The sequence below is a fragment of the Enterobacter sp. C4G1 genome, from assembly GCF_052886895.1.
The window spans coordinates 281529-339199 of sequence record NZ_JBQVVV010000002.1 but is presented as its reverse complement, the minus strand read 5'-3'; the positions used below and the strand labels follow the sequence as shown (position 1 = coordinate 339199).

Here is a 57671-nt window from a genome sequence, read left to right as displayed (position 1 = left end):
GACAAAGCTATGGTCAATCTTGATGTAATCGATATGCAGATCGTGCAGGTAAGAGAGCCCTGAATACCCGGTTCCGAAGTCATCCAGCGCGATGGCAAAACCATTTTCGTGCAGCGCATTCAGGGTATGAACCAGGTGTTCGTCAATATCCAGCGGTTCACGCTCCGTGACTTCAATCACCAGGTTCAAATCTTTGCGCTCAAAGCGGCTTTTGTAGTTCAGGCACTCATCCATAAAGGTGGGCATGGCAATATGAGATGCACTGAAGTTAATCCCCACATGAAAACCTTCCGGCAGCTTGCTGGAAATAGCATTCATCTGTATCACCACCTGCGCCATCAGGCTGCGCGTCAACGGTACAATCAGGCCGGATTTTTCAGCAAGCGGGATAAACGAGGCCGGGGAAATATAGCCCGCTTTCGGGTGTTTCCATCTCGCCAGTACCTCCACGCCCCGCAGGGTGCCCTCACGGCCATTAACAACGGGCTGATAAAACGGGATAATTTCCCCCTTTGCGATGGCGCGCTGTAGCGACTCCTCAGGCGGCGTACTTTTATTCAGATATTTATACAGCGCGTAAGCACCGAGACAGGCTACCAGCAGTAAAAAAAACAGGATGCCTGCACCCTGACTTATCAGCCTCTGCACGCTGAATAACGGAGGATAGTTATACTCAATACTGTAGGGATAATCTTTGGCTTCAAGCCGCCCGACATGCTTGCCTTTATTGTTTACCGGCGCGGCATCACCAGACAGGCCCAGCACGGTGTCACCAACCCTTAACCGATAACTGACGTCTTTTATCGAAATACCCAGGGCGTCGCGGATATGGCGATCGCTGACTGTGATCCCAATACGGCTGCCATCAAATACCGTCTGATACAGCAGCACAGGCAAACCATTTACCGTCTCTTTTGCTGGCAGCAGCATCAATGGCAAATCAGGTAATCTCATCACGTTAACCAACAGCACACGGTTATCCGGCAGGGATGAACACACTATTTGCCCATGCGTGAGAATGAAAATAGTCCTGAGATGAGGTTGTAGCGCCGCCTCAGTGCCAAGCCGGTATTGCCCTTCCTCATCACAGCCTGCTCCGGCGACATTCATCGACGTCCGGGTGGCGCGCTGAGCTTCACCCAGGATCGTATTCATATTCTTTACGACATACTTCGCCCCCGTCATGCTGTCGGCCCGTGCGGAATACCAGAGCTGGGTATTCAGAATAAAAATACCCATGATAAACAGGGCCAGAGCGGCAGCAGCAGGAACAATAAAATGACGCATTAACGTATCCTGGGCACGAGTGAGTAAGATGACGCTGACGGCATTTACGGCGCTTAATGGTGTAAGTACAAAGAGCATGGTCGACAAAAGTAAAAATAACCATGCTCCTTCAATAAGTTCTCCGGAAATTGTTTAGCAGGTAAACGCTTTATCCTTCGCCAGGAAGAAAGGCCGCAAATAAGCAACGGCACTGGAAAGCGGGATCACATCCGCGCTCAGCGCAATCTTAAGTACGTCGTTGAGATAACGTTTACGGGTTTCAATTCTGGCCCATAGCTCAGGGTAAGCGTGTTTGATCTCGGCCTGGAGCGCGAAATCCGCCAGCGCAACGCTCTCCTCGGCGCTGGCGCCGGTATAACCCGGCACTGACGGAATAATATCAATCTGCAAAATCATCCCGCTTTTCAGGGTTTGCGTCGAATGTTTATAAATGGGCGATGACATCCACTCTTCATCGGCGCTGAGATGCCCGGGGTTCAGATGCCAGCCATATTTCTCTTTTGGCAAAATAGACTCTATCAGGGAATACATCTCCCCGCCTTCCATGCCAATTCTGATATTTTCAAGCCAGGTCACCACACCAGAAAAATAAGGTTTTGCCACACGTTCAAGATAATCTTTCTGTGTATCTGGCAGCTCATTTTCGCTGGCAATCACAAAACCGGTACGGCTGGATAATCCACCTTTAAACCCGGTGGTCATGGACAGCGGCTGGCCCCTTTGCAGCGGTTTATGCGTGGGGTATAGATTGGCTTTTTCAAAACGCTGGCCCGATGCGGCAATGGTCACCACCGTATTGTACTGGCCTTCCGCCGCCAGATACGCCCCTAACGCCGCCTCACTCATTCCCGGTTCAACCGCGTTCATGGCATTCAGGATGCAGTTCGACGCCAGATTTGCACCATACTCATAATGGGCGATTTCATTCGCATTGTTGGTTACCCGCGCGCCGTTATCTCCGTCAATAAACAGATGTGCGGCATTCTCTAACACCGCCCCATCAGAGAGACTATTTTTAATGGCATCGACAATAAACCAGGGTAAATCGAAAAGCTGTTTGTTATCCACCTGGCCAGACGTAAACATTTTCCAGCCCACAACCCCCACGCGGTGCATATCGCGCAGGCCCGTCTCGACGAATAACGCCTCGAGCGGTTTTTCGTTATCCATTGGCTGATTCGGTAATGAGAAATACGGGCAGTGTTTAAGCGTGACCGGAATACGGGAATAGGCGGCCATTTTCAGGTTTTCATTACCGAGAATAACGGTTGCAGCGCCATTTTTCGCCAGCACCAGCAGCCCCTCTTCAAAGCGGGGAATAAATCCTGTCAGGTATTCAAAGTTACTGCCATGCTCTTTGTCGGCATAAATAATGAGGGCGTCGTATCCCTCAGCAGCCATCCGCGCCAGAAGCTTATCTTTACGCTCCTGCATAGTGGCATCGGTCAGGGGAACGGGCGCGACGCCCGAAAATTGGTGTGGAGCAACCGTCGTCTGAAGCTGAAGCGCACTAAAATCCATGTGTTTGACCTCACGTTCTGATGGGGAACCCTCGCGTAATCATCAGGCCAGCAGCTCGGTAATACAGTCCGAACTGAGCTGTACCAGCCCTTTCACGCCATAGTGATATCCCGTTTTATCATGCCGGATACGGATCTCGCGAATATGCTGGTTGGGAGTGTTATCAAGCATATCCTGTACCCGCGGTAATACCTCGTCGCCGTAATCTTCAAACAGCTCACCGGTGGCAATCGCCAGTTTGATGTTATGGATCGGCGCAGTACAACAGATAGCAAAATAGAGCGCCCGGGCCGTCGTTTGTACGGTTTCGGCTTTATTCTCTTCTTTCACATTAAAGGCTTGTTCAATGCCGCCTTCATAAGGCAAATGGACAATTTCAGGGTAAAAACCGTTCTCGCCAAGTCCCGGTTCGCCGTTGGTGCAGTAACCATACCCCAGGCTGCCAAAACCGGGCATAAATGCCACATAAGACAGCCCCGGCGAACGCTTCGCCAGCAGATAGTTGGTGCAATGGGCGATATTGTAAATCCGGGTGGTGATACCGACATGTCCCTGAATACGCGCCATCAGGTTAACGTTCGTGTCGGTAAATAACGGGCAATAACGCACCACGCCGGTGAAATGTTCAATACCGCCCTGCAATGCCACGCTGACGACGTTAATGCGGGATTGCGCAATTCCCGCCGCCTCGCAAAGCGCCTTAATGCCTTGCGCAATCAGCATGACCAGCTCGTCTGGCGTCATGGACTCCGGCAGCGAAAATTGATGGCTGGCCAGCGCATCACGCTGGGTATTGTAGTCATTCAGCGTGCCCTGAAAGCTGCCTTTACGCAGCATGATATTCACGCTGAAGGCGCAACCGCCCTTCACAGCCAGCAACTGCTGCGGGCGGCCAAAGGTAATATCTTTGATTTCCCGCTCCTCAATCAGCCCTTCCTGCAAAAGCTGCGAGGTCAGTTTGGTGATATAGGCTTTGGTCACACCCACCCGGCGGGTCATTTCCGCGCGAGACTCATGCTCGCTGTGCAAAATATTGAGGATCTGCTTTTTATAGTCCATGTCGTTTCGCCTCCGCCCGACCGGTTTCGTCCTGTGCGCGCATCATAACATCTCTTGTTTTCTGTTCATCCAGCCGGTAAAACCGCAGGATACCTGCCGTCAGGAACAGGCAACAGGCCGGGAACCAGATATACAGCACTTTGAATGCCGGAAGCTGTTCCGGCAGTGCCGCCGTCGCGTTATCCGGCTGATAGCCAAACCAGGCCAGAATGTAGCCCATCAGCGCCCCGCCCACGGCCATGCCCGCTTTGGTGGAAAACAGCATCCCGCCGCCAATCATGCCGTTGATACGCACACCGAAGCGATAAAAACCGTAGTCCGCCACATCGGCGACGCTTGCCCACAGGATCACCGCAATCAGCTCGGCCATCAGGGTGGCAGACACAAAGAGCCACAGATGCGGCCAGACGGCGCTGGCGGGTGTAAAGCCCATCGCCAGCGTGATGACCCCGCTGGCAAGCTGGCTGTAAACCAGCAGCGGGATGCGTTTTATGCGCCCGCGCCGCAGCAGATAGCCGGTCACCAGCGGGGCGACAATACCGGCCAGCGAGGCGGCCGTCAGCATCAGGCTTAAAAAGGTGGCGGGCATCTGGAGCACATATTTCACAAAATAGGCCGCCGCACCAAACTTTAGCGTATTCATCACCATAACAACGGCCTGCGCGGCAAACAGGATCAGCGCCTGGTCATTTTGCAGCAAGTGACGAAACTGCTCACGTACCCCGATCGTTGGCACACTTTCCGGGGGAACGCGCTCCTGGGTATTGAAATAACAAATCAGGACCAGCAGCGTGGAAAGCACGCCAATACCGCACATCACTGCCCGATACCCCAGGATTTCGTTATCAAACAGCGCAATAAGCACCGGAACAAACAGCGAACAGAGCAGATAAGCCAGCTTGGCAAGCGGGAAACGGATCGCGTTGATTTGAATGCGTTCATCGCTATCCACAGACATCGCCCCGAGGAGCGACACATACGGCACCACTACCAGACTGAAACTGAGCACCAGCGCCATATACGTCACATAGGCGTAAACGATACGCCCTGTCGCGCTCAGTTCCGGTGAGAAAAAGACTGCGGCACAGCTCAGGCCATAAGGGAGGGCAAACCAGAGCAGCCAGGGGCGATAACGCCCGCGCGGGGAACGGGTTCGGTCGGCCAGCAGGCCAATCAGGGGGTCGCCAATCGCATCGATAAAACGCGCCAGCAGAAACAGGCTGCCCATTGCCACCGGGCTAAGCCGAAACACATCGGTGTAGTAAATGGACAGGAACATCATCGTCATGCCCATAAAGATATTCGCTGAGGTATCTCCCAGCCCGTAGCAGAACTTCTCTCGCAGAGTGATGGCGGGTGCAAGAGCGGTTTTCATCATGGGTTCACCGACAATATTAACGATAACGCGAAATCGGGTGCCCACCGGCACCCGACATCACTAATACCTGAATTAATTGACGGAAACAATAATACGACGATAAGAGGTTAACGACGGTTTGCCGTTATCCGTTACGGCCAGGATCAGGTGCTCCGTCCCGGTGCGCAGGGCTTTCACTTGCACGCTCTGTTTGCTATTTTCACCCAGGGTCAGCACCGCTGGCGCATTGAGATTGTCTTCACCGCGACGCCCCAGAACATCTTTGACCGCCACCGGCTGCGAACTTGCTGAGCCTGCTTCCGGGTACAAGAACCAGTTATAGCTGAGCTTATCGCCGTCAGGATCTTTGCTGCCTGCGGCATCGACCGTCAGCGTCTCTCCGGCTTTCGCCTTAAGATAGACTACCTGCTGCCCCGCCTGACCGTTCACCACGACTTCCGGATTGTGATTGGCATGAGCGTAGTCTTTGATGCCCCACTCCATACGGGCCGCAAAATCATGCTGGAAAGCTTCGCGCCAGCGCCAGATGGTCGCCTGGTTCGAGGTGTATTGTTTCCCGTCTTTGCCGATCACCGTATCGGCAGCATTCGGGTTACCCGGATAGAAGTCACCTCCGCTGCTCCAGATAGGGTGCGTTTCATGCTGCGGCTGGCGCACAATGTAACGTCCGCCCCAGCCGCCCCAGCCCGGATTTCGTTCGCTGTTTAAACCGTTACGGATAAGGCCGAGGAACGACGGCGTATCCCCCTCCATAATAAACATGTACTTCAGATAGCCTTTACCCATTGGCCCTTTGCTGCGGATATTTTCATCCAGCCAGTGCTGGGATACGGTCGTAAAATCGGCACCAGGCGCATTACGGTAATACTGGTCGCCGCTGATACCGGTCCAGGTCGCACGCGCATAATCTTCACCATTCTGGCTGGACGGATCGACGATCCAGGTCATTTCCGGGTAATGTTCGCGGATCCAGAACCCGGCATCATCCTGATCGGAAATGGAATACGCCACCAGGTTGCGGGTCAGCGACTGAACAACATCCGCCGGGTGTTTTTTGGCGAGATCCTGAAGTGCCTGAGCAAGTGTATTCGCCCCGCCCCACAGGGTGATAAACAGCGGGTGATCCGCATCGGTACTTTTCTCAATGGCTTTCACCAGCAGATCGGAACCGGCAGTATTTTTACCTTCACCGGTTGCCGCCATACCGTAACTGGCGAGGCCTGGTGCCACCACAGACTGAAGCTGAGATACCGTCGGGAACCCGACCGCATGTTTCAGCAGGTTCGGCTGCACTTCACCATAGTGACCCACAACAAGGTCAATCATATCGGTGTGCACTTTTTCGCGCTGCCAGGTGGAGGTGGTCGCCACCAGCCCCTCAACGTTCATCTCATTTGAGTACAGTAAAAAACGCGTCAGGGACATCTGATCGTCGGGTTCATTACCGATGTCAGTCAGGACAAAGACGCGCGGTTTTTCCTGATAAGGCAGTACCTTACCGGTCGCTTGCGTGATCGCCGTTTCTGCCCCAATGGCCAGCGGAGAGGCAAATGCCATGACCCCTGCCATTGCCAGCAATACCCCTTTCGCGACCTTATTGATTTGTTGGTTCACCATGTTGTTCTCACTTTTTTTTTTGCTACAGACCGAATGCCTTCAACATAGTTAACACAGGAAACAAAGTAAAAAGAAAAAGATCGATTCTGTGATGACACCTGAATTTTTAGCGCCGCCATATCCGGTTATAAAAAGTCACCCCACAATAACTTTTCAATCACTTCTTGATGACTTAAATCAATATAGAAAAAATATGATATGTAACTAAATAATCACTGTGTATTGACTTAACGAATACTCTGGAGCATATTTCATAGCACGAATTAACAAGACAATTTTTAGAGGACGTTTTCTATGCCATCCCGTGATTATCCTGACAAACGCACTGCCCGCGGTTTAGCAAAGGATGCTGATCTGAAGATGTTAAGTGCCAGAGTAGAAACAGACTTAATGGAGTATGTCAGGATTACTGCGTATGAAACTCGCAAGAGCAAGCAGGAGATTGTGGCAGAAGCGTTAGCACTTCACCGAAAAAATCGCCGGGCAGAAGCCTCCGCCGAACAGACGTAATAGTGTAAGGTATGACGGAATGAAAAAAGCCCGAAAGTTGCTTCGGGCTTATTCGCGCTTACGCCACCAGCGCATTCAGCGTGTCGAGTGCCTCGGCCGGCAACACCAGATCCGCCGCAGCCAGGTTTTGCTGCAAATGCGCCACGGAAGAGGTCCCCGGAATCAGCAGAATATTCGGTGAACGTTGCAGCAACCAGGCCAGCGCTACCTGCATCGCCGTTGCCCCCAGCGAATCCGCAACCGCCTGAAGACCGGAAGATTGCAGTGGCGTAAAACCGCCCAGCGGGAAGAACGGCACCCAGGCGATCCCCTGACGAGCAAGCGCATCCACCAGGGCATCGTCACCGCGATTCACAATGTTGTACATGTTCTGCACACAGACCACTGACACCATTTTCTGCGCTTCGGCAACCTGGGCTGCGGTTACATTGCTCAACCCGATATGGCGAACCAGCCCCTGCTGTTGCAATTCTGCAAGCGTGGTCAGCGGTTCAGTAATCGATCCTTCTGCCGGGCCGTGGGTGCTGAACATGATCCGCAGATTCACCACGTCCAGCACATCCAGTTTGAGGTTACGCAGGTTATCATGCACCGCCTGCGTCAGCTCCTGAGCCGAAAACGCAGGGAGCCAGGAGGCGTCATCACCCCGCCGCGCCCCAATTTTGGTCACAATCGTAAGATTGTCCCGGTACGGATGAAGCGCCTCACGGATAAGCTGGTTAGTGATATGCGGGCCGTAAAAATCACTGGTATCAATATGATCCACACCCGATGCCACGGCTTCGCGTAGCACCGCCAGCGCGGCGTTTTTGTCCTTCGGCGGGCCAAATACGCCAGGCCCGGCAAGCTGCATCGCGCCATAGCCAAGCCGTTTAACCGTACGCGTCCCGAGCGTGTACGTCCCGCTTTTCTCAATACTGCTCATGTCTACCTTCCTCATAAAAATGATCCGGATTTACAACAGGTTCCCGAACGGAACAATTAGTTAAGCAATAGTTAAATTAAAGTTTAGTTTCATTGCGTCGATAGTATTTGGGCAACCCCTGCACCCACAACGGACGACCGCTATGCTGAAAAATCTGCACGTGATTACCGGTATTCTCTTTGCCCTCACCATATTCTGTCTGCTACAAGTTGTCACGGGCGGCTTGTTCTATTCTGCCGTCAGCAACGATCGCCATAACTTCCAGAACTCGGGGATGCTCAATGCCCAGCAGGAAAGCCTGAGCGACAGCGTTAATACGCTGGTGAAAACACGCGTAACCGTCACCCGTGTGGCGATCCGCTACCTGAAAAACCAGCGCGATCCCGCGTCTCTCGCCGCCATTAACAAACTTCTGGGCACGGCCAGCACGTCGTTAGGCAACGCCGAAACCTACTACAGCGCCTGGCAGAAAATGCCGCAGGTTAACGGGCAAAACGCCGCGTTAACCGAAGAGATGCAGAAAGCCTGGGGTCAGATGCATGAAGTGATGCGCCTGTCGATTGAGTATCTGCGTGCAGATAACTATCAGGCTTATGGCGACCTGGATGCCCAGCAGGCACAGGACAATATGGAAGCGGTCTATAACCGCTGGCGCGCCGAAAACAATACCTTGCTCAAGGCCGCCACTGAAGAGAACCAGAACAGCTTTACCCATATGCAGTGGACACTGGCGGCTATTTTCCTTGCCGTGGTTGCCGTGCTGGTGGTTATCTGGCAGGGCCTGCAACACCTGCTGTTAAAGCCGCTGAAGATCATTATGAACCATATTCGCACCATCGCAGGTGGCGATCTGACGCATAACATCAACCTGGGTAGTCGTAACGAAATGGGCCAGTTGGCGGTGGGTCTGCACGAGATGCAACAGTCGCTGGTGAGCACGGTCAGCGCCGTGCGCGGCAGTACCGACTCGATTTACACCGGCGCAGGTGAAATTGCCGCCGGGAGCAATGACCTGTCCGCCCGCACCGAGCAGCAGGCAGCTTCGCTGGAAGAAACCGCCGCCAGCATGGAAGAGTTAACTGCAACGGTGAAACAGAACTCCGATAACGCGCGTCAGGCCACATTGCTGGCGAAAAACGCCTCTGAAACCGCCGCACGTGGTGGTCATGTGGTGGACAACGTGGTGCGCACCATGACCGAAATCTCTGACAGTTCGCAGCAAATTGCCCACATTACCGGCGTGATTGACAGCATTGCCTTCCAGACCAATATTCTGGCGCTTAACGCGGCGGTTGAAGCGGCACGTGCTGGCGAACAAGGGCGTGGTTTTGCCGTAGTGGCCGGTGAAGTTCGCACTCTGGCCAGCCGCAGTGCGCAGGCGGCAAAAGAGATCAAAGGGCTTATCGAAAACTCCGTCAGCAGGGTCAGTACCGGCTCTGCGCAGGTCAGTGAAGCAGGCGAAACCATGCGAGAGATCGTCGCCGCCGTTACCCGTGTGACGGACATTATGGGCGAAATTTCATCGGCATCTGATGAACAAAGTCGGGGTATTGAGCAGGTCAGCCTTGCGGTTTCACAGATGGACAGCGTGACGCAGCAAAACGCCGCCCTGGTACAGGAATCCGCAACCGCAGCCGCAGCACTGGAAGATCAGGCCGAGCAGTTGCGCCAGGCCGTTGCCGCATTCCGTCTGAATGCCAAAGACCAGGCCGCGGCACCACGCCCGACCAATGTGAAAACGCCACAACTGTTACGCCCGGCAACCGCCACGGCAAGCGTGGCAGACGGTAACTGGGAAACCTTTTAAGGAATATGCGGGCGATAAGATCGCCCGCTATTTTACGTAGGCGCTAATATCCGGGACCTGTGCCAGCAGGAACGCACACAGCGTTGCTATCCCCTGCTGTTTCGGGCTGTTTTCCGGCCAGACCAGAAAATAGCCATCACCGGTGTTAATCGCCCGGCTAAATGGCATCACCAGTAACCCGTTTTCCAGTGCCGGAAGGCTTAGCGTCACATCCCCCACCGAAACACCATGCCCACCTACTGCCGCCTGATTTCCCTGATCCAGGGTATCGAAAACCTTTCCTTTGCTGATATCTGGCATGGCTTCAGGCGAACACTCTTTGAGCCAGCGCCGCCAGTCCCGGCGATCCGGTGAAGGATGGATCAGCTCGCAGATCTGGAGACTGTCTCTGGCCTTATCCACCAGCCCTGGGGCGCAAACCGGGGCAAGCCATTCGTCAAACAGCAGCTGTGAACGCGTCTGCTCCCCAAACTGCCCATTGCCGAGCAAAATCGCGCAGTCGAACGGCTCCTGATGAAAATCGACTTTATCAACATCCATCCAGACGCTCGAAACATGCACGTCCGGTGTTGAGTATTTATCAACAAACTCCTTCATGGTATTCAGCAGCCAGTTCAGCGTCAGGGTTGAAGGCGCTTTTAAGCGCAGCGCGTGCCGGGTGGCCCGAAATGCGTCGCAGGCGCTCTCCAGGGCGGCGAACCCCTGCCTCAGCTGGCTGGCTAATGCGCGTCCGGCATCGGTCAGTTCCACAGCAGGCCCTTTGCGCACAAAGAGCTGGCACTGAAAGCTCTCCTCAAGCGTGCGGATATGTCTGCTGATGGCGCCAGGCGTGACGTGCAGCGCTTGCGCAGCCCGGGTGAACGAACCGTACAGGGCCGCGACATCAAATGCCCGCAGCGCATACAAAGGGGGAAGTGGGGATGGCATCGCATTGCTCATTGTGAGTTTAACTCACATTAAAGCGCAGGATTTTCCGTTTTTCAATGCCGCGAACTTTAACGACACTGCCTGCCACTCTTCACAAAAGGATCCCCTTCATGGCGATGTCGCTACTGGGTACATATCTGCTGGCGGTGGTGCTGTTACTTATCACCCCCGGCCCTGTTATTGCGTTAGTCACCCACACCGCGGTACGGGACGGCTACCGACGCGCCTTTATTACGCTTGCCGGAACCAATCTGGCGTCTCTGGTTTTACTGGCGATGGCGGTGATGATACTGGCGGGCATCGTGGATATTCACCCGATAAGTCTGGCAGGGGTGGGTTTTATCGGCGCGCTGTTTATTGGCAGGATGGGGATTGGGATGCTGGCACATCCACAGCCCACAACGGCAACATCGGCGCGACAAGGCGGCTTTCTTACCGGTTTTTTAACCGCCATCGCCAACCCAAAAGATATTCTCTTTTTTGTCGCTTTCTTTCCGCAGTTTGTGCCGATTACGCGCAATTTTGCCCAGAGCATTACCCTGCTGACGCTCATCTGGATTGTACTGGATCTCCTGATCCTCACCTTGTGGATCATAGCCGTCATGCGCTACGTGTCGCTTCGCTACGAGCGCGCCATCCGGCTGGCGACGGCGCTGTTTATGCTTGTCGTCGCCATCTATGGCGCCGTGTGGAATGGAAACGCGATATGGACCGCCTTCAGCGCGGGCTAGCGGCTGCGTTTGGCGTGTCGCTCCCGGTTTTCCAGTTTGGCTTCATCTGATTTTCGCAGCGCCACATAGCAGGTGCCACTGCCGCCGTGGTGCGGCAGTGCAACGCAGAATGCCTGCACGGAATCGAACTCAGTGAGCCAGCGCGCCAGATAACTGCGCACCACATTCGGGTGCGATTGCTCTTCACGCCCTTTGCCGTGGACAATCACCAGGTTGCGCAGCCCGTCACGTTCGGCCTGACGGATAAACGAGAACAGCATCTGACGGCACTGTTCAACAGGCTGGCGTAACAAATTGATGCTGGCCTGGCGGGAATATTTACCGGAACGGAGCTTATCAATAACCCCCTGCTGGACCCCTTCCCGCTGAAACGCCAGAGGTTCCGCAAGCGGGAGCAGCTCCAGAAACCCCAGCGTTAAGAAGTTATCGAGCTGCTCAGTATTCAGCGCCTGCCGGGTGCGGGTATTACGGCTTGGCTGCCAGTGAATATCAGCACAACGCTTGAGTGACTGGACATCCTCCATGGCGTCAAGAAAGAGTGATTTGTCGTCAGGGTTCATGGCAATCCTCCGGCTACATCTGAGCCTGTACTATACCCGCGCCTGACAAGCGTCTCAACGTCCCCTGCCGGGCAACCTGCGCCGTGGAAGCGAAAATAATTACCCGATGAACGAAATAATATAGCAGCTAAAAAGTTAAACTTAACTTAACTAAAATTTCAGCCACGATTAAATGACTGTATTTAAGTTAAATTTTTGTGAACTTGAGCAACCTGAATACTACCATTTTGGGAAAAGTCTGTTATAACTTAATAAACCTGCCCCACGGATATAATATGCGGGACTTGCGGAAGGATAAACTGCTGTGTGTACTATAGGGCCTGCTGATGTCGGCAGTCCCTGTTTTTTTATTTGCTTCATTCTGAAATTAATGCCCGGGCTTCTCGCCTGAATTGCGTAATTAACGATTCAGTCAATGGCGTCTGTCGGGAATCACGGCGCTGAATTAAATAATAAGCCGCCTTAGGCAACGATTCGACCACCGGTAACATCACCAGACGGTGTGCCAGAAGTGGGTCGCAGCCAAGCTCCTGTGGCAAAATGCTGATAAAATCGCTCTGTGCGACCAGGCTTATACAGGACGAAAACGTTTCGCAGACAATACCTATGCGCGGTATTTGCGAGCGATGATGAAACACATCTTCCAGTTGCTTATAATAACTTCCCCGCGGCGTTGGCATCGTCCAGTTATAATGCAGAAGTTCGTTAATCGATTTTACACCTATCGCCGGATGCCCCTCCCGGCAAAATATCGCAAAGGGTTTTTCAAATAATTTTTCAAACGTAAACTCGTGGTCATACGGCCCCTGACAATAGGTATTAATGGTGAAGTCCAGTTCCCCCTGGCGTAATTCATTAATCATCGACACCAGCTGCCCTTCCATAATGCGGACTTTCACCAGCGGGTGCTGCGCGTGAAAACGGGTAATCACCGCGGGCATCAGAGTGCGTGAAATACTGGCGCCCATACCGATATTAATCTGCCCCGCCAGTTGCCCCTGCCTCTGACGAATGTCGTCCTGCGCCGCGCGCAGCTCTTCCAGGATCAGATTGGCATGTTGATAGAAGCTCTCCCCGCATTCTGTCAGCGCCACGCCTTTGCTACGCCGGACAAAAAGTTGCGCGGCAATGCCCTCTTCCAGCTCCTTGATCGATTTGGTCAATGCCGGTTGTGAGAGGTTAAGCGCCCTGCTGGCTCCGCGAATGCTGCCCTGACGCGCCACTTCCACGAAGGCCCGAATCTGATGAAATTTAACCTGAAATGACATAGCCCGACCGATAACCGTTGTTTATCAGAGTAAAGAAATTGTCATCTACTTTAATGGAAATGGATGTGCGAGGGTAATTCCTGAACGGTTAAAACTGTGAAAAAACGGTTAGTGATAAGTAAAAACTATCACGGCGTGAAGCAGTTCACATATTTTAATGATGACAGGAAGAGATATGGACACACTGGCGCACGACATTCAGACATTAACCCCGCAACTGACCGCATGGCGTCGCGATTTTCATCACTTTGCTGAATCTGGCTGGGTGGAGTTTCGTACCGCAGCCAAAGTGGCGGAAATCTTAGACCGCCTGGGTTATGAACTGGCGATGGGGCGTGATGTTGTTGACGCCGACAGCCGCATGGGCCTGCCGGACGCGCAGACGCTGGCAAAAGAGTTTGCCCGTGCCCGCGAGCAAGGTGCGCCCGAGAAATGGCTCGCCGCCTTCGAAGGTGGATTTACCGGCATTGTCGCCACGCTGCGTACAGGGCGTCCAGGGCCGACACTCGCCTTTCGCGTGGATATGGATGCGCTGGATCTCAGCGAAGCGCTTGACGAAAGCCATCGCCCGTTCCGCGACGGCTTTGCCTCCTGCAATCCGGGGATGATGCACGCCTGCGGCCATGACGGGCACACCACTATTGGCCTGGGTCTGGCTCAGGTGCTGAAACAAAACGAAGCCCAGCTCAACGGCACTATCAGGATTATCTTCCAGCCTGCGGAAGAAGGCACGCGCGGCGCTCGTGCAATGGTAGCGGCAGGCGCGCTGGACGGCGTGGATTACTTTACTGCTGTCCATATTGGCACCGGTGTTCCTGCCGGGACGGTTATCTGCGGTAGCGATAACTTTATGGCAACCACCAAGTTTGACGTGCGCTTTACCGGCGTGGCGGCCCATGCGGGCGGCAAACCGGAAGAAGGCCGTAACGCACTGCTCGCCGCCGCGCAGGCCGCCATTGCCCTGCACAGCATCGCCCCTCACAGCGAAGGTGCCTCACGCGTCAACGTGGGCGTCATGCAGGCCGGTAGCGGGCGCAACGTCGTACCGGCCAGTGCCTTGCTGAAGGTGGAAACCCGTGGCGAAAGCGAGGCTATCAACCAGTACGTGTTCGACCGCGCACAATCCGTGATCGCAGGGGCGGCGGCACTGTATGGCGTAAGCGCAGAAACACGCATGATGGGAGCAGCAACGTCCAGCACGCCATCTCCTGCGTGGGTGAATTACCTGCGCGAACAGGCAGGCCAGGTCACCGGCGTCCTCCATGCCATTGATAAGGTCAAAGCCCCGGCAGGATCTGAAGATGCCACCCTGATGATGGCACGCGTGCAGCAGAATGGCGGTCTGGCCTCCTACATGGTGTTCGGCACCGATTTGAGAGCCGGGCATCACAACGAAAAATTCGACTTCGACGAGCAGATAATGAGTGTGGCCGTCGAAACCCTGGCGCGAACGGCGCTTAACTTCCCGTGGGCGCGAGGTGTGTGATGCAGAAAAACTACGCTTTTATCGCGGATGCCATCGACACACGATGTCAGACCTTTAGCGCTATTGCCGACGAGATCTGGGATCATCCCGAAACACGTTTTGAAGAGTTCTGGTCAGCCGAACGGCTCGCCAGTGCGCTGGAAGCCGAAGGTTTTAGCCTGGCGCGCGAAGCCGGTGGTATTCCAAACGCATTTATCGCCAGCTTCGGCAGCGGCAAGCCGGTTATCGCGCTGCTGGGCGAATACGATGCTCTGGCGGGGCTGAGTCAGCAGGCGCACTGCGCCACTGCGCAGTCGGCGACGCCGGGCGAAAATGGCCACGGTTGCGGCCATAACCTGCTGGGTACGGCCGCAGTCGCAGGAGCCGTCGCTGTGAAAAGCTGGCTGGAGCAGCACGGTGGCAGCGGGACGGTGCGCTTTTATGGCTGCCCGGGTGAGGAAGGCGGCTCAGGCAAAACCTTTATGGTCCGCGAAGGATTGTTCGATGATGTCGATGCGGCTGTCACCTGGCACCCGGAAGCCTTTGCCGGGATGTTTAACGTCAGCACGCTCGCCAACATTCAGGCCGCATGGCGTTTTCACGGCGTGGCGGCTCATGCCGCGAACTCCCCGCATCTGGGGCGTAGCGCGCTCGATGCCGTGACGCTCATGACCACCGGCACCAATTTCCTTAATGAACACATCATCGAGAAAGCGCGCGTACATTACGCCATCACCGATACCGGCGGCATTTCGCCAAACGTGGTGCAGGCGCAGGCCGAAGTGTTGTACCTGATCCGCGCCCCGGAAATGGCCGACGCGCAACAGATCTACGAACGCATCGAAAAAATCGCCCAGGGTGCGGCAATGATGACGGAAACTACCGTCGAATGCCGTTTCGATAAAGCCTGTTCCAGCTATCTGCCAAACCGCACGCTCGAAGCGGCGATGTATCAGGCGTTGCAACATTACGGCACGCCAGCCTGGACGGAAAAAGAGCGCCAGTTCGCCAGTGAAATCCGCGCCACGCTGACCTCAAACGACCTACAAAACAGCCTGAAAAATATCGCCGCGGCCGGTGGTGAAGCGGGTAAAGCCTTTGCCCACCGTCATCAGGAAACACTGCTGGTCGATGAAGTCGCGCCGTATGCCATCACCGATAACGTGCTGGCAGGCTCGACTGACGTGGGCGATGTCAGCTGGAAAATGCCGGTCGCTCAGTGCTTTAGCCCCTGCTTTACCGTCGGTACGCCGCTGCACACCTGGCAACTGGTGACGCAGGGGCGCACCTCTATTGCCCATAAAGGGATGTTGCTTGCCGGAAAGGTCATGGGTGCTACCGCCCTGAATTTGCTTCTGGATGCAGCGCTGCTCCAAAAATGCCGTGACGAGTTTGAACAACAAATAACTGAAAGACCGTACGTGTGTCCGATTCCTTCGGGCGTGACGCCGTCACCTTTAAAATAAAAAAACACATAACACAACAACACAACAGTCCAGAGGAACGCCCATGAGTATGTCATCCATACCTTCGCATTCCCCAACCGGTAAGCTCTATGGCTGGGTTGAAAGGGTCGGCAATAAAGTGCCGCATCCTTTCCTGCTTTTTATCTATTTGATTGTGATTTTGATGGTGGCAACCGCTGCGTTGTCTGCCTTTGATGTGAGTGTGCGTAGCCCTGCTGATGGCAGCATGGTGGCGGTAAAAAACCTGCTGAGCGTCGAGGGGTTGCACTGGTTTTTACCCAATGTGATTAAGAACTTTAGCGGTTTTGCACCGCTGGGGGCGATCCTGGCGCTGGTGTTAGGCGCAGGCCTTGCCGAGCGCGTGGGGCTGCTGCCTGCGCTGATGGTGAAAATGGCCTCCAACGTTAGCGCGCGTTACGCCAGTTATATGGTGCTGTTTATCGCCTTTTTCAGCCATATCTCGTCTGACGCCGCGCTGGTGATCATGCCGCCGATGGGGGCGCTGATCTTCCTGGCCGTAGGTCGTCATCCGGTGGCCGGGTTGCTGGCGGCAATTGCCGGGGTGGGCTGCGGGTTTACCGCTAATTTGCTGATTGTGACCACCGACGTGCTGCTTTCGGGTATCAGTACCGAAGCGGCGAAAACCATTGATACCGCGATGCACGTCAGCGTGATCGACAACTGGTACTTTATGGCAAGCTCGGTGATTGTGCTGACGATTGTCGGCGGGCTTATCACCGATAAGCTTATCGAGCCGCGTTTAGGGAAATGGGAAGGCCGCAGCGACGAAAAGCTGGAGACACTCAGCAAAGAGCAGCAGTTCGGCCTGCGGGTGGCCGGGGTTGCCTCGCTGGCGTTTATCGCGCTTATAGCGCTGATGGTTATCCCGGAGAACGGCGTGCTGCGCGATCCGGTCAAACACACCGTCCTGCCCTCGCCGTTTATTCAGGGCATTGTGCCGCTGATTATTCTGTTCTTTTTTGTGGTGTCTATCGCCTATGGCATCGCCACCCGCAAAATCCGCAATCAGGCTGACCTGCCGCAGTTGATGATCGAGCCGATGAAAGAGATGGCGGGCTTTATCGTGATGGTGTTCCCGCTGGCGCAGTTCGTGGCCATGTTCAACTGGAGCAACATGGGCAAATTTATGGCCGTGGGGCTGACGGATGCCCTGGAAGCGGCGGGATTAAGCGGTATCCCGGCGTTCGTCGGCCTGGCTATTCTGTCGTCGCTGCTGTGCATGTTTATCGCCAGCGGCTCGGCAATCTGGTCGATTCTGGCGCCCATCTTTGTGCCGATGTTTATGATGCTTGGGTTCCATCCGGCGTTTGCACAAATTCTGTTTCGCGTCGCCGACTCCTCCGTCATCCCGCTGGCCCCGGTTTCACCGTTCGTCCCGCTGTTTTTAGGTTTCCTGCAACGCTATAAACCGGAAGCAAAACTGGGTACCTACTATTCGCTGGTCTTACCCTATCCGCTTATCTTTTTAGGGGTATGGTTGGTGATGCTGGTGGCGTGGTATCTTGTCGGCCTGCCGATTGGACCGGGAATTTACCCAAGGCTGCACTAAAGGAAAGAGGATGCTGAGGTTACTCGAAGATAAAATTGCGACCCCGCTTGGGCCGCTGTGGATCATTACCGACGAGGCGTTCAATCTGCGCGCCGTAGAATGGGAAGAGCACAGCGACCGGATGGTGGAATTGCTCGATATTCATTACCGTTCACAGGGTTATGAGCGCATCAACGCCACCAATCCAGGCGGGTTGAGCGACAAACTTGCAGCGTATTTCGAGGGCGATCTCAGCATTATCGACACCCTGCCTACCGCGACGGCGGGAACACCTTTTCAGCGTGAAGTCTGGCAGGCGCTGCGCCAGATCCCATGCGGACACGTGATGCATTATGGTCAGCTCGCAGAGCAGTTAGGTCGTGCGGGTGCGGCGCGTGCGGTTGGGGCGGCTAATGGCTCTAACCCCGTCAGTATTGTCGTGCCCTGCCACCGCGTTATTGGACGCAACGGCACCATGACGGGCTATGCCGGAGGCGTGCAGCGCAAGGAGTGGTTGCTGCGCCATGAAGGCTACCTTTTACTGTAGTTTCCAGGCTTTTAGTGCTTAATTTTCTTTCGGTTAGGTTAAAAATCCATAGTCAAGCTGTGGAATTTCAAGAAGATGCCAGCACAATGTCGACTCTTGTCTTTATTGATGGTTTGCCAGGCTTACGTAGTCTCCAAAAAGATGTTAAAATTGACCAATATCAATTAAGGCTTGAGCAAACCTATGATCCCGGAAAAGCGAATTATACGACGCATTCAGTCTGGCGGTTGTGCTATCCATTGCCAGGATTGCAGCATCAGCCAGCTCTGTATCCCGTTTACCCTGAATGAGCATGAACTCGATCAGCTTGATAATATCATCGAGCGCAAAAAGCCTATTCAGAAAGGGCAGACGCTGTTTAAAGCGGGAGACGAACTGAAATCGCTCTATGCTATCCGTTCTGGCACCATCAAGAGCTACACCATCACCGAACAAGGCGATGAGCAGATCACCGGCTTCCATCTGGCAGGCGACCTGGTCGGCTTTGACGCTATCGGTACCGGACATCACCCGAGCTTTGCTCAGGCGCTTGAAACCTCAATGGTTTGCGAAATCCCGTTTGAAACGCTGGACGATCTGTCCGGTAAAATGCCTAACCTGCGTCAGCAGATGATGCGTCTGATGAGCGGCGAAATTAAAGGCGATCAGGACATGATCCTGCTGCTTTCCAAAAAGAATGCAGAAGAGCGCCTGGCGGCATTTATCTATAACCTCTCCCGCCGTTTCGCAGAGCGCGGTTTCTCTCCACGCGAATTCCGTCTGACCATGACCCGTGGCGACATCGGTAACTACCTGGGCCTGACCGTTGAAACCATCAGCCGTCTGCTGGGTCGTTTCCAGAAAAGCGGGATGCTGGCGGTTAAAGGCAAGTATATCACCATCGAAAACGGTGAAGCGCTGGCGGTACTCGCCGGGCATTCCCGCAACGTAGCCTGATATTCCCCGCATTAATGCCACCCGGTCGAGTCTCGTTTTGAGTCATCAACCGGGTGGCATTATTCTTTGTTCTTCGGCAGGTCAGTAAACCAGCTCAACGTCGCGGTCTGATACAACGTGCTGTCTAACAACGGCTTTGCCTCAAGCCAGCCATCATTATTTTCTTTCTGCCACGCGTCACCCCAGCTATTAACCACCTTCAGTACATCCAGACAGTGATTGTTTTTATCGCACACGGTTTTAAATCCGCTAATCACAACGGCATGGGCATTATTACAGGATTTACCTTTAATCTTTTTATCCATACAAATCCCCTCCAGGGCGACCGGCCTGCCGCCATTAAGCACCGATTTAATGATGGTCATTGAATCAGCATAATTTCCTGTGGGAGGCGTGTGCTGTGTAGTCTGACCATCCTTTTTGTCTTCAACAGACTCAGGATAAATTGACATTTTTACCTTGCCCATATTTTCAAAAAGCACACTTGCAGACAGGCGATAACATGCCTTCGGCACCACCAGTTTCCCGAGGAAAAGATGATAGGTTGATTCAGTCAGTAGCTGAACCTGTTTGCGCTTATCATCCGGTAACAGGGGGAATATTGCTTTGAGCTGAAGAAAGTCAGCCTGATGTGCCTTCAGGAAAGCCTCAATGCAATCGGGACAATTCAGGTCAACCTTGCGCGCCTTTGGGTTGAGCAATACATATATTTTACGAACGTTCTGCCACATCTCGTATTCCCGCATCGTTGCGGCATCGTCGGTAAAATCTGGCATTACCTTTTCTTTCGCGGCGCAGGATAAGCTTCCTCCCGTACCGGTATCCAGGGCAACCACCTGCATGATCGTCGCCGCATTGCCACCTTCGTCTGCCTGTATTTTATTTTTCTGGCTTGTTACTGCTTTTTGTTCAGCATTATCGTCATCGCTATAATCCATAAACTTCACGAGTGAAAACGGTGAAAATATCTGGTCTGGCTTATATTGCGTGCAATCTTCATGTAGTGCGCGACAATTTTCAGCGGTGAGCATTACTGCCGATACATAGGCATAACAAATGCCAATCGCCCCCTGCCCCGGTATTTTTGGCAAATTCGTTATCTCAACCCTGTCATGCTCAGACACAAATTGTGACGGCGGCGACACGAACATCTTTAATGAAATTTCAGGGACTGCGGCCCCGGCAGAACCCAATGCCAACCACCACACCATACTGATAAATTTCATTTTATTAATTATGTTCATTATTCAGGGTTCTTTACGAGTCGGGACATGTTCAGAACATAGCACATACCTGAGTCATCTGGGGTCATGCGCCAGGCTGAACGTTTCGTGCCTGATGAGCGTCCATAGGAAGCAGGCTTTATTGGCAAATTAGCAGTGAATATTAGCCGGTTCATCGGCCAGTTGGCCCGCCGGGTTTGGTAAAACGAAGGAATCGCTTTTAAATCATTATGCAACCGGATCACACGATAATTTTTCGTGATTTATTGATCTGGTAAAAACTTCCCCCCTGTTTCATTCAAGATATATAGGTTACTCTTTTACTTACAGACTGTGGTGACAGTAGTAAGGAGACCTGTATGGCAAAGTATCAAAACATGCTGGTGGCCATCGATCCTAATCAGGACGATCAACCGGCGTTACGACGTGCTGTGTATTTACATCAACGGATTGGTGGCAAAATCAAAGCGTTTTTGCCGATCTATGACTTCTCATATGAGATGACCACCCTTCTGTCGCCTGACGAGCGTACCGCTATGCGTCAGGGAGTGATCAGCCAACGAACCGCGTGGATCCGCGAACAGGCAAAATATTACCTGGACGCAGGCGTTCCTATCGATATCAAAGTGGTCTGGCATAACCGACCTTTCGAAGCCATCATCCAGGAGATTGTGAGCGGTGATCACGATCTGCTGCTGAAAATGGCGCACCAGCACGACAAACTGGAATCGGTGATCTTCACCCCAACCGACTGGCACTTACTGCGTAAATGCCCATGCCCGGTGTGGATGGTGAAAGACCAGCCCTGGCCAGAAGGCGGTAAAGCCGTTGTCGCGGTGAACCTTGCCAGCGAAGAGGACTACCATAATTCGCTCAATGAAAAACTGGTAAAAGAGACCCTTGAGCTTGCCGACCAGGTCAACCATACCGAAGTTCATCTGGTGGGGGCTTATCCGGTCACGCCAATCAACATCGCCATCGAATTACCTGAATTTGACCCAAGCGTGTACAACGATGCCATTCGTGGACAGCACCTGCTGGCTATGAAAGCGCTGCGTCAGAAATTCGGCATCGATGAGAAAATGACTCACGTTGAAAAAGGCTTGCCGGAAGAGGTCATTCCTGACCTGTCCGAACACCTCCAGGCCGGGATTGTGGTTCTGGGCACGATTGGCCGTACAGGTATTTCCGCCGCCTTCCTGGGTAACACCGCCGAACAGGTGATCGACCACCTGCGCTGCGACCTGCTGGTGATTAAACCGGATCAATATCAGACGCCGGTCGAGCTGGACGACCCGGAAGACGATTAAGCAAAACGCCACCCGGCAATAAAAAAACCGCCGAGTTCGGCGGTTTTTTTTGTTTCAATGCAACTTACAGTGATTTCAGAATCGCATCCACGCTGGCTTTGGCGTCGCCAAACAGCATGTGGGTGTTCTCTTTGAAGAACAGCGGGTTCTGAACGCCAGCGTAACCGGTGTTCATTGAGCGTTTGAAGACAATAACGTTCTGCGCCTTCCACACTTCCAGAACCGGCATCCCGGCAATTGGGCTACCCGGATCATCCTGCGCGGCCGGGTTGACGGTATCGTTGGCACCAATTACCAGTACCGTGTCGGTATCAGTGAAATCATCATTGATTTCATCCATTTCGAGCACGATGTCATAAGGTACTTTCGCTTCCGCCAGCAGCACGTTCATGTGGCCAGGCAGACGACCGGCAACCGGGTGAATACCAAAGCGAACCTTAATACCGCGCGCACGCAGCTTCTCGGTGATTTCCGCGACCGGATACTGGGCCTGTGCCACCGCCATGCCATAGCCTGGGGTGATAATGACCGTGTGCGAGTTTTTCAGCATGTCTGCGGTATCTTCCGCAGAAATTTCACGATGCTCACCCACTTCTTCATCAGCACTGGAAGAAGAACCATCGGTTCCGAAGCCACCGGCAATTACGCTGAAGAAGGAACGGTTCATCGCCTTACACATGATGTAAGACAGAATCGCACCTGAAGAACCAACTAGCGCACCGGTAACGATCAGCAGATCGTTGCTCAGCATAAAGCCTGCCGCCGCTGCTGCCCAACCGGAGTAGGAGTTCAGCATTGACACCACCACTGGCATATCCGCACCGCCGATGGACGCCACCAGATGCCAGCCAAACGCCAGCGCAATAATCGTCATCACCAGCAGCGCCAGCACCTGCATTCCTACGCTTTCGGTACGTACGAAGACAACCAGCAACACAAATGACACAACCAGCGCCGCCAGATTCAGCTTATGGCGGTTAGGCAACATCAGCGGTTTAGAGGAGATCTTACCGCGCAGCTTACCAAACGCCACAATGGAACCGGTGAAGGTCACTGCACCAATGAAGATGCCGAGGAACACTTCGGTCAGATGGATGTTGACCAGAATCGGCTCCATGCCAGGTTCGTGATACAGGTAGCTATTGAAGCCCACCAGCACCGCAGCCAGGCCGACAAAGCTGTGCAGAATCGCCACCAGCTCTGGCATTTCGGTCATTTCAACACGTTTTGCCAGGCGAATACCGATAGCACCACCGATAATCATCGCCACCAGGATCCACGCAACATTGCCGGTGTCCGGCCCGAAGATGGTGGCAATCAGCGCAATCGCCATCCCGGCGATACCAAAGTTATTACCCTGCTGAGACGTTTCGTGTTTAGAAAGCCCCGCCAGACTGAAAATAAACAGGATCGCAGCAACAATGTATGCGGCTGTTACTAATCCTCCAGACATATGCTACCCCTTAGCCTTTACGAAACATTTTCAGCATTCGCTGAGTCACGGTGAAACCACCGAAAATATTAATGCTGGCGATCAGCACCGCAACAAAGCTCAGGAAGCTAACCCAGCCACCGTGACCAATTTGCAGCAACGCCCCGACCACGATGATCCCAGAGATGGCGTTGGTAACCGACATCAACGGAGTATGCAGCGCGTGCGATACGTTCCACACCACGTAGTAACCCACCACGCAGGAGAGCGCAAAGACGGTGAAGTGTCCGAGGAACTCTTTAGGTGCGACATCGGCCAGCCAGCCAAAGAGAATAATCACCAGCGCCATGATTGCGTATTTACGCCACGGCGAAGCCGGTTTTGCCGGTTCTTTTGGCGCAGGAGCCGCTTTCGGTGCAGCCTGAGGCTGTGCCGATACCTGAATTGGCGGCGCAGGCCAGGTGATTTCACCTTCACGGACTACGGTAACGCCACGGACAACTACATCCTCAAAATCAACAGTGATATTGCCGTCTTTCTCTTTGCAGAGCAGCTTCAACAGGTTAACGAGGTTGGTACCGTACAGCTGAGAAGACTGGGTCGGCAGGCGCCCCGGCAGGTCGGTATAACCGATCACTTTCACACCGTTGGCTGTCGTTGTAACCTGGTTTGCCACGGTATATTCGCAGTTACCACCGTTTTGCGATGCCAGATCGACAATCACACTGCCCGACTTCATGGAATCAACCATTTCACGGGTGATCAGCTTCGGTGCCGGTTTACCAGGGATCAGCGCCGTGGTCACGATAATGTCGACATCTTTCGCCTGAGCCGCAAAGAGTTCCATTTCGGCTTTAATGAAGGCTTCTGACATCACCTTCGCATAACCATCACCGCTGCCCGCTTCTTCCTTGAAATCCAGTTCAAGGAATTCGGCGCCCATACTTTGCACCTGCTCTTTCACTTCAGGGCGGGTATCAAATGCACGCACAATGGCACCGAGGCTGTTTGCTGCACCAATGGCAGCCAGACCAGCCACGCCCGCACCAATCACCATCACTTTTGCCGGAGGCACTTTACCTGCCGCCGTAATTTGCCCGGTAAAGAAGCGACCAAACTCGTGAGCCGCCTCAACGATGGCGCGATAGCCCGCGATGTTCGCCATTGAGCTCAATGCATCCAGAGACTGCGCACGCGAAATACGCGGCACGGAATCCATCGCCATCACGGTCACACCGCGCGCCGCCAGCTTTTCCATCAGTTCCGGGTTTTGTGCCGGCCAGATAAAGCTCACAAGCGTAGTGCCCGGATTCAGCAGTGGAATTTCGCTCTCTTCCGGCGCATTCACCTTCAGAATGATCGGCGACTGCCAGATGTCTGCACCTTCTACTATTTCTGCGCCAGCCTGAATAAAGGCGTCGTCATCGAAACTCGCCAGTTTGCCCGCGCCGCTTTCAACCGCGACGGTAAAACCCAGTTTAAGCAGTTGCTCCACCGTTTTCGGTGTAGCCGCTACGCGGGTTTCATTGGCTAACCGTTCTTTTGGTACCCCAATACGCATAGTTTTCCCTTCCATCGGTTTTTGATGATGGTTTGTCGATAAATACCCGTGGTTTGTATCAACTTTAGCCAGTTGTTAGCGCCGACACATGATTAACCCCGGAAAATAAAACAGTAACAAACTTTCTATAACCTACTGAAAATAGCGCCCGTGATCCACCGCCTGAAAACACTATTTCTTACTTTATTTGTGAAAAATAAGTGATCCGCATCGCTGACAGACATATTTACCTTAAATTCACCGCCTGAACCGATAAATAGCGCAAGCGAAGCGGTAAAAAGATGATATAGCGCCATAGGAGATCAACTTATTAACATTAAATTAACTTGTAAAAGTCATATGCTTTATCAGTTTTGCTTGTCAAACGCGTGTTTTTTCAACATATCACTAAATGTTATCGAAAAGGGTCCAGCACATCGCACTGGCTGTGAAAAATGGCGCAGACAGCGACGGGATTTAAATGCAATAATCGGGGCCGTCTCAAATTAACAACAATACCAGTATATGGTTTGCGCAAGGCGAAGGATTATTTTTATGAAGCTTAAGAACACACTCCTGGCGTCCGCACTTCTTTCTGCGACCGCCCTGTCCGCGAATGCCGCGACAGAGTTAACGCCGGAGCAAGCGGCAGCGTTAAAACCTTTTGACCATACGGTCATTGTGGGTCGTTACAATTCCATTGGCGATGCCGTCGCCGCCGCAACAAAAGCTGCCGACAAAAACGGTGCGGCGTCCTTTTATGTTGTTGACCAGTCTGATTACGGTAACAGCGGCAACCAGCGCGTAACCATCGCGCTGTATAAAGACGATGCGCCAAAAGCTGACGCACCGAAAAACCGTGTCATTAACGGCATCGTCGAACTGCCAAAAGATCAGGCAATCGAACTGGAACCGTACGACACCGTTACCGTGCAGGGTTTCTATCGCACCCAGCCTGAAGTAAATGACGCCATCACCAAAGCGGCTAAAGCAAAAGACGCTTACGCGTTCTACATCGTACGTCAGGTTGATGCCAACCAGGGCGGCAACCAGCGTATCACCGCGTTCATCTATAAGCAGGATGCGAAAAAACGCGTTCTGCAAAGCCCGGATGCCATTCCTGCCAACTCCGAAGCGGGCCGCGCTGCTATCGCGAAAGGTGGAGAAGAAGCGAAGAAAGTGGAGATCCCAGGCGTTGCGACTTCCGCAGCACCAAGTGCTGAAGTGGGTCGTTTCTTTGAAACGCAATCCACCAAGGGTGGTCGCTACTCTGTATCGCTGCCAGACGGCACTAAAATTGAAGAGCTGAACAATGCCACTGCTGCGCAGATGGTACCGTTCGACAGCATCAAGTTTAGCGGCAACTACGGCAACATGACGGAAATCTCTTATCAGGTAGCGAAGCGCGCTGCCAGGAAAGGGGCGAAGTACTACCACATCACCCGCCAGTGGCAGGAACGTGGTAATAACATCACCATCAGCGCTGACCTGTACAAGTAAGCAAACAGTTGAACAAGGGCGGCGTAATGCCGCCTTTTTTGTTACTTTTTTTCGAATTTCCGCCCCACGTCATTGCATGACTTCGTGACACTCCGTAAAATCCCGCGCCTTAGTGTGATCCACCATTTTTATGCGCCTGTGCGAAATAATTATTCTGGATTTAGAACTTTCATAACAGGAAGCCAATGGAAAAGAAACTTGGCCTGAGTGCTTTAACTGCACTCGTTTTAAGCTCAATGCTGGGCGCGGGTGTATTCAGTTTGCCGCAAAATATGGCGGCCGTAGCAAGCCCTGCGGCGTTACTCATTGGCTGGGGTATCACCGGCGCCGGAATATTGTTGCTGGCCTTTGCCATGCTGCTGTTAACCCGCATTCGCCCGGACCTCGACGGCGGGATTTTCACCTATGCGCGGGAAGGTTTCGGTGAACTGATTGGCTTCTGTTCAGCGTGGGGCTACTGGCTGTGCGCGGTTATCGCCAACGTCTCTTATCTGGTGATTGTCTTCTCTGCCCTGAGCTTCTTTACCGACACGCCAGAGCTGCGTTTATTCGGTGACGGCAATACCTGGCAATCTATTGTGGGTGCATCGGTACTGCTGTGGTTTGTTCACTGGCTGGTGCTGCGTGGTGTGCAAACCGCAGCAAGCATCAACCTGGTGGCAACACTCGCCAAACTGGTGCCACTCGGCCTGTTTATCGTGCTGGCCTTTATCGCGTTCCGCCTGGATGTCTTTAAACTCGATTTCACCGGTATCGCGCTTGGTGTCCCGGTCTGGGAACAGGTGAAAAACACCATGCTGATCACCCTGTGGGTGTTCATTGGTGTTGAAGGCGCGGTGGTGGTTTCTGCGCGTGCGCGCAATAAGCGCGACGTTGGCCGCGCTACACTGCTCGCGGTTATTTCGGCGTTGGGGGTGTATCTGCTGGTGACATTACTCTCACTCGGCGTTATTGCACGTCCTGAACTGGCCGAAATGCGTAACCCGTCAATGGCCGGGCTTATGGTTAAAATGCTGGGTTCCTGGGGCGATGTAGTGATTGCGGCGGGACTGATCGTTTCCGTGTGCGGTGCCTACCTGAGCTGGACTATCATGGCCGCCGAAGTGCCATTCCTGGCCGCCACGCACAAAGCGTTCCCGCGTCTGTTTGCGCGCCAGAATAACAACAATGCGCCGTCGGCGTCGCTGTGGCTGACCAACATCAGCGTGCAGGTCTGTCTGGTGCTGATCTGGCTCACAGGTTCTGACTATAACACCCTGCTGACCATCGCCTCTGAAATGATTCTGGTACCCTATTTCCTGGTGGGTGCGTATTTGTTAAAAATCGCCACCCGCCCGGCACACTATGCCGTGGGCGTAGGTGCCTGTATTTACGGGCTATGGTTATTGTATGCTTCCGGGCCTATGCACCTGCTACTATCTGTGGTGTTATATGCGCCGGGTCTGCTGGTGTTTATCTACGCCCGCCGCACGCATCAGCTGGATAATGCGCTAAAGCGCCGTGAAATGGCGTTAATTGGATTACTACTGGTTGCTGCCTTACCAGCAACGTGGATGTTAATGGGATAGCATCGTCTTTCCCATTGTTGAACTGAAAGGAGACTACGATGGGAAATACACAGCAACGCCCTATTCTGATTACTGGCGGAGGCCGCCGTATCGGCCTCGCCATCGCCCATCATTTTCTCAACCTTCACCAGCCGGTGATCGTCAGCTATCGCAACGAATACCCTTCCATTGAAGGGCTACGCAAAGCCGGTGCCGTCTGTATTCAGGCCGATTTTTCAACCGACGAAGGCATTCTCGCTTTTGCTGAAAAAGTGAAATCCACCACCAGCGGGCTGCGGGCGCTTATCCATAACGCCAGCGCCTGGCTTGCGGAAAAACCCGGCACGTCGCTCAGCGATACGCTCGCTGGCATGTTGCAAATCCACGTTAACGCCCCTTACCTGCTTAACCACGCGCTGCTGGACCTGCTGCGCGGGCACGGGCACGCTGCGGCCGATATCATCCACTTCACCGATTATGTGGTGGAGCGCGGCAGCGACAAGCATATCGCCTACGCGGCCAGCAAAGCGGCGCTGGACAACATGACGCGCTCCTTTGCTCGCAAACTGGCGCCAGAGGTTAAGGTCAATGCCATTGCCCCGGCGATGATTTTATTTAATGAAAGCGATGACGCGGAGTACCGCCAACAGGCGCTGAATAAGTCGCTGATGAAAATCGCCCCCGGCGAGAAAGAGGTGATCGATCTTATCGATTACCTGCTGACCAGCTGCTACGTGACCGGCAGAACCTTTGCGGTGGATGGCGGCCGTCCGCTGCGTTAGTGGAAACGGCTCCAGAAAAAGATAAGCACCCAGGCGCTGAGGCTCCAGCAGACAACGGCTCCGCCCAGCGCCAGCGGTAAACGCAGAAACCCGGTGAAATACCACAGCGACAGCAGATAAAGAAAATACGGGATTATCGACCACATGCCGAAGACGATAGTGGTTCTCAGGGCTTCAATGCCCCGCTCAGAGGCAACGATATAGTGTGCGATAAGCGCGAATGTCGGGAACAGCGGAATCAGCCCGGCGATGTAATAGTTCTTCGTTTTCGCCAGAATGCCAATCAGTAGTACCACCAGCGCACCCAACGCCGCTTTAATCACCAGCCCCATGCTTTTTCCTATAACAATCAAATAACAATGTGAACCAGAATAACGGAACTGACGTTAATTTTGAAAGATTAATGGAAGGTTAAGGTTGCGCGGTGTATGTTGGCTTTTTTCGCGATAACAGACGCTGTATGAATAAGATTGTTTATGTAGAAGATGAACCCGAAGTTGGGCAATTGATCGCCGCTTATCTGGGTAAACATGATATGGACGTCATCGTCGAACCTCGTGGCGATCGTGCTGAAGAGGTTGTAGTCCGCGAAAACCCCGATCTGGTGTTGCTGGATATTATGCTGCCTGGCAAAGATGGGATGACGGTGTGTCGCGACCTGCGCGCTCAGTGGGATGGCCCGATTGTGCTTCTCACCTCTCTGGACAGCGACATGAACCACATTTTGTCGCTGGAAATGGGGGCTAACGACTATATTCTGAAAACAACGCCTCCGGCGGTGCTCCTCGCGCGTTTACGGCTCCACCTTCGCCAGCGTGCAAGCGTTGAACGTGAAGCGCCGGCGCCATCACTTACGCCGCATAAAGCAATGCGTTTCGGTACGTTATCCATTGACCCGATTAACCGCCAGGTTCTGTTATCCGGTGAGCTGATTGCCCTCTCAACGGCAGATTTTGACCTGCTGTGGGAACTGGCAACCCACGCCGGGCAGATCATGGACCGGGATGCTCTGCTGAAAAACCTGCGCGGGGTCAGTTACGACGGCATGGACCGCAGCGTGGACGTAGCCATTTCGCGCCTGCGCAAGAAACTGCTGGATAACGCCACTGAGCCATACCGTATTAAAACCGTGCGTAACAAGGGCTATCTTTTCGCCCCACACGCCTGGGAAACCTGATAACTTCGTCATCCGGGATCGTAAAAAAACTGTTTGCGCAGCTTTAGTGCCCCCAATATTGCAACCTAATTTTTTAACATGAAAAACAGTAGGTTGTATAAACTTGCAGTTAGACAGCATCAAGCACCTGGAGCCAGTTCAGCGCCTCTTTTAACCTCCCCATCATATATTTCTCCCCTATTTTCACCCCAGGATTTGTTACCGGTTTATTCGGATATCGATCACATTTACACCGCCCCAATATATCCATGTCATCTATAGGTGATATCATCCGTCGCGTTAAACACTGCAAATCTACCGAGGCTTCGATGCTGGAGAATGTAATCATCTGATAATCAGCTTTCCGACCAATTATGGCCGGACTGGTTATCAATGCGCCGAAAATGAATGTGAACACGTCTTCGTGTTCGCACGTTTAGCTCATGATGATTATAAAGGTTTTCCAGTATGAATTTATCCCGTCAGGAACAGCGTACCCTACACGTTCTCGCAAAAGGTGGGCGCATCGTTCACGTCCGCAATTCTTCAGGCCGTATTACTAAAGTCGAATGCTATAGCCGTGAAGGCTTACTGCTTACCGACTGCTCTCTCGCCGTATTTAAAAAACTCAAAACGAAGAAACTCATTAAGTCCGTGAAGGGTCAGCCCTATCGAATTAATGCCACCGGACTGTGCAACGTACGAGCCCAGGTCGACAACCGTTAGGAGTAAACGATGAAAGACTCAATGGATATCCCACGTATCTTTACCATTAGTGAAAGAGAACACCGCATCCATAACCCTTTCACAGCTGAAAAGTACGCAACATTGGGACATGTTTTACGCATGAAATCAGGGACACGAATTCTCGATCTTGGCAGTGGCTCTGGTGAAATGCTTTGCACCTGGGCAAGAGACCATGGTGTTACCGGAACCGGCATAGACATGAGCCCGTTGTTTACCTCTCAGGCGATAACACGCGCCGAAGAACTCGGCGTAGTTGAGCACGTACAATTCATTCATAACGATGCCGCGGGTTTCGTCTCGGAAGAAAAGTGCGATATAGCGGCGTGTGTGGGGGCTACCTGGATCGCCGGCGGGGTGACTGGAACAATAGCCCTGCTACAACAAAGCCTGAAACCAGGGGGGATGATGCTTATTGGCGAACCCTTCTGGCGTAAGGTTCCGAAGACGGAAGCGGATGTACAAGCATGTGGTGTAACATCTATCACTGATTTTCTCACGCTTCCTGGGCTGGTCGCCTCATTTGGGGAACTCGGTTATGACGTGGTAGAAATGGTGCTGGCCGATCAGGAAGGCTGGGACCGGTATGAGGCCGCAAAGTGGATGACGATGCGGAGGTGGCTGGATGAAAATCCGGATGATGATTTTGCTAACGACGTTCGTAATGAGCTAACGTTGTCGCCAACACGTCATGTCACCTGGACGCGGGAGTACTTCGGCTGGGGTGTTTTCGCATTGATGTCACGGTAAAATGAGTCAGCCGGTATAGTTGAGAAACTATACCGGCACTGAATTAGCGCACTGGTGGATATACACATGCCCCCACAGTGCCCCTGAAGGTAAAAACCAGATAGTTAACGTATTGATTTTTCGGTGAGATTTAATGAAAAAACTGTTTGTGCAGTTTTACCTTCTGCTGTTTGTCTGTTTCCTGGTGATGACCATGCTGGTCGGACTGGTCTATAAATTCACCGCCGAGCGTGCAGGCAGGCAGTCGCTTGATGATTTGATGAAAAGCTCGCTCTATCTGATGCGCAGCGAATTACGCGAAATCCCGCCACACGACTGGGCGAAAACCTTAAAAGAGCTGGATCTGAATCTGTCGTTTGATCTGCGTATTGAGCCGATGAAGGATTTTGAATTAGATCCACCTGCCATGCAGCGACTGCGCGACGGAGATATCGTCGCGCTTGACGAAAAATACACCTTTATCCAGCGTATTCCCCGCAGCCACTATGTGCTGGCGGTGGGGCCGGTGCCCTATCTCTATTATCTGCATCAGATGCGGTTGCTGGATATGGCGCTGCTGGCGTTTATCGCCATTTCTCTGGCTTTCCCGGTCTTTATCTGGATGCGTCCCCACTGGCAGGACATGCTGAAACTCGAATCTGCGGCGCAACGCTTTGGTGAAGGGCATCTGACCGAGCGCATCCATTTTGACAGCGGTTCCAGTTTCGATCGTCTGGGCATCGCGTTCAACCAGATGGCTGATAACATCAATGCGTTGATAGTCAGTAAGAAACAGCTGATCGACGGCATCGCCCACGAATTACGTACCCCGCTGGTGCGCCTGCGCTATCGGCTGGAAATGAGCGAGAATCTTACCGAGGCGGAGTCTCAGGCGCTCAACCGCGATATTGGCCAGCTCGAAGCGCTGATTGAAGAGTTGCTGACTTACGCACGCCTTGACCGCCCGCAAAACGAACTGAACCTCAGCACCCCTGACCTGCCCGTCTGGCTGCAAACCCATATTGATGACGTGCAGAGCGTTAACCCGCAACGGGCGCTGCTGACTACGGTTACGCCCGGTGATTACGGCGCTCTGGATATGCGCCTGATGGAGCGCGTTCTCGATAACCTGATGAATAACGCCATGCGTTACAGCGAAAGTACGCTGCGTATCCGTTTAGATTTACAGGGCAGTCAGGCCAGTTTGTCCGTTGAAGACGACGGGCCAGGTATTGCCCCGGATGAGCGAGAAAAAGTCTTCGAGCCGTTTGTGCGCCTTGATCCAAGCCGCGACCGTGCAACAGGCGGCTGTGGGCTGGGGCTGGCCATTGTCTATTCTATCGCGCAGGCAATGGGCGGCACGGTTCACTGTGGCGAGAGCGAACTGGGCGGCGCGCAGTTCTGCTTTAGCTGGCCGGTCTATCACAACATCACCCTTCCCATCCCCGCCTGACATTAACCGCACGCTGGCCTGACCCGGCGTGCTGTGCTATATCATTAAGTATGTTGTAACTAACGAAGGGACATCATGGCAACTTACGACCTCATTGAACGGCTAAACACTTCATTTCGGGAAATGGAGCACGGCTTACTCACCCTGACAGAGCGTTTGCAGACCTGCCGCTTACTGGCGGCGCGTGTGTTTACCCTGCCGGAGGTCGGCAAAGGGGCTGAACACGACCCGCTCGACACCATTGAGGTGAAACAGCAAATCGGCAACGCTGCGCTGGAACTCACCCTGCTGCATTATCGTCGCCTATTTATCCAGCAGCAGTCAGAAAACCGCAGCAGCAAGGCTGCCGTCCGTCTGCCTGGGGTGATTTGCCTGCAAACCGATACCGCCACGCGGGAAGCGCTGGAAACCCAGATTGCGCATATCAATGCCCTGAAAGCGGCGTTTGAGAAGATAGTCACCGAAGAGTCGGGGTTAGCCCCTGCTGCCCGTTTTGAATGGGTGCACCGCCAGCTACCGGGGCTGATTACCCTGAATGCCTACCGAGCCCTGACAGTCCTGCGCCACCCCGCCACGCTGCGGTTTGGCTGGGCGAACAAGCACATCATCAAAAACTTCACCCGCAATGAGATCCTCGCCCAGCTTGAAAAAAGCCTGAAAGCCCCGCGCACGGTGGCCCCGTGGTCACGGGAACAGTGGATTGAACGTCTGGAGCAGGAATATCACAGCATTGCGTCTTTACCGGCGGATACGCGACTTAAGATAAAGCGCCCGGTGAAAGTGCAGCCTATCGCTCGCGTCTGGTATTCGGGGCAACAAAAACAGGTGCAATACGCCTGCCCGACGCCGCTGATTGCACTCTATGATGCCGACCAGGGCGCGGTGGTGCCGGATATTGGTGAACTGCTGAATTACGATGCCGAAAATGTTCAGCACCGTTATAAGCCTCAGGCGCAGCCGCTACAGCTGATCATTCCACGGCTGCACCTGTATGTGGCAGAGTGATTATTTCAGGCTGCCGACCATGTCCTGCGGGCGCACCCAGGTGTCGAACTCGGCTTCTGTCAGATAGCCGAGCGCCAGCGCCGAGGCCTTGAGCGTCAGCCCTTCTTTATGGGCTTTTTTAGCAATTTCAGCCGCTTTGTCGTAACCGATATGCGTATTGAGCGCGGTGACCAGCATCAACGACTCATTCAGCAACTGGCTGATACGGTCGTGATTTGGCGCGATCCCCACTGCACAGTGCTCGTTGAAACTTTCCATACCATCTGCCAGCAGGCGAACCGATTGCAGTACGTTATGAATGACCATCGGGCGGAAGACGTTCAGCTCAAAGTTACCGGACGCGCCCCCCATATTCACGGCCACATCGTTACCCAGCACCTGGCAGCAGAGCATGGTCATGGCTTCGCACTGGGTCGGGTTCACTTTTCCTGGCATGATTGAACTGCCCGGCTCATTCTCCGGGATACTGATTTCGCCAATACCGCAGCGCGGGCCAGAGGCCAGCCAGCGCACGTCGTTGGCAATTTTCATTAACGAGGCCGCCAGCCCTTTCAGCGCGCCGTGGGTATGTACCAGCGCATCGCAGGTGGCGAGCGCCTCAAACTTGTTTGGCGCAGTGACAAACGGCTGTCCGGTGATATCCGCCAGCTCTTTGGCCACGCGCACCGCATACTCAGGATGCGTATTCAAACCGGTGCCAACCGCCGTGCCACCCAGCGCCAGCTCCGCCAGGTGCGGCAGGCTGTTATCAATGTGCTTAAGATTATGTTCCAGCATCGCGACCCAGCCGGAGATCTCCTGGCCGAGCGTCAGCGGCGTGGCATCCTGAAGATGTGTACGGCCAATTTTGACGATCGTACTGAACGCCTGCGATTTTTCGTTGAGGGTCTTTTTCAGCACATTCAGCTGCGGGATAAGTTGCTCGCGTATGGCGATTACTGCCGCCACGTGCATTGCCGTCGGGAAGACATCGTTAGAACTTTGGCTCTTGTTCACGTCATCGTTCGGGTGAACCTTACGCTCCATGCCGCGCACGCCGCCCAGCAGTTCGCTTGCGCGGTTTGCCAGCACTTCGTTCATGTTCATGTTGCTTTGCGTGCCGGAGCCGGTCTGCCAGATGGCAAGAGGGAATTCATCGGGGTGTTTGCCTGCCAGCACCTCATCAGCTGCGTTGATGATGGCCGAGGCTTTTTCTGCCGCCAGCAACCCTAAGTCCTGATTCACTTTGGCTGCGGCGCGTTTGGTCAGTGCCAGCGCCTGAATCAGCGAAACGGGCATTTTCTCTGTTGAGATGCGGAAATGCTCCAGCGAACGCTGCGTTTGTGCGCCCCATAGCTTGTCGGCCGGGACGTCAATCGCGCCCATAGAATCTGTTTCGCGACGATGCGTTGTCATTACTTTCTCCTTGATAACAAAGATGGGATTGCTCACATGCTTAAGAGATAAGTATTGATGGCTTCTGAATTACTGTATGGCGCTTTGTGCGCTCTTTGTTTGTGTCGGGTGGCGCTAACGCCACCCGGCATTTTCTTCAGACTACTTCACACAGGCCGAACACTGGGAAGACTGGATCTGTTTGAAGAAGTCATTGCCTTTGTCATCCACCAGAATGAACGCCGGGAAATCTTCCACTTCAATTTTCCAGATAGCTTCCATACCCAGTTCCGGGTACTCCACGCACTCCAGGCTCTTGATGCTGCCCTGCGCCAGTACCGCCGCCGGGCCACCGATGCTGCCCAGGTAGAAACCGCCGTGTTTGTGGCAGGCATCCGTCACCTGCTGGCTGCGGTTACCTTTCGCCAGCATAATCATGCTGCCGCCGTTGGCCTGTAACTGGTCAACGTAGGAATCCATGCGGCCTGCGGTGGTTGGGCCTAACGAGCCGGAAGCATAACCTTCAGGTGTTTTGGCCGGGCCTGCGTAGTAAATCGGGTGATCTTTAATGTACTGCGGCAGACCTTCGCCATTGTCCAGACGCTCTTTCAGTTTCGCATGGGCGATGTCGCGTCCAACAATAATGGTGCCGTTCAGCGACAGACGGGTCGAAACCGGATACTGCGAAAGCTGCGCCAGGATCTCACTCATCGGGCGGTTCAGGTCAACGTGTACCGCTTCACCCTCGCCCGCTTTACGCAGTTCTTCCGGGATATATTTGCCCGGATTGTTTTCCAGTTTTTCGATCCAGATACCGTCGCGGTTGATCTTCGCTTTAATGTTGCGATCCGCAGAACAGGAAACCCCCATCCCTACCGGACAGGATGCACCGTGACGCGGCAGGCGGATCACGCGGATATCGTGGGCGAAGTATTTACCGCCAAACTGTGCGCCCAGCCCCAGGTTTTGCGCTTCCTGCAACAGTTCCTGCTCAAGCTGCACATCGCGGAACGCCTGGCCGTGTTCGTTACCTTCCGTCGGCAGGCCATCGTAGTATTTGGTTGAGGCGAGCTTAACGGTTTTCAGCGTGCTTTCGGCAGACGTCCCGCCAATCACAAACGCAATGTGATACGGCGGACATGCCGCAGTACCCAGGGTACGCATCTTCTCAACCAGGTAATTTTTCAGCTTGCCCGGCGAGAGCAGCGCTTTCGTTTCCTGATAGAGGTAGGTTTTGTTAGCAGAACCGCCACCTTTGGCGATGCACAGGAATTTGTACTCATCACCGTCCACGCTGTAGAGATCGATCTGCGCAGGCAGGTTAGTGCCGGTGTTGACCTCTTTGTACATATCCAGCGCCGCGTTTTGCGAATAACGCAGGTTGTCTTCGATATAGGTGTTATACACGCCGTGCGCCAGCGCCGCTTCGTCACCACCGCCGGTCCAGACACGCTGGCCTTTTTTACCGGTGATAATGGCCGTGCCGGTGTCCTGGCAGGTCGGCAGAATACCTTTGGCGGCGATATCGGAGTTACGCAGGAATTGCAGTGCCACGTACTTGTCGTTTTCGCTGGCCTGCGGGTCGCTCAGGATATCGGCAACCTGCTGCTGATGCGCCGGACGGAGCATAAAGGAGGCATCATGAAACGCGTGTTGCGCCAGTAAGGTCAGCGCCTGCGGATCCACTTTAAGGATCTCCTGCCCTTCGAATTCAGAGACAGAAACATGATCGCGGGTTAACAGGTAATATTCGGTCTGATCCTTACTGAGGGGAAAAGGATCTTGATAATGAAAGGGTTTGTTCGACATTGTTCTCTCACTTACTGCTTCGGTCTGATTATTTGGGCAGGCGTTCCGCTGCCCGCTTAAAAGCGAGTTAGCCTATCCTACACAATTTTTTAACAAAAACTGAGACTAGTACGACTTTTTACATCCGAAGGTTACTTCCACACGGTTTATTGCTTTAATACCCGGAGTTAATTCCACCTTTGAATCAGGGCTTGATAATGCAAAAACTCATCAACTCAGTGCAAAACTACGCCTGGGGAAGTAAAACTGCGTTAACGGATCTCTACGGTATCGCGAACCCCGACAACCTGCCGATGGCAGAGCTGTGGATGGGCGCCCACCCGAAGAGCAGCTCAAAAATTGAAAACGCCAGTGGTCAGACACGTTCCCTGCGTGACGTGATCGACGCCGATAAAGCGGCGCTGCTGGGCAGTAAGGTTGCCAGCCGTTTTGGCGAACTGCCATTCCTGTTTAAAGTGCTGTGTGCCGACCAGCCGCTTTCTATTCAGGTTCATCCGAATAAAAAAGCCTCTGAAATTGGCTTTGCGAAAGAGAACGCCGCGGGTATTCCACTGGATGCCGCAGAGCGTAACTACAAAGATCCTAACCACAAGCCTGAGCTGGTCTTTGCATTGACCCCATTCCTGGCAATGAACGCATTCCGCGAGTTCTCAGAGATTATTTCTCTGCTGCAACCCGTCGCGGGGGCGAATAAAGCCATCGCCCACTTCCTGCAAAATCCGGACGCAGCAGGGTTGAGCCAGCTGTTTGCCAGCCTGCTTAACATGCAGGGAGAAGAAAAAGCGCACGCGATCGCAGTGCTGAAAGCCGCGCTGAATAGCCAGCAGGGCGAGCCGTGGGACACCATTCGCGTGATCGCAGAGTTTTACCCGGATGACAGCGGCCTGTTCTCCCCGCTGCTGCTGAACGTAGTGAAGCTGAATCCAGGCGAAGCGATGTTCTTGTTTGCTGAAACCCCGCACGCCTACCTGCAAGGTGTGGCGCTGGAAGTGATGGCAAACTCCGATAACGTGCTGCGCGCGGGTCTGACGCCGAAGTACATCGATATTCCGGAACTGGTTGCTAACGTGAAGTTTGTCGCCAAGCCCGCTTCAGCGCTGCTGACGCAGCCGGTGAAACAAGGTGCGGAGCTGGACTTCCCGATCCCGGTGGACGATTTTGCCTTCTCTCTGCATGACCTGAGCGACGCTGAAACCGCCATCGCCCAGGAGAGCGCCGCGATTCTGTTCTGTGTGGAAGGTGAAGCCGTTCTGCATAAAGACGCACAGCGCCTGGTGCTGAAGCCGGGTGAATCCGCCTTTATCGCCGCCAGTGAGTCGCCGATTAGCGTAAGCGGCACTGGCCGACTGGCGCGTGTTTTCAATAAGCTATAAGCACTTACTGAATTTTTTAACAACTCTTGCTAAGCTAGTTGAAGACTTTATATCACCGGGCGGTTTTTACCGCCTGGTTTCATTTTAGGGATAGTCGCAATGAAAAAATCGGTCGTAGCGGTTGGGGTTATTGTTGCATTAGGCGTGGTCTGGACAGGTGCATCCTGGTTTACAGGAAAACAGCTGGAAGGCCGTCTGGCTGAGATGGTGACGCAGGCCAATGGCGAAATCAAACGTAGCGCGCCAGAAGCTGGCGTGGAGCTGAGTTATCAAAACTATCAGCGCGGCGTGTTTACCAGCCACATGCAGCTGGTCGTCAAGCCGGTGGCAGGAAATGAAACCGCCTGGCTGAAGCCTGGTCAAAGCGTGGTACTGGACGAAGTCGTGAGCCACGGCCCTTTCCCGCTGGCACAGCTGGCCTCTTTTAATCTGATCCCATCGATGGCGTCGGTAAAAACCGTTCTGGTGAATAACGACATCACGAAGCCGCTATTCGATATTGCGAAAAATACTTCGCCATTTGAGATAGATACCCGCATTGGCTATGCCGGAGATACCCGTTCCAGTATCGCGCTGAAAGCGCTGGACTACGAAAACGGTAACGAGAAAGTGGCTTTCAGCGGCGGCAATTTCCAGCTCGACGCCGATCGTGACGGCAACGTCTTCACCCTGACCGGTGAAGCACAAAGTGGCCTGGTGAATGCCGTTAACGAGTACGACCAGAAGGTTCAGCTCACATTCAATAACCTGAAAGCCGACGGCAACAGCCGCATGACCAGCTTTGACGAGCGTATTGGCGACCAAAAGATCAGCCTGGAAAAGCTCGCCATCGCGGTTGAAGGTAAAGAGATGGGCGTGCTGGAAGGAATGGATCTGACCGGCAAATCAGATGTATCCAAAGACGGTAAAAGCATCAATACCCAACTGGATTACAACCTGAAAAGCCTGAAGGTACAAAATCAGGATCTGGGCACCGGTAAACTGTCGCTGAAAATTGGCAATATTGATGGGGCCGCGTGGCACCAGTTCAGCCAGAAATACAGCAAAGAGAGCCAGGCGCTGTTGACGGATGCCGCACTGAAGCAAACCCCTGAAGTTTATCAGCAGCAGGCGATGGCGGTGCTGTTCAACAATCTGCCGATTCTGCTGAAAGGCGATCCGGTTATTACCGTTGCACCGCTGAGCTGGAAAAACAGCAAAGGTGAAACAAGCTTTAACCTCTCGCTGTTCCTGAAAGATCCTTCTACCGCCACAGGTGAGCCACAGACGCTGGCCCAGGAAGTGGACCGCACCGTGAAATCGCTCGACAGCAAGCTGACTATTCCGATGGATATGGCCACCGAGCTGATGACTCAGGTCGCGAAGCTCGAAGGTTATGGTGATGAAGATGCCGGTAAGCTGGCGAACCAGCAGGTGAAAGGCCTGGCGGCGATGGGGCAGATGTTCCGCATCACCAAACTGGAAGACAACACCATTTCAACCAGCCTGCAATATGCAAACGGCCAGGTGACGCTCAACGGCGACAAAATGCCACTGGAAGATTTTGTCGGTATGTTCGGAATGCCTGCGATGGGAATGCCGGACCCGGCTGAACCTGCCGACCCGACAGCACCAGCAGCACCGGCTGTGCCTCAACAATAAATATCAAAACCCCTCGCAGAGGGGTTTTTTATTGCCGGGCAATGTGCTGAGAGTTACTTCACCGGTACCAGCCGTGCCGTCACAATCTGATGCCCGGCCTGTACCTCGGTGTTCTCGATTCGCTGCATGATCCGGTCAGCCAGCGTGTGTCCCATCTCGCGTGCGGGTGTGGTTGCCCAGACAATGGGTAGATCGTCCAGCGCATTTTCGCTGACATCAGCAAAAGCACCTAACGCTACCTGCTGACCAAAGAACGTTTCAACGCCTCCTTCACCGCTCTGACGCCCCGCGCGCATAAGGCCAAACCATGCCCCCATCGCGATGGTGTCGTTGTAGCAAATTACGGCGCTAATTGTTGGGTTACTGCGCAGTAACGAACCTATCGCCTCGGCGGCTTTCTTCTGGCTGGATTCGCACTCCACCACCCACTCACTGTGGAACGGCAGCCCGTATTTAATCAGCGTGGCGCAATACCCCCCCACCCGTTCAGCCCGCGTCAGGGAGGAACTTTTCCCGCCCAGCCAGGCGATACGCTGATGGCCACGACGGATAAGATGTTCGGTCAGCATTTGTGCGGCCTGCATGTTGTCAGGACGCAGCGTATCCGCTTCGTCCAGGTAACTGGCGCGCGATGCAAACACCAACGGCACGCCTTTTGCGGCGGCGAGCTCGCACAGTTCACTGCCGACACCGGACGCCCCGGCGATAATCACGCCATCAACGCCCTGCGTCAGCAACATATCCAGACGCTGTAGAAGCTGATCGGCCTCGCGCCCGCCGTGCAGCAAAAACACCATCCGTCCCTGCGCTTCCAGCGCTTCGGTCAGCCCGGCGGTCAGTTCTGCGTAAAACGGTGAGGTCAGATCGCGCACAATCAACCCAATCACACCGCTTTGCCCGCCGCGCAACGCCGATGCCTGGCGATTACGCACAAAACCCAGCTGCTCAACAGCCTCGTTAACTCGCTGACCCGTGGCGGAAGAGATGCGCCCTTTTCCGCTAAGAACCAGCGAAACGGTACTGACAGACACGCCAGCCGCCAGGGCGACATCGTTGATGGTGATTTTTTTCGCTACAGCCATGTGTTGGCGTGACTCCCTGATAATGATATCGGTAAAACGTTTTATCAATACGTTATCTTTATACTCCCTGCGAAAGCCTGAGAATGTGATTTAGCGCGCACTAAAGTTTGATAAAACGTTTTATCTTCTCGCAGCATTGAAGCAGGCAAACCTATTTTAACAATAAAGGAGTCGTTTTATGACGACGAAAGCAGCACAAAAAATATCGCTGTGGGAGTTTTTCCAGCAACTGGGTAAAACCTTTATGTTGCCCGTGGCACTCCTCTCCTTCTGCGGGATCATGCTGGGGATCGGCAGCTCGCTGAGCAGTAACGATGTTATTACGCTGATCCCGTTCCTCGGCGCCCCTGTGTTGCAGGCGATCTTCATCTGGATGAGTAAGGTCGGCTCCTTTGCATTTAGTTTCCTGCCCGTTATGTTCTGTATCGCTATCCCGCTCGGGCTGGCGCGCGAAAACAAAGGCGTTGCCGCTTTCGCCGGGTTTGTCGGCTACGCGGTGATGAACCTTGCCGTTAACTTCTGGCTGACGGCGAAAGGCATCCTGCCAACAACCGATGCCGCCGTACTGAAAGCGAACAACATTCAGAGCGTCATTGGCATTCAGTCTATTGACACCGGTATTTTGGGTGCAGTGATCGCGGGCGTTATTATCTGGATGCTGCACGAACGCTTCCACAATATCCGCCTGCCGGATGCGCTGGCGTTCTTCGGTGGCACACGTTTTGTCCCGATCGTCACCCTGGTGGTCATGGGCCTGTTTGGTCTGATCATTCCTCTCATTTGGCCAGTCTTTGCGCTGGGCATTAACGGAATCGGGCGCATTATTAACGGTGCCGGTGATTTTGGCCCGATGATCTTTGGTACGGGCGAACGTCTGCTGCTGCCATTTGGTCTGCAACATATCCTCGTGGCGCTGATCCGCTTTACCGAAGCGGGAGGTACCATGGACGTGTGTGGTCACGATGTCAGTGGTGCGCTGACCATCTTCCAGGCACAGCTGAGCTGCCCGACCACTCACGGCTTCTCTGAGAGCGCAACCCGCTTCCTGTCGCAGGGTAAAATGCCTGCGTTCCTCGGCGGCCTGCCAGGTGCTGCGCTGGCGATGTACCACTGTGCACGCCCTGAAAATCGCCATAAAATTAAAGGCCTGCTGATTTCTGGCGTAATTGCCTGCGTTGTAGGCGGCACAACCGAGCCTATCGAATTCCTGTTCCTGTTTGTTGCCCCGGTGCTGTACCTCATTCACGCGGTGTTGACCGGTCTGGGCTTTACCGTCATGGCGGTGCTGGGCGTGACTATCGGTAACACCGACGGCAACGTGATTGACTTTGTGGTGTTCGGCATCCTGCACGGCCTGTCGACCAAATGGTATCTGGTGCCGGTTGTGGCGGCTATCTGGTTCGCGGTGTACTACGGGATCTTCCGCTTTGCTATCACCCGCTTTAACCTGAAAACCCCGGGTCGCGATACTGATACCGCTAGCGGCGTTGAACAAGCCGTTGCCGGGACAGTGGGTAAATCCGGCTATAACACCCCTGCAATTCTGGCGGCGCTTGGTGGGACGGATAACATAACCTCACTGGATAATTGCATTACGCGCCTGCGTTTGTCGGTTAACGATATGTCGAAGGTCGACACCAATGCCCTGAAGGCAAATCGCGCCATCGGTGTGGTGCAGTTGAATCAGCATAATTTGCAGGTTGTCATCGGCCCGCAGGTACAGTCAGTCAAAGATGAGCTGGCTACCCTGATGCGAACAGTAGAAGCCTGATGCCTCGCCCCCTCTTCGTGAGGGGGTTTTACTTTAAGGACCAATGTGATGTTTGATTTTTCTACCGTTGTAGACAGACACGGCACCTGGTGCACCCAGTGGGATTATGTTGCCGATCGTTTCGGCGCCGCCGACCTGCTGCCGTTTACCATTTCGGATATGGATTTTGCCACCGCCCCCTGTATTACCGAGGCATTACATCAACGCATCAGCCACGGTGTATTCGGCTACAGCCGCTGGAAAAACGATGAGTTTCTTGCCGCCGTGGCACACTGGTTCCAGCATCGCTTTAACAGCCGCATTGATACAGCGTCTATTGTTTATGGCCCATCGGTCATTTATATGGTGTCGGAGCTGATTCGTATCTGGTCAGACGCAGGTGACGGCGTTGTGGTACATACCCCAGCCTATGACGCCTTTTACAATGCCATCAACGGCAATCAGCGCACTGTTGTGCCCGTGGCGATGGAAAAAAATGCTGCTGGCTGGCTGGGCAATATGGCGGCACTGGAAGCCGCGCTCGCCAGGCCGGAAAACAAAATCCTGCTGCTGTGCAGCCCGCAGAACCCAACGGGTAAAGTATGGACACGGGAAGAGCTGCACCGGATGGCGGAACTTTGCGCGCGATATAACGTAGCGGTCATCAGCGATGAAATCCATATGGATATGGTGTGGGGTGAGCACCACCATACCCCGTGGAATGAAGTTGCGCGCGGAAAATGGGCCCTGCTGACCTCGGGCTCCAAGAGCTTTAACATTCCGGCACTTACCGGAGCATACGGTTTGATTGGCGATGATGAAAGCCGCAATGCCTACCTGAGTGCGCTGAAAGGCCGCGATGGGCTCTCTTCCCCTTCCGTGCTGGCGCTGACGGCGCACATTGCAGCTTATGAGCAAGGTGCCCCCTGGCTGGATGCGTTACGCCGTTATCTGGAAGAGAATCTGCACTACGTTGCGCGTGAATTGAACAGCGCTTTTCCGAATCTGAACTGGCAGCCCCCTCAGGCGACGTATCTTGCCTGGATAGACTTAAGCCCTCTGGACATTGATGACAAAGCGCTACAAAAAGTCCTGATTGAGCAGCAAAAAGTCGCCATTATGCCGGGATATACCTACGGTGAAGAGGGTAACGGTTTTGTCCGCATTAACGCGGGCTGCCCGCGCAGCAAGCTTGAGCAAGGGGTTCAGCGGCTTATTGCCGGGATTAGCGCACTCCTCTAATTGACTTGCGCAACGGAATATTACCTTGCGCAAATAGCTTTTTACCCCGTTTTGTTTTTATAATATGGCGCACTTTAACCAGAAAAGAGTGCGACCATGATTGATACAAGCCTTCCTTTAACTGATATTCATCGTCACCTTGACGGTAACATTCGTGCCCAAACCATTCTCGATCTTGGCCGCCAGTTCAATTTAACTCTTCCTGCTCAAACACTTGAAACCTTGATCCCACACGTTCAGGTCACGTCGAATGAACCGGATCTGGTCAGCTTCCTGAGCAAGCTCGACTGGGGCGTGAAGATGCTGGCCTCCCTCGATGTCTGCCGCCGTGTTGCTTTCGAGAATATTGAAGATGCCGCGCGTAACGGCCTGCACTACGTCGAACTGCGTTTTTCACCAGGCTACATGGCGATGACCCACAACCTGCCAGTGGCTGGTGTGGTTGAAGCGGTGATTGCAGGTGTGCGTGATGGCTGCAAGGCCTTCGATGTACAGGCCCGCCTGATTGGTATTATGAGCCGCACGTTCGGTGAAGCGGCCTGCTTGCAGGAGCTGGAAGCGCTGCTCGCGCACCGGGATCAGATAACGGCCATTGACCTGGCGGGCGATGAACTTGGCTTCCCTGGCAGCCTGTTCCTTTCCCACTTCAACCGCGCACGTGATGCCGGCTGGCATATCACCGTTCATGCTGGCGAAGCAGCAGGCCCGGAAAGCATCTGGCAGGCTATCCGTGAGCTGGGCGCTGAGCGTATTGGTCACGGTGTAAAAGCTGTTGAAGATCGCGCCCTGATGGATTTCCTTGCAGAACAGCGCATCGGGATCGAATCCTGCCTGACGTCCAACATCCAGACCAGTACCGTGCCAACACTTGCGCAGCATCCGCTGAAAACCTTCCTGGAGCATGGCGTACTGGCATCGCTGAACACTGATGATCCGGCGGTACAGGGTGTCGATATTATTCACGAGTATACCGTTGCGGCACCGCAGGCAGGTCTGAGCCGCGAACAGATCCGCCAGGCACAGATTAACGGGCTGGAAATTGCCTTCTTAACGCCTGCGGAGAAACAGGCGCTTAAAGATAAAGTGGCCCGCGGTTAAGCCATTTGCCGGGTGGCGATATGTTTACCACCCGGCCCTTAACATTTATGCCAGACAAAGCGTTGCGCGATGTTTGGCAGATTCCATCCCCAACTCAATCAGTTCCATAATCTGAATGGCCTGGCTTGCCGGAACCGGATTTTCCCCCGTCCCATTTAGCGCATCGCGGATCCCCGCATAATAAGCGGGGTAGTTGCCGGGCATCGTCAGTAAGGTTTCCTGAACCTGCTCCTCTCCTTCGAAACGCGTGAACACGCCATCGCGCATATCATAACCCCAGTCTTCCTGCGGCAAACGCTCGCCATTTTTGAGACGATCTTCTTGCGGATCAAGGCCAAACTTCACGTAGCTGCCGCGCGTGCCATGGATGATATACCGTGCAGATTCTGCTGCCGCAAGCATGGTGGCGTGCAGGACAATGCGCCGTTGCGGATAACTTAGTATCGCGTGAAAGTAGTCTGTTGTCTGTGCTCCCGGCCTTAGCTGGGCCAGGTCAACGGTCAGACTTACTGGCAAACCAAACAGGTTCACTGCCTGATCGAGCAAATGCGGCCCTAAGTCATACCAGATACCACTGCCGGGCCCAGCCTGCTCGCGCCAGCGGTCACGCACCTGAGGACGAAACCGGTCAAAGTGAGACTCGAAATACGCAATTTCGCCGAGCACGCCTTCATTTATCAGCGATTTAACGGTTAAAAAATCACTGTCCCAGCGGCGGTTATGAAATACCGACAGCAACCGGCCCGCACTTTTTGCCTGCGCATCCAGCTCTCTCGCTTGTGACAACGTCACGGTGAAGGGTTTATCCACCACCACATGTTTACCCGCTTCTATCGCGGCTTTTGCCAGCGGGAAGTGGGTATCGTTTGGCGTGGGGATCACAATCAAATCAAGATCAGGATTGTTAAACAGATGCTTTGGCTCAGAAACAACAGGAACCGTCGGCCAGTCGGCATGGACTTTTACCGCATCACTGCTTGAAATCGCGGCCAGTTCCATTCCTGAAGTCCCGGCAATCAGAGGGGCGTGAAATGTTTTACTCGCGTACCCATAACCAATAAGCCCGACACGGATGTTGTCATTCATATAGTTACCCTCGCAGATGATGTTCTTATTTCACACTGGCAATTCTGATGTCTGAACAGATTAATAATGTGCGATATGACTTAAAATAGCATCCTGTGCCGGTTATTTTTGTTACATAGATTTAACCTGCTGATTTTCTTTAGGGAAACCGTTCCCAAAGCGCTTGCCGTGGCGAATGTTGCGCTGTAACATTTGCAATCTGTATTTATGGATAAATTACAAACACGAATCATGACGTCAATAATTAATCGAATCATTGAATTAGCGGGATGGATTGTCCTTGGAGTTTCGGTTGTGCTGCTGGGTGTTGCCAGCCATATCGATAACTACCAGCCGCCGGAGCCTGTCACAGTCGCACAACCGAAATAACCTCAATGCGGTAATAAAGAGTGACATATTATGTCAGTTTCATATTGCCAGCCGTGTTGAAGAGGGTTAACCTTCTCATCCAGGCATCGTCTGATGCCTGAATCATTCAGCAAAGAAAACTCCTAATTTAGTCGCATTACCTGAGTGGGCTGTTTACGTCTTTATTAATCCGTTTATTATTCGAACGAATTACCTTCACTGGTATTACTCACTTTTATATGGAAACTCATTAATATGACAGTTCAGGACTATTTATTAAAATTTCGCAAGATCAATTCGCTTGAGAGCCTGGAAAAACTGTTTGACCATCTGAACTACACGCTGTCGGATAATCAGGAAATCATCAATATGTATCGCGCAGCCGATCACCGCCGTGCAGAGCTCGTCTCTGGTGGCCGGTTGTTCAATGTTGGCGAAGTCCCTAAGTCTGTATGGCGTTACGTACTATAAGAAAGTAGCCATCCGCGCGAAATGTTATATACTCTGCGCCCTGCAAATTGGCTATATAACGTTTCGCGCAGACTTATGGGAGAGAACATGACCGCATCGCCTGGAGAAAAAATCGGAGGCTGGTTAATCGCCCCGCTGGCATGGCTGCTGGTTGCATTATTAAGCGCATCTCTGGCGCTTCTGCTCTATACCACCGCACTGATTACCCCTCATGCGATCCAGACCCTGATGTCCCAGAGTGCAGGCAAAATTGCGCTGTGGTTTGCGTCTTTCGTCTTTGCGATAGCCATGTGGTATTACACGCTATGGCTGACCATCGCCTTTTTTAAGCGCCGTCAAAGTGTGCCTAAACACTACATTATCTGGCTGCTTATCTCTGTGCTGCTGGCGGTGAAAGCCTTTGCTTTCTCGCCCGTATCTGATGCACTGGCCGTTCGTCAGCTGCTCTTTCCGCTGCTGGCGGCATCACTGTTGGTCCCTTATTTCAAACGCTCGTCGCGCGTGAAAAAAACCTTTGTGAACCCGTAATAACCTTACAGTTATCCTGTTGTCGCCTGTTCTGGTTTATCAGATAATAGGCGGCTTTTTTATTTCAGGCTGAATAATGACCGATTACTTACTGCTCTTTGTCGGAACTGTGCTGGTTAACAACTTCGTACTGGTGAAGTTCCTTGGCCTATGCCCGTTTATGGGTGTGTCCAAAAAACTGGAAACAGCAATGGGCATGGGGCTGGCGACAACCTTCGTCATGACGCTGGCGTCTATTTGCGCCTGGTGGATTGATACCTGGATACTCATCCCGCTGGGTTTAACCTATCTGCGTACGCTGGCCTTTATCCTGGTTATCGCGGTGGTGGTGCAATTTACCGAAATGGTGGTGCGTAAGACCAGCCCGGCGCTTTATCGCCTGCTGGGCATCTTCCTGCCGCTCATTACCACCAACTGCGCCGTACTGGGCGTGGCATTGCTGAACATCAACCTCGGGCATAATTTCATGCAATCGGCACTGTATGGTTTCTCCGCAGCAGTCGGTTTCTCTCTGGTCATGGTGCTGTTTGCCTCTATTCGTGAGCGCCTGGCGGCAGCGGATATCCCTGCGCCGTTTCGCGGAAATGCCATTGCGCTGGTTACCGCAGGTTTAATGTCTCTGGCCTTTATGGGCTTTAGTGGTCTGGTGAAGTTGTAATGAATGCTATCTGGATTGCCATCGCATCTATCAGCGTGCTGGGATTAGTGTTTGGCGTCATTCTGGGTTATGCCTCCCGCCGCTTTGCGGTTGAGGACGATCCGGTTGTTGAAAAAATTGATGAGCTTCTGCCGCAAAGTCAGTGTGGGCAGTGCGGCTATCCTGGCTGCCGCCCTTATGCAGAGGCTGTTGGTGTGCAGGGTGAGAAAATCAACCGTTGTGCGCCAGGTGGCGAAGCGGTAATGCTGAAAATCGCCGCGCTGCTTAACGTTGATCCGCAGCCTGCTGATGGCGATGCAGATGTGCAGGAGCCCGCTCGCGTATTGGCTGTTATCGACGAAGCAAACTGTATTGGCTGCACCAAATGTATTCAGGCGTGTCCTGTCGACGCCATTGTCGGCGCAACCCGCGCTATGCACACCGTTGTGGCGGATTTGTGCACCGGCTGTAACCTCTGCGTCGCGCCTTGCCCGACGCAATGTATCGAGTTACGTCCGGTCGAAACGACTACCGATAGCTGGAAGTGGGATCTTCAGACCATTCCGGTTCGCATCATTCCTGTGGAACAACATGCTTAAGTTATTTTCTGCTTTCAGAAAAGAGAAGATTTGGGACTTTGATGGCGGCATTCATCCGCCAGAAATGAAAACCCAGTCTAACGGCACCCCGCTGCGTCAAATTCCGCTGGCGACCCGCTACGTTATGCCACTAAAACAGCATATTGGCGCTGAGGGTGAGCTGTGTGTGAAAGAAGGCGATATCGTGCTGCGTGGCCAGCCGCTGACCTTTGGTCGCGGACGTATGCTGCCTGTTCACGCGCCGACGTCCGGTAAAGTGGTGTCGATTGCACCGCACACCGTTGCGCATCCTTCTGCACTCTCTGAGCTGAGTGTCATTATTGACGCTGACGGCGAAGACCGCTGGATCGATCGCGATGGCTGGAGCGACTACACTGCCCATAGCCGCGACGCGCTCATTGAACGTATTCATCAGTTTGGCGTGGCCGGTCTTGGCGGCGCAGGCTTCCCGACGGGAAGCAAACTGCGTGGCGGTGGCGACAAAATCCAGACCTTAATTATCAACGCTGCGGAATGCGAACCTTATATTACCGCGGATGACCGTCTGATGCAGGATTGCGCGGCACAGGTCGTGGAAGGTATTCGTATCCTCGCGCACATTCTGCAACCACGCGAAGTGCTGATCGGCATAGAAGATAACAAACCGCAGGCGATTTCCATGCTGCGTGCGGTGCTGGCAGGCAGCCACGACATTGGTTTGCGCGTTATCCCAACCAAGTACCCTTCCGGTGGCGCAAAGCAGCTGACGCAAATTTTGACCGGCAAACAGGTTCCGCACGGCGGGCGTTCGTCCGATATTGGCGTGCTGATGCAAAACGTGGGCACCGCCTATGCGGTAAAACGTGCGGTTGTTGACGGCGAGCCGCTGACCGAACGTGTTGTCACCCTGACCGGTGAATCGGTTTCTCGCCCGGGGAACGTCTGGGCGCGTTTAGGGACACCGGTGCGTCACCTGCTGGAACAGGCCGTTTTTTGTTGCGGCAGTGAACAGATGGTGATTATGGGCGGCCCGCTGATGGGCTTTACTCTGCCGTGGCTGGATGTCCCGGTCGTTAAAATTACTAACTGCCTGCTCGCCCCTTCTGCCACAGAGATGGGTGAAGAGCAGGAAGAAAAAGGCTGTATTCGCTGTAGCGCCTGTGCTGACGCCTGCCCGGCAGATCTTCTTCCCCAGCAGCTGTACTGGTACAGCAAAGGCCAGCTGCACGATAAAGCCACAGCACACAATCTTGCCGACTGCATAGAATGTGGCGCCTGTGCCTGGGTGTGCCCGAGCAATATCCCATTGGTACAGTATTTCCGCCAGGAGAAGGCCGAAATTTACGCCATCTCGATGGAAGAGAAACGTGCCGCCGAAGCAAAAGCCCGTTTTGAAGCACGTCAGGCACGTCTTGAGCGTGAGAAAGCGGCTCGCCAGGAGCGCCATAAACAAGCGGCCGTGCAACCCGCTGAGAAAGATCAGGATGCGATCAATGCCGCTCTGGCGCGCGTTCGTGAGAAAAAAGCCTCGGCTGCCCAGCCGGTGGTGATCCCGGCGGGAGCAAAACCGGATAACAGTGAAGCGATTGCCGTGCGTGAAGCACGCAAGGCAGAAGCCCGTGCTCGTCAGGCGGAAAAAGCGCAAAACGCACAGCCGGAAACAGCAGTTGACCCACGCAAAGCGGCCGTCGAAGCAGCCATTGCCCGGGCAAAAGCACGCAAAGCAGTACAACAGGACGTTGTGGCGGTGCCAGAAGCGCCCGTTGACCCGCGAAAAGCCGCTGTTGAAGCCGCCATTGCCCGTGCCAAAGCGCGCAAAGCTGAACAACAGGACGCTGTAGTGGCACCAGAAGCACCGGTTGATCCACGCAAAGCCGCAGTTGAAGCCGCTATTGCCCGGGCCAAAGCCCGTAAAGCGGCACAGCAGGAAGAGCAGCCTCTGGCCGCAAACGACGATCCACGCAAAGCCGCAGTCGCAGCAGCGATTGCGCGCGTTCAGGCAAAGAAAGCCGCGCAGCAAGCAGTTAACGAGGATTAAATGGTTTTCAGAATCGCAAGTTCCCCTTACACCCATAACCAGCGCCAGACTTCGCGCATTATGATGCTGGTCTGCCTGGCGGCCCTGCCGGGCATCGCCGTGCAGTTTTGGTTTTTCGGCTGGGGAACCCTTTTCCAGTTAGTCCTGGGTTGTGCTACCGCTTTTGCAGCTGAAGCACTTGTGCTGACGCTACGTAAGATGGATGTTACCCGCATCCTCAGCGACAACTCCGCGCTTTTGACTGGCCTGCTGCTGGCCATCAGTATCCCGCCTTTCGCTCCGTGGTGGATGGTGGTGCTGGGCACCGTATTTGCCGTCATTATCGCAAAACAGCTTTATGGCGGTCTGGGGCATAACCCGTTTAACCCGGCGATGATCGGCTATGTGGTGTTGCTTATCTCTTTCCCGGTGCAGATGACCAGCTGGCTGCCACCGCATGAAATTGCTGCCACCGTGCCTGGCTTTATGGATGCGCTCCACGTTATTTTTACCGGCCACACGGCGATGGGTGCGGATATGAACGCGCTGCGCTTGGGTGTGGATGGCATCAGCCAGGCGACCCCACTTGATACGTTTAAAACCTCACTTCATGCCGGGCATAGCGTTGAGCAGATCATGAAATCGGCCATCTACAGCGGCGTACTCGCCGGTGCAGGCTGGCAATGGGTGAATCTGGCATATCTGCTGGGTGGCGTGTTCCTGCTGTGGCAGAAGGCGATTCGCTGGCATATTCCGGTCAGTTTCCTGGTGACGCTCGCCGTCTGCTCGACCCTGGGCTGGGTGTTTTCTCCTGAATCCCTGGCCAGCCCGCAGATGCACCTGCTCTCGGGTGCGACCATGCTGGGCGCATTCTTTATTTTGACCGACCCGGTGACCGCATCGACCACCAACCGTGGCCGTTTGATCTTCGGCGCTCTGGCGGGGTTGCTGGTGTGGCTTATCCGCAGCTTTGGCGGCTATCCTGATGGCGTGGCGTTTGCTGTACTGCTCGCCAACATCACCGTTCCGCTTATCGACTACTACACGCGTCCCCGCGTGTACGGCCACCGCTAGGAGCCTGCTATGCTGAAAACGATGCAAAAACACGGCGTCACGCTGGCCATCTTCGCTGCGGTGCTGACCGGGCTGACGGCGCTGGTGAATGCGATGACCAAAACGACCATTGAAGAACAGGCGACGAAGCAACAGAAGGCCCTGTTCGACCAGGTTATCCCGGCGGATTTCTACGACAATGACCTGCAAAAAAGCTGTTTTGTCGTTCAGGCTGCTCCGTTAGGGAAAGGCCCGCACCGAATTTTTATTGCCCGTAAAGGGGATAAAGCCGTCGGTGCCGTGATGGAAGCCACCGCGCCAGACGGTTACTCAGGGGCAATACAGCTGCTGGTCGGCACTGATTTTTCCGGTACAGTGCTGGGTACGCGTGTGACTCAGCACCACGAAACACCGGGTCTTGGTGACAAAATTGAGCTGCGCTTAAGCAACTGGATTTTACATTTCGCAGGCAAAGTGATCCATGGTGAAGATGATACCGCCTTTGCGGTGAAGAAAGATGGCGGTGAATTCGACCAGTTTACCGGCGCCACCATCACCCCACGTGCGGTGGTCAACGCCGTAAAACGTGCCGGGCTGTATGCCGAAACGCTGCCCGCGCAGATCAACAATCTTCCGGCCTGTGAGGAGTAATCATGAGCCAGGTTAAAGAGGTTATTGTCCAGGGGCTGTGGAAGAACAACTCTGCACTGGTGCAATTACTGGGGATGTGTCCGCTGCTGGCGGTTACATCGACCGCAACCAACGCACTCGGGCTGGGCCTTGCGACAACGCTGGTGCTTACCCTGACCAACCTGTCCATCTCTGCACTTCGCCGCTGGACACCATCGGAAATCCGCATTCCGATTTACGTGATGATCATCGCCTCGGTGGTGAGTATCGTGCAGATGCTGATTAACGCCTACGCGTTTGGTCTGTACCAGTCGCTCGGGATCTTCATTCCGCTTATCGTAACCAACTGTATTGTGGTTGGGCGTGCTGAAGCCTTCGCGGTGAAAAACAGCCCTGCGATGTCTGCGCTGGATGGTTTTTCCATCGGTATGGGCGCAACCTGCGCCATGTTTGTCCTCGGTTCCATCCGCGAAATTCTGGGGAACGGCACGCTGTTTGACGGCGCAGATGCCCTGCTGGGTGGCTGGGCAAAAGCATTGCGCATCGAGGTGTTCCATACGGATACACCGTTCCTGTTGGCCATGCTGCCGCCTGGCGCATTTATTGGCCTTGGCATGATGCTGGCGATAAAATATCTCATTGATGAGAAACGTAAACGCCGCGCCGCTGAGCGCAGCGTGCAGGAAGGGATACCCGAGAAAGCCTCATGAACAAAGAGAAACGCATTGCGATCCTGACGCGGTTGCGGGATGAAAACCCTCATCCGACTACAGAGCTGAACTTTAACTCGCCGTTTGAGCTGCTGATTGCCGTGCTGCTCTCAGCACAGGCTACGGACGTGAGCGTCAATAAAGCCACTGCCCTGCTCTACCCGGTCGCCAACACGCCGCAGGCGATGCTGGAGCTCGGTGTAGAAGGTGTTAAGTCCTATATCAAGACTATCGGTTTGTTCAACAGCAAGGCCGAGAACGTCATTAAGACCTGCCGAATTTTGCTTGAACAACACGGTGGCGAGGTGCCAGAAGATCGCGCGGCGCTCGAGGCGTTACCCGGTGTAGGCCGGAAAACTGCGAACGTTGTGCTTAACACGGCATTTGGCTGGCCAACGATTGCTGTCGATACCCATATCTTCCGTGTTTCTAACCGCACCAACTTCGCCCCCGGTAAAAATGTCGAGCAGGTTGAAGAGAAACTGCTCAAAGTGGTTCCCGCCGAATTTAAGGTTGATTGCCACCACTGGCTTATCCTTCACGGACGTTATACCTGTATTGCGCGCAAACCGCGCTGCGGCTCCTGCATCATTGAAGACCTCTGCGAATTTAAAGAAAAAGTGTATCCCTGACCCCTTTTTCTCTTTCTGACCTCATATCAAATCGTTATGAAAGGAAGGCCTTACTGTGAACCTTCCTTTCGGCCACTTATTGTCCGCATTAGCCATCCTTAACCCTGTCGATTGTTCGGTCATTTAACACTCAAACAGGTTAATTGTTTTTTCATCACCAAAAATTTCTATACATCTGTGATCGAGATCACTCTGATAACTCCATGTTGGTTTTTTGTTGTGAAAAGCTGTGTAAACCCTTTGCCAGACAATATTTAACCGATCCTTTACCGCAGATAAGACCAGTCATTTTTCAGAATATGGGCTATATCACTGCCAGTAAGGTCAAATAGCAGAACATATTGCCAAATACGGTCTTTTTGGGGTTTGTGGCAGTGAAAAAAACCAACAATCCTTAACCAATGAAATTTAACGCTGAATAACATTTGAATGAACCGAGTATTATGCCGCATCAGTTATATGTAACAGATTATTACAAACGTATTGCCAGATAGGTCAGGATAGTGAACATTACCCGCCGTTTCCCCTCCCAATATAACTATAAGGCGGATGGACTACGGCCATCACGCTATGAACACCCCCGTTAATATGGGATGTAAAAAAAGAGGTATATGTGTCTACTGCAAACAATAAACCAACAGATGAGAGCATAAGTCTTAACGCTTTCAAACAACCTAAAGCGTTCTATCTCATCTTCTCTATCGAGTTATGGGAGCGTTTTGGTTACTACGGCCTGCAAGGGATCATGGCGGTTTACCTGGTTAAGCAACTGGGTATGTCCGAAGCGGATTCCATCACGCTGTTCTCTTCATTCAGTGCTCTGGTGTACGGTCTGGTCGCTATCGGCGGCTGGCTGGGTGATAAAGTTCTGGGTACCAAACGTGTCATCATGCTGGGCGCAATCGTCCTGGCAGTAGGTTATGCACTGGTTGCATGGTCCGGTCACGATGCGGCTGTGGTCTACATGGGTATGGCGACCATCGCAGTAGGTAACGGTTTGTTCAAAGCGAACCCGTCTTCCCTGCTCTCTACCTGCTACAACAAAGATGACCCGCGTCTGGACGGTGCATTCACCATGTACTACATGTCCGTGAACATCGGTTCCTTCTTCTCTATGCTGGCAACGCCATGGCTGGCCGCGAAATTCGGCTGGAGCGTTGCGTTCTCCCTGTCTGTTGTCGGGATGCTGATCACCGTTGTTAACTTCGCCTTCTGCAAGAAGTGGGTTAAAGACTACGGTTCAAAACCAGACTTCGAACCTGTGCATGTGGGCAAGCTGCTGGCAACCATCGTGGGTGTTGTGATCCTCGCGGCAATCGCCACCTGGCTGCTGCACAACCAGGGCGTGGCACGTGCTGTGCTGGGCGTGGTTGCACTGGGTATCGTCTGCATCTTCGCGAAAGAAGCGTTCGCCATGCAGGGCGCTGCTCGCCGTAAGATGATTGTTGCGTTCATCCTGATGCTGGAAGCGATTATCTTCTTCGTGCTGTACAGCCAGATGCCAACTTCTCTGAACTTCTTCGCTATCCGTAACGTTGAGCACTCCATTCTGGGTATCGCGTTCGAGCCGGAGCAGTATCAGGCCCTGAACCCATTCTGGATCATGATTGGTAGCCCGATTCTGGCCGCTATCTATAACAAGATGGGTGACCGTCTGCCAATGCCGCACAAGTTCGCGATTGGTATGGTGCTGTGCTCTGGCGCGTTCCTGGTACTGCCACTGGGTACCAAATTTGCGACCGATGCAGGTATCGTCTCCGTTAACTGGCTGATCCTGAGCTATGCTCTCCAGTCTATTGGTGAACTGATGATCTCCGGTCTGGGTCTGGCGATGGTTGCTCAGCTGGTCCCACAGCGTCTGATGGGCTTCATCATGGGTAGCTGGTTCCTGACCACTGCCGGTGCAGCGATTATCGCCGGTAAGATTGCTAACCTGATGGCCGTTCCAGAGAACGTGACCGATCCGCTGGTTTCTCTGAACGTCTACGGTACGGTCTTCATGCAGATTGGTATTGCCACCGCAGTTATCGCCGTGCTGATGCTGCTGACTGCGCCTAAACTGAATCGTATGACTCAGGACGACGACAAAACTGCTAAAGCGACCGAAACCGCAACAGCATAATGTCATCGGGGAACGACTGAACAGAAGCCGTTAACTTTGTGTTAGCGGCTTTTTTTTATTCGTTCGCGCACTAACATAGCTGAAACCTCAGCAAAAAGGAGTTACCGATGAAACTGTTCTACAAACCGGGCGCCTGCTCTCTTGCTTCCCATATTACCCTGCGCGAGAGCGGCAAAGATTTCACGCTGGACGGCGTTGACCTGATGAAAAAACGCCTGGAAAACGGCGATGATTTCTTTGCTATTAACCCGAAGGGACAAGTTCCGGCGCTGCTGCTGGATGACGGTACACTGCTGACGGAAGGCGTTGCCATTATGCAGTTCCTGGCGGATAACGTCCCTGATCGCCAGCTGCTGGCACCGACCGGCAGTATCTCTCGTTATAAGACGCTGGAGTGGATGAACTATATCGCGACCGAGCTGCACAAAGGCTTTACGCCGCTGTTCCGCCCGGACACACCGGAAGAGTACAAACCTACCGTGCGTGCCCTGCTGGAGAAAAAACTTCAGTACATTAATGAGTCGCTGAAAGACGATCAGTGGATTTGTGGCCCGCGTTTCACCATTGCAGATGCCTATCTGTTTACCGTCCTGCGCTGGGCGCGTGCGGTTAAGCTGAACCTGGAAGGGTTAGAGCATATTGCATCGTATATGGAGCGGATGGCGGCGCGCCCTGCGGTCGCTGCGGCGCTAAAAGCGGAAGGTTTGAATTAACCGAACGGCCTGTGTTGCCGGGTGGCGCTGACGCTTACCCGGCCTACAAATTCCGTAGGCCCGTGCAAGCGTAGCGCCGCCGGGCGGTGTCTAAAGCTGCGTTGCGCTGAAATAGTGCTCCGGCTTCGCGATACGATCCTGTGCCGCAACCACCTGCAACTCATACTCCTGCATATTTTTCGTCGCCGTCATAATTTCATACACCGCGGCAGTTACATGCTCCAGGGCATCGCGAAGCGTTGCGCCTTGCAGCAATTTCACCAACAGCAGGCCGCTGGTCACATCGCCAACCCCAACCGGCTGACGCACGCCAAAATCAACCAGTGGACGGCTAATATGCCAGGCTTCGTCTTTCGTCACCAGTAGCATCTCAAAACGGTCACGGCTCAGCCCTGCGCGGGCCAGGTGCTTCACCAGTACAATTTCAGGTCCTTGCGCAATCAGCTCGCGAGAGGCGCTCACAGCCTCTTCTACGCTGTTCACAGGATGCTCGCAAAGGATCTCCAGCTCAATCAGGTTTGGTGCAATGATGTCGCTCGCGGGGAGCGCGTGTCGTACGTGAAACTCAGCCACGCCAGGCGCCACGATGCAGCCCTTCTCAGGGTGCCCCATTACCGGATCGCAGAAGAATTTCGCCGCAGGGTTCGCCGCCTTCACCTGACGCACGATACCAAGAATATGTTCGCCCTGCTCTGCTGAGCCCAGATAACCGCTCAACACCGCGTCACAGCGTTTGAGCTGGTCGATATCAGCGATGCCCTGCACAATCTCCGTGAGATGCGAAGGCGGCATCACGCAGCCGG

At 53.7% G+C, this 57671-nt stretch carries 51 protein-coding genes and 1 pseudogene (2 of these 52 cut by a window edge); 34 read left to right on the top strand and 18 right to left on the bottom strand.

Annotation, left to right across the window (positions count from 1 at the left end; translation table 11 throughout):
- From ACT9TW_RS15470 to ACT9TW_RS15450, 5 genes are all read right to left on the bottom strand, one after another.
- Positions 1–1287, bottom strand: the 5' portion of a protein-coding gene (locus ACT9TW_RS15470; protein WP_446492928.1) for an EAL domain-containing protein. 237 nt of this gene lie to the left of the window's left edge; the window shows 1287 of its 1524 coding nt (coding positions 1–1287); its start codon is at positions 1285–1287; the stop codon falls past the left edge of the window.
- A 132-nt stretch (positions 1288–1419) separates the two neighbouring features.
- Positions 1420–2808 carry a M24 family metallopeptidase gene (locus tag ACT9TW_RS15465; RefSeq protein WP_446492927.1) on the bottom strand — a complete coding sequence of 463 codons (1389 nt, stop codon included), beginning with the start codon at positions 2806–2808 and terminating at the stop codon, positions 1420–1422.
- A gap of 42 nt (positions 2809–2850) precedes the next feature.
- Positions 2851–3867, bottom strand: coding sequence for an ROK family protein (locus ACT9TW_RS15460; protein WP_446492926.1), 1017 nt, complete (start codon positions 3865–3867; stop codon positions 2851–2853).
- Positions 3857–5245 carry an MFS transporter gene (locus tag ACT9TW_RS15455; protein WP_446492925.1) on the bottom strand — a complete coding sequence of 463 codons (1389 nt, stop codon included), beginning with the start codon at positions 5243–5245 and terminating at the stop codon, positions 3857–3859. Before ACT9TW_RS15455 ends, ACT9TW_RS15460 begins: the two co-directional genes overlap by 11 nt.
- 72 nt (positions 5246–5317) lie before the next feature.
- Complete coding sequence (locus ACT9TW_RS15450) at positions 5318–6862, bottom strand: DUF1593 domain-containing protein (protein ID WP_446492924.1); 1545 nt, start codon at positions 6860–6862, stop codon at positions 5318–5320.
- Positions 6863–7156: 294 nt separating this feature from the next.
- Here ACT9TW_RS15450 and ACT9TW_RS15445 point away from each other — a divergent pair, with 294 nt between their 5' ends.
- Complete coding sequence (locus ACT9TW_RS15445; RefSeq protein WP_446492923.1) at positions 7157–7372, top strand: hypothetical protein; 216 nt, start codon at positions 7157–7159, stop codon at positions 7370–7372.
- Positions 7373–7430: 58 nt separating this feature from the next.
- Here the strand turns inward: ACT9TW_RS15445 and ACT9TW_RS15440 are convergent, their stop codons facing one another.
- On the bottom strand, positions 7431–8297 hold the full coding sequence (locus tag ACT9TW_RS15440; RefSeq protein WP_446492922.1) for an aldo/keto reductase family oxidoreductase: 867 nt from the start codon (positions 8295–8297) through the stop codon (positions 7431–7433).
- 142 nt (positions 8298–8439) lie between these two features.
- Here ACT9TW_RS15440 and tcp point away from each other — a divergent pair, with 142 nt between their 5' ends.
- Positions 8440–10104 carry a methyl-accepting chemotaxis citrate transducer gene (gene tcp / locus ACT9TW_RS15435; protein ID WP_446492921.1) on the top strand — a complete coding sequence of 555 codons (1665 nt, stop codon included), beginning with the start codon at positions 8440–8442 and terminating at the stop codon, positions 10102–10104.
- Between the two features lie 27 nt (positions 10105–10131).
- Here the strand turns inward: tcp and ACT9TW_RS15430 are convergent, their stop codons facing one another.
- A complete protein-coding gene (locus ACT9TW_RS15430) occupies positions 10132–11031 on the bottom strand; it encodes a LysR family transcriptional regulator (protein ID WP_446492920.1) in 900 nt (299 codons plus the stop codon).
- A gap of 110 nt (positions 11032–11141) precedes the next feature.
- Between ACT9TW_RS15430 and ACT9TW_RS15425 the strand changes: the two genes are divergently transcribed.
- A complete protein-coding gene (locus ACT9TW_RS15425) occupies positions 11142–11762 on the top strand; it encodes a LysE family translocator (RefSeq protein WP_446492919.1) in 621 nt (206 codons plus the stop codon).
- Here the strand turns inward: ACT9TW_RS15425 and smrA are convergent.
- Positions 11759–12322, bottom strand: a complete 564-nt coding sequence (gene smrA, locus ACT9TW_RS15420; protein WP_446492918.1) for a DNA endonuclease SmrA — start codon at positions 12320–12322, stop codon at positions 11759–11761. The two genes, ACT9TW_RS15425 and smrA, sit on opposite strands and share 4 nt — an antisense overlap.
- Positions 12323–12678: 356 nt before the next feature.
- A complete protein-coding gene (locus ACT9TW_RS15415; RefSeq protein WP_014070022.1) occupies positions 12679–13590 on the bottom strand; it encodes a LysR family transcriptional regulator in 912 nt (303 codons plus the stop codon).
- Between the two features lie 175 nt (positions 13591–13765).
- Here ACT9TW_RS15415 and ACT9TW_RS15410 point away from each other — a divergent pair, with 175 nt between their 5' ends.
- The 5 genes from ACT9TW_RS15410 (at position 13766) to fnr (ending at position 19553) form a co-directional block, all read left to right on the top strand.
- Positions 13766–15076 carry a M20 family metallo-hydrolase gene (locus tag ACT9TW_RS15410; protein ID WP_446492917.1) on the top strand — a complete coding sequence of 437 codons (1311 nt, stop codon included), beginning with the start codon at positions 13766–13768 and terminating at the stop codon, positions 15074–15076.
- Positions 15076–16521: a M20 family metallopeptidase gene (locus ACT9TW_RS15405; protein ID WP_446492916.1), complete on the top strand. Its 1446-nt coding sequence runs from the start codon at positions 15076–15078 to the stop codon at positions 16519–16521. Before ACT9TW_RS15410 ends, ACT9TW_RS15405 begins: the two co-directional genes overlap by 1 nt.
- A gap of 43 nt (positions 16522–16564) precedes the next feature.
- Entirely contained in the window at positions 16565–18091 is a 1527-nt protein-coding gene (gene abgT / locus ACT9TW_RS15400; protein ID WP_446492915.1) for a p-aminobenzoyl-glutamate transporter, read from the top strand.
- A gap of 10 nt (positions 18092–18101) precedes the next feature.
- Positions 18102–18617, top strand: a complete 516-nt coding sequence (gene ogt / locus ACT9TW_RS15395; protein ID WP_446492914.1) for a methylated-DNA--[protein]-cysteine S-methyltransferase — start codon at positions 18102–18104, stop codon at positions 18615–18617.
- A gap of 183 nt (positions 18618–18800) precedes the next feature.
- Positions 18801–19553 (top strand): fumarate/nitrate reduction transcriptional regulator Fnr, encoded by a 753-nt coding sequence (fnr, locus tag ACT9TW_RS15390; RefSeq protein WP_014070017.1) that lies wholly within the window; start codon positions 18801–18803, stop codon positions 19551–19553.
- A 59-nt stretch (positions 19554–19612) separates the two neighbouring features.
- On the opposite strand, the gene ACT9TW_RS15385 is transcribed toward fnr, so the two are convergent.
- Positions 19613–20797 carry a hypothetical protein gene (locus tag ACT9TW_RS15385; RefSeq protein ID WP_446492913.1) on the bottom strand — a complete coding sequence of 395 codons (1185 nt, stop codon included), beginning with the start codon at positions 20795–20797 and terminating at the stop codon, positions 19613–19615.
- Between the two features lie 338 nt (positions 20798–21135).
- On the opposite strand from ACT9TW_RS15385, the gene uspE reads away from it, so the two are divergent.
- Positions 21136–22086: a universal stress protein UspE gene (uspE, locus tag ACT9TW_RS15380; RefSeq protein ID WP_182060810.1), complete on the top strand. Its 951-nt coding sequence runs from the start codon at positions 21136–21138 to the stop codon at positions 22084–22086.
- Between the two features lie 64 nt (positions 22087–22150).
- On the opposite strand, the gene pntB is transcribed toward uspE, so the two are convergent.
- A complete protein-coding gene (gene pntB / locus ACT9TW_RS15375) occupies positions 22151–23539 on the bottom strand; it encodes a Re/Si-specific NAD(P)(+) transhydrogenase subunit beta (protein WP_182060809.1) in 1389 nt (462 codons plus the stop codon).
- 10 nt (positions 23540–23549) lie between these two features.
- Positions 23550–25079, bottom strand: coding sequence for a Re/Si-specific NAD(P)(+) transhydrogenase subunit alpha (pntA, locus tag ACT9TW_RS15370; protein WP_182060808.1), 1530 nt, complete (start codon positions 25077–25079; stop codon positions 23550–23552).
- Positions 25080–25613: 534 nt separating this feature from the next.
- On the opposite strand from pntA, the gene ydgH reads away from it, so the two are divergent.
- The 3 genes from ydgH to folM all read left to right on the top strand — a co-directional run bounded on the left by ydgH (position 25614) and on the right by folM (position 28887).
- The gene (gene ydgH, locus ACT9TW_RS15365; protein ID WP_446492912.1) at positions 25614–26558 is read left to right on the top strand and encodes a DUF1471 family protein YdgH; all 945 of its coding nucleotides are present in this window, start codon (positions 25614–25616) and stop codon (positions 26556–26558) included.
- 185 nt (positions 26559–26743) lie between these two features.
- A complete protein-coding gene (locus ACT9TW_RS15360; protein WP_446492911.1) occupies positions 26744–28126 on the top strand; it encodes an amino acid permease in 1383 nt (460 codons plus the stop codon).
- Between the two features lie 38 nt (positions 28127–28164).
- Positions 28165–28887: a dihydromonapterin reductase gene (gene folM / locus ACT9TW_RS15355; protein ID WP_182060805.1), complete on the top strand. Its 723-nt coding sequence runs from the start codon at positions 28165–28167 to the stop codon at positions 28885–28887.
- On the opposite strand, the gene ACT9TW_RS15350 is transcribed toward folM, so the two are convergent.
- Complete coding sequence (locus ACT9TW_RS15350) at positions 28884–29219, bottom strand: GlpM family protein (RefSeq protein WP_182060804.1); 336 nt, start codon at positions 29217–29219, stop codon at positions 28884–28886. The two genes, folM and ACT9TW_RS15350, sit on opposite strands and share 4 nt — an antisense overlap.
- Positions 29220–29347: 128 nt before the next feature.
- Between ACT9TW_RS15350 and rstA the strand changes: the two genes are divergently transcribed.
- The 5 genes and pseudogenes from rstA to tus all read left to right on the top strand — a co-directional run bounded on the left by rstA (position 29348) and on the right by tus (position 33974).
- Positions 29348–30064 (top strand): two-component system response regulator RstA, encoded by a 717-nt coding sequence (gene rstA / locus ACT9TW_RS15345; RefSeq protein WP_182060803.1) that lies wholly within the window; start codon positions 29348–29350, stop codon positions 30062–30064.
- 447 nt (positions 30065–30511) lie between these two features.
- The gene (locus ACT9TW_RS15340) at positions 30512–30769 is read left to right on the top strand and encodes a YjhX family toxin (RefSeq protein ID WP_446492910.1); all 258 of its coding nucleotides are present in this window, start codon (positions 30512–30514) and stop codon (positions 30767–30769) included.
- A gap of 21 nt (positions 30770–30790) precedes the next feature.
- Positions 30791–31537: pseudogene (locus ACT9TW_RS15335) on the top strand (SAM-dependent methyltransferase); the annotation flags it as partial.
- A 133-nt stretch (positions 31538–31670) separates the two neighbouring features.
- Positions 31671–32969: a two-component system sensor histidine kinase RstB gene (gene rstB, locus ACT9TW_RS15330; protein ID WP_446492909.1), complete on the top strand. Its 1299-nt coding sequence runs from the start codon at positions 31671–31673 to the stop codon at positions 32967–32969.
- A gap of 75 nt (positions 32970–33044) precedes the next feature.
- Positions 33045–33974: a DNA replication terminus site-binding protein gene (tus, locus tag ACT9TW_RS15325; protein ID WP_446492908.1), complete on the top strand. Its 930-nt coding sequence runs from the start codon at positions 33045–33047 to the stop codon at positions 33972–33974.
- Here the strand turns inward: tus and fumC are convergent, their stop codons facing one another.
- Both fumC and fumA read right to left on the bottom strand, forming a co-directional pair.
- Positions 33975–35369, bottom strand: a complete 1395-nt coding sequence (gene fumC / locus ACT9TW_RS15320) for a class II fumarate hydratase (protein ID WP_446492907.1) — start codon at positions 35367–35369, stop codon at positions 33975–33977.
- A 141-nt stretch (positions 35370–35510) separates the two neighbouring features.
- Positions 35511–37157, bottom strand: a complete 1647-nt coding sequence (gene fumA, locus ACT9TW_RS15315) for a class I fumarate hydratase FumA (protein WP_182060799.1) — start codon at positions 37155–37157, stop codon at positions 35511–35513.
- Between the two features lie 197 nt (positions 37158–37354).
- On the opposite strand from fumA, the gene manA reads away from it, so the two are divergent.
- Both manA and ACT9TW_RS15305 read left to right on the top strand, forming a co-directional pair.
- Positions 37355–38530: a mannose-6-phosphate isomerase gene (gene manA, locus ACT9TW_RS15310; protein WP_446492906.1), complete on the top strand. Its 1176-nt coding sequence runs from the start codon at positions 37355–37357 to the stop codon at positions 38528–38530.
- A gap of 99 nt (positions 38531–38629) precedes the next feature.
- Positions 38630–40171 carry a YdgA family protein gene (locus tag ACT9TW_RS15305; protein ID WP_446492905.1) on the top strand — a complete coding sequence of 514 codons (1542 nt, stop codon included), beginning with the start codon at positions 38630–38632 and terminating at the stop codon, positions 40169–40171.
- A 53-nt stretch (positions 40172–40224) separates the two neighbouring features.
- On the opposite strand, the gene ACT9TW_RS15300 is transcribed toward ACT9TW_RS15305, so the two are convergent.
- Complete coding sequence (locus tag ACT9TW_RS15300) at positions 40225–41253, bottom strand: Mal regulon transcriptional regulator MalI (protein ID WP_446492904.1); 1029 nt, start codon at positions 41251–41253, stop codon at positions 40225–40227.
- A 178-nt stretch (positions 41254–41431) separates the two neighbouring features.
- Here ACT9TW_RS15300 and malX point away from each other — a divergent pair, with 178 nt between their 5' ends.
- The 3 genes from malX to add all read left to right on the top strand — a co-directional run bounded on the left by malX (position 41432) and on the right by add (position 45343).
- Positions 41432–43024, top strand: coding sequence for a maltose/glucose-specific PTS transporter subunit IIBC (malX, locus tag ACT9TW_RS15295; RefSeq protein ID WP_182060795.1), 1593 nt, complete (start codon positions 41432–41434; stop codon positions 43022–43024).
- A gap of 48 nt (positions 43025–43072) precedes the next feature.
- Positions 43073–44245 (top strand): MalY/PatB family protein, encoded by a 1173-nt coding sequence (locus ACT9TW_RS15290; RefSeq protein ID WP_446492903.1) that lies wholly within the window; start codon positions 43073–43075, stop codon positions 44243–44245.
- A gap of 96 nt (positions 44246–44341) precedes the next feature.
- The gene (gene add, locus ACT9TW_RS15285; RefSeq protein ID WP_446492902.1) at positions 44342–45343 is read left to right on the top strand and encodes an adenosine deaminase; all 1002 of its coding nucleotides are present in this window, start codon (positions 44342–44344) and stop codon (positions 45341–45343) included.
- A 45-nt stretch (positions 45344–45388) separates the two neighbouring features.
- On the opposite strand, the gene ACT9TW_RS15280 is transcribed toward add, so the two are convergent.
- Positions 45389–46429, bottom strand: coding sequence for an oxidoreductase (locus ACT9TW_RS15280; protein ID WP_446492901.1), 1041 nt, complete (start codon positions 46427–46429; stop codon positions 45389–45391).
- Positions 46430–46672: 243 nt separating this feature from the next.
- Between ACT9TW_RS15280 and blr the strand changes: the two genes are divergently transcribed.
- The 12 genes from blr to gstA all read left to right on the top strand — a co-directional run bounded on the left by blr (position 46673) and on the right by gstA (position 56868).
- A complete protein-coding gene (blr, locus tag ACT9TW_RS15275; protein ID WP_168162139.1) occupies positions 46673–46798 on the top strand; it encodes a division septum protein Blr in 126 nt (41 codons plus the stop codon).
- A 234-nt stretch (positions 46799–47032) separates the two neighbouring features.
- A complete protein-coding gene (gene ydgT / locus ACT9TW_RS15270; RefSeq protein ID WP_006174966.1) occupies positions 47033–47248 on the top strand; it encodes a transcription modulator YdgT in 216 nt (71 codons plus the stop codon).
- 87 nt (positions 47249–47335) lie between these two features.
- Positions 47336–47776 (top strand): DUF2569 domain-containing protein, encoded by a 441-nt coding sequence (locus ACT9TW_RS15265; RefSeq protein ID WP_182060791.1) that lies wholly within the window; start codon positions 47336–47338, stop codon positions 47774–47776.
- A 76-nt stretch (positions 47777–47852) separates the two neighbouring features.
- Positions 47853–48434, top strand: coding sequence for an electron transport complex subunit RsxA (gene rsxA, locus ACT9TW_RS15260; RefSeq protein WP_008500564.1), 582 nt, complete (start codon positions 47853–47855; stop codon positions 48432–48434).
- The gene (gene rsxB, locus ACT9TW_RS15255) at positions 48434–49012 is read left to right on the top strand and encodes an electron transport complex subunit RsxB (protein ID WP_446492900.1); all 579 of its coding nucleotides are present in this window, start codon (positions 48434–48436) and stop codon (positions 49010–49012) included. Before rsxA ends, rsxB begins: the two co-directional genes overlap by 1 nt.
- Positions 49005–51029: an electron transport complex subunit RsxC gene (gene rsxC / locus ACT9TW_RS15250; protein ID WP_446492899.1), complete on the top strand. Its 2025-nt coding sequence runs from the start codon at positions 49005–49007 to the stop codon at positions 51027–51029. The genes rsxB and rsxC overlap by 8 nt, the downstream gene beginning before the upstream one ends.
- On the top strand, positions 51030–52082 hold the full coding sequence (gene rsxD / locus ACT9TW_RS15245) for an electron transport complex subunit RsxD (protein WP_446492898.1): 1053 nt from the start codon (positions 51030–51032) through the stop codon (positions 52080–52082).
- Positions 52083–52091: 9 nt separating this feature from the next.
- Positions 52092–52712 carry an electron transport complex subunit RsxG gene (gene rsxG / locus ACT9TW_RS15240; RefSeq protein ID WP_315688416.1) on the top strand — a complete coding sequence of 207 codons (621 nt, stop codon included), beginning with the start codon at positions 52092–52094 and terminating at the stop codon, positions 52710–52712.
- 2 nt (positions 52713–52714) lie between these two features.
- The gene (locus ACT9TW_RS15235; RefSeq protein ID WP_166716823.1) at positions 52715–53401 is read left to right on the top strand and encodes an electron transport complex subunit E; all 687 of its coding nucleotides are present in this window, start codon (positions 52715–52717) and stop codon (positions 53399–53401) included.
- Positions 53398–54033, top strand: coding sequence for an endonuclease III (gene nth / locus ACT9TW_RS15230; protein WP_014069985.1), 636 nt, complete (start codon positions 53398–53400; stop codon positions 54031–54033). The genes ACT9TW_RS15235 and nth overlap by 4 nt, the downstream gene beginning before the upstream one ends.
- Positions 54034–54646: 613 nt before the next feature.
- Complete coding sequence (gene dtpA / locus ACT9TW_RS15225; protein WP_182060786.1) at positions 54647–56155, top strand: dipeptide/tripeptide permease DtpA; 1509 nt, start codon at positions 54647–54649, stop codon at positions 56153–56155.
- 107 nt (positions 56156–56262) lie between these two features.
- Positions 56263–56868, top strand: a complete 606-nt coding sequence (gene gstA, locus ACT9TW_RS15220) for a glutathione transferase GstA (RefSeq protein WP_446492897.1) — start codon at positions 56263–56265, stop codon at positions 56866–56868.
- A 90-nt stretch (positions 56869–56958) separates the two neighbouring features.
- Here gstA and pdxY read toward each other — a convergent pair whose 3' ends face one another.
- Positions 56959–57671, bottom strand: partial view of a pyridoxal kinase PdxY gene (gene pdxY, locus ACT9TW_RS15215; protein WP_182060784.1) — the 3' portion only. 148 nt of this gene lie beyond the right edge of the window; the window shows 713 of its 861 coding nt (coding positions 149–861); its start codon lies beyond the right edge, outside the window — the gene reads right to left on this strand; its stop codon occupies positions 56959–56961.

Excerpts from the sequence above, each read along its gene's own strand:
- ACT9TW_RS15465 (WP_446492927.1), bottom strand. The coding sequence starts at position 2,808 with ATGGATTTTAGTGCGCTTCAGCTTCAGACGACGGTTGCTCCACACCAA.
- ACT9TW_RS15460 (WP_446492926.1), bottom strand. The coding sequence starts at position 3,867 with ATGGACTATAAAAAGCAGATCCTCAATATTTTGCACAGCGAGCATGAG.
- ACT9TW_RS15455 (WP_446492925.1), bottom strand. The coding sequence starts at position 5,245 with ATGATGAAAACCGCTCTTGCACCCGCCATCACTCTGCGAGAGAAGTTC.
- ACT9TW_RS15450 (WP_446492924.1), bottom strand. The coding sequence starts at position 6,862 with ATGGTGAACCAACAAATCAATAAGGTCGCGAAAGGGGTATTGCTGGCA.
- ACT9TW_RS15445 (WP_446492923.1), top strand. The coding sequence starts at position 7,157 with ATGCCATCCCGTGATTATCCTGACAAACGCACTGCCCGCGGTTTAGCA.
- ACT9TW_RS15440 (WP_446492922.1), bottom strand. The coding sequence starts at position 8,297 with ATGAGCAGTATTGAGAAAAGCGGGACGTACACGCTCGGGACGCGTACG.
- tcp (WP_446492921.1), top strand. The coding sequence starts at position 8,440 with ATGCTGAAAAATCTGCACGTGATTACCGGTATTCTCTTTGCCCTCACC.
- ACT9TW_RS15430 (WP_446492920.1), bottom strand. The coding sequence starts at position 11,031 with ATGCCATCCCCACTTCCCCCTTTGTATGCGCTGCGGGCATTTGATGTC.
- ACT9TW_RS15425 (WP_446492919.1), top strand. The coding sequence starts at position 11,142 with ATGGCGATGTCGCTACTGGGTACATATCTGCTGGCGGTGGTGCTGTTA.
- smrA (WP_446492918.1), bottom strand. The coding sequence starts at position 12,322 with ATGAACCCTGACGACAAATCACTCTTTCTTGACGCCATGGAGGATGTC.
- ACT9TW_RS15415 (WP_014070022.1), bottom strand. The coding sequence starts at position 13,590 with ATGTCATTTCAGGTTAAATTTCATCAGATTCGGGCCTTCGTGGAAGTG.
- ACT9TW_RS15410 (WP_446492917.1), top strand. The coding sequence starts at position 13,766 with ATGGACACACTGGCGCACGACATTCAGACATTAACCCCGCAACTGACC.
- ACT9TW_RS15405 (WP_446492916.1), top strand. The coding sequence starts at position 15,076 with ATGCAGAAAAACTACGCTTTTATCGCGGATGCCATCGACACACGATGT.
- abgT (WP_446492915.1), top strand. The coding sequence starts at position 16,565 with ATGAGTATGTCATCCATACCTTCGCATTCCCCAACCGGTAAGCTCTAT.
- ogt (WP_446492914.1), top strand. The coding sequence starts at position 18,102 with ATGCTGAGGTTACTCGAAGATAAAATTGCGACCCCGCTTGGGCCGCTG.
- fnr (WP_014070017.1), top strand. The coding sequence starts at position 18,801 with ATGATCCCGGAAAAGCGAATTATACGACGCATTCAGTCTGGCGGTTGT.
- ACT9TW_RS15385 (WP_446492913.1), bottom strand. The coding sequence starts at position 20,797 with ATGAACATAATTAATAAAATGAAATTTATCAGTATGGTGTGGTGGTTG.
- uspE (WP_182060810.1), top strand. The coding sequence starts at position 21,136 with ATGGCAAAGTATCAAAACATGCTGGTGGCCATCGATCCTAATCAGGAC.
- pntB (WP_182060809.1), bottom strand. The coding sequence starts at position 23,539 with ATGTCTGGAGGATTAGTAACAGCCGCATACATTGTTGCTGCGATCCTG.
- pntA (WP_182060808.1), bottom strand. The coding sequence starts at position 25,079 with ATGCGTATTGGGGTACCAAAAGAACGGTTAGCCAATGAAACCCGCGTA.
- ydgH (WP_446492912.1), top strand. The coding sequence starts at position 25,614 with ATGAAGCTTAAGAACACACTCCTGGCGTCCGCACTTCTTTCTGCGACC.
- ACT9TW_RS15360 (WP_446492911.1), top strand. The coding sequence starts at position 26,744 with ATGGAAAAGAAACTTGGCCTGAGTGCTTTAACTGCACTCGTTTTAAGC.
- folM (WP_182060805.1), top strand. The coding sequence starts at position 28,165 with ATGGGAAATACACAGCAACGCCCTATTCTGATTACTGGCGGAGGCCGC.
- ACT9TW_RS15350 (WP_182060804.1), bottom strand. The coding sequence starts at position 29,219 with ATGGGGCTGGTGATTAAAGCGGCGTTGGGTGCGCTGGTGGTACTACTG.
- rstA (WP_182060803.1), top strand. The coding sequence starts at position 29,348 with ATGAATAAGATTGTTTATGTAGAAGATGAACCCGAAGTTGGGCAATTG.
- ACT9TW_RS15340 (WP_446492910.1), top strand. The coding sequence starts at position 30,512 with ATGAATTTATCCCGTCAGGAACAGCGTACCCTACACGTTCTCGCAAAA.
- rstB (WP_446492909.1), top strand. The coding sequence starts at position 31,671 with ATGAAAAAACTGTTTGTGCAGTTTTACCTTCTGCTGTTTGTCTGTTTC.
- tus (WP_446492908.1), top strand. The coding sequence starts at position 33,045 with ATGGCAACTTACGACCTCATTGAACGGCTAAACACTTCATTTCGGGAA.
- fumC (WP_446492907.1), bottom strand. The coding sequence starts at position 35,369 with ATGACAACGCATCGTCGCGAAACAGATTCTATGGGCGCGATTGACGTC.
- fumA (WP_182060799.1), bottom strand. The coding sequence starts at position 37,157 with ATGTCGAACAAACCCTTTCATTATCAAGATCCTTTTCCCCTCAGTAAG.
- manA (WP_446492906.1), top strand. The coding sequence starts at position 37,355 with ATGCAAAAACTCATCAACTCAGTGCAAAACTACGCCTGGGGAAGTAAA.
- ACT9TW_RS15305 (WP_446492905.1), top strand. The coding sequence starts at position 38,630 with ATGAAAAAATCGGTCGTAGCGGTTGGGGTTATTGTTGCATTAGGCGTG.
- ACT9TW_RS15300 (WP_446492904.1), bottom strand. The coding sequence starts at position 41,253 with ATGGCTGTAGCGAAAAAAATCACCATCAACGATGTCGCCCTGGCGGCT.
- malX (WP_182060795.1), top strand. The coding sequence starts at position 41,432 with ATGACGACGAAAGCAGCACAAAAAATATCGCTGTGGGAGTTTTTCCAG.
- ACT9TW_RS15290 (WP_446492903.1), top strand. The coding sequence starts at position 43,073 with ATGTTTGATTTTTCTACCGTTGTAGACAGACACGGCACCTGGTGCACC.
- add (WP_446492902.1), top strand. The coding sequence starts at position 44,342 with ATGATTGATACAAGCCTTCCTTTAACTGATATTCATCGTCACCTTGAC.
- ACT9TW_RS15280 (WP_446492901.1), bottom strand. The coding sequence starts at position 46,429 with ATGAATGACAACATCCGTGTCGGGCTTATTGGTTATGGGTACGCGAGT.
- ydgT (WP_006174966.1), top strand. The coding sequence starts at position 47,033 with ATGACAGTTCAGGACTATTTATTAAAATTTCGCAAGATCAATTCGCTT.
- ACT9TW_RS15265 (WP_182060791.1), top strand. The coding sequence starts at position 47,336 with ATGACCGCATCGCCTGGAGAAAAAATCGGAGGCTGGTTAATCGCCCCG.
- rsxA (WP_008500564.1), top strand. The coding sequence starts at position 47,853 with ATGACCGATTACTTACTGCTCTTTGTCGGAACTGTGCTGGTTAACAAC.
- rsxB (WP_446492900.1), top strand. The coding sequence starts at position 48,434 with ATGAATGCTATCTGGATTGCCATCGCATCTATCAGCGTGCTGGGATTA.
- rsxC (WP_446492899.1), top strand. The coding sequence starts at position 49,005 with ATGCTTAAGTTATTTTCTGCTTTCAGAAAAGAGAAGATTTGGGACTTT.
- rsxD (WP_446492898.1), top strand. The coding sequence starts at position 51,030 with ATGGTTTTCAGAATCGCAAGTTCCCCTTACACCCATAACCAGCGCCAG.
- rsxG (WP_315688416.1), top strand. The coding sequence starts at position 52,092 with ATGCTGAAAACGATGCAAAAACACGGCGTCACGCTGGCCATCTTCGCT.
- ACT9TW_RS15235 (WP_166716823.1), top strand. The coding sequence starts at position 52,715 with ATGAGCCAGGTTAAAGAGGTTATTGTCCAGGGGCTGTGGAAGAACAAC.
- nth (WP_014069985.1), top strand. The coding sequence starts at position 53,398 with ATGAACAAAGAGAAACGCATTGCGATCCTGACGCGGTTGCGGGATGAA.
- gstA (WP_446492897.1), top strand. The coding sequence starts at position 56,263 with ATGAAACTGTTCTACAAACCGGGCGCCTGCTCTCTTGCTTCCCATATT.